The sequence below is a fragment of the Armatimonadota bacterium genome (genome assembly GCA_016789105.1).
Classification (GTDB): Bacteria; Armatimonadota; Fimbriimonadia; order Fimbriimonadales; family Fimbriimonadaceae; genus UphvI-Ar2.
On sequence record JAEURN010000003.1, the window covers coordinates 1 to 57,671 of the forward strand.

Genomic DNA, 57,671 nt, shown 5'->3' on the forward strand with positions numbered 1-57,671 from the left:
TCGACATCGGGGGGGACGAGCAGCAGATCACTAGCTACCAAACCCAGTACGACCGGTTGACCTTCAAACACGTCCTGCTGCCGATTTGGAGCGGTGCCTACCGGTACGGCGGCCGGAGTTGGGCTTACTTGGTCAACGGCCAAACTGGTGAAGTGAGGGGCGAGGCACCTGTCAGCCCCTGGAAAGTCGCAATTGCCGTGATTTTGGGGCTTATCGTCGTCGGCCTTATCATCTACTTGACTTCGAAATCCAAATAGCCATCAACAAAAGAGCCCCGCCGGATCAACCAGCGGGGCTCTTTCTTGTTTAGTGGGAGCGCAAGTTATTTCTTGCGGCGGCGGGCCGCAGCAAGAGCAGCAACGCCGAGGATGGCCATCGTGGCCGGTTCGGGAACCGCGCCAGCATGGACGGTGCCCTGGCCGCCACCGATCCCGTAGTCAAACGACCCTTGGTCGGTGTTGCCGAACCCGGACACGATCAGGTAGTACTGGCTGTTGGCGACCAAGACCGGAGCCGTGCCACCGGTAAAGTTCGACGTTTCGCCAGCTGCCATCCGGGACGATGCGAGGCCTTGGCCCGACCCAGTAAGGACGGTGAACGTGCCGCTGAAGTCGTCGTCGCCATCAAGCAGGTTCGTCAGCGGGGTGGCCGCGTTGAACGACGAGCCGTAAAGGAAGATATAGGTGTCGGTGTGGGGGGCCGCACCGGCGCCGTTGGCTTCCATCACGTAGCTGCCGGTCACATCAACCCAGAACGGGATGACGACATACGGAGTGGCGGTGCCGACACCGGACAGGCCTGAGAGGCTCGACGGGCGGTTCCACACGGGCGCGCCAGTGGTGGTGCCAGAACCGAGCAGGTTTTGGGCAAATGCGCCAGTCGAAACAAGGGCAAGCGCGATCAAAGCGATCTTTTTCATTTGGTTTCCTCTTCCAGTCTCCAATTAGACCGAGAATGCCTCTACTATAGCAAGAATTTGACGGCTTGTCCCCCGCAATATTACTAGTTGAAGTAAATCCATTCTGACAAACGAACTTTTCTATAGGCAAGCTTTTTGTGAATTTCTTGTCTAAAAACAGGATCAAGATTAAGGCGCGCCGCGATTGCTGGGCCCTTTGGTCGGTGCCGGGCCGGTCCACTCATGCAGACCGGCCCATTCCAATCAAGGATTACTTATCTTCCTTGAAATCGGCATCGACGACATCTTCGGCTGGTGCCCCGGAAGCGACGCCCGCCCCTTCTTTCGGGGCCTCGGATTGTTGATACAGGGCTTCCGAAAGCTTGTGGAACTCTTCTTCCAACGCGGTTTTAGCGGCCGCCATGGCGTCCAGGTCCTGGCGTTCGATGGCCTGTTGGAGTTCACCGATTCGTTCTTCGATCCGGCCGCGATCCGACTCTGAAACCTTGTCACCCAAGGATTTCAGCGTCTTTTGCGTTTCGCTGATCAGCTTTTCGCTATCGTTTTTGAGCTCTGCCGCTTCGCGGGCCTTCTTGTCGATGTCGGCGTTGGCTTCCGCATCCTTGACCATCCCCTCGATCTCTTCCTTTCCAAGGTTGCCCGAACCGGTCACCGTGATCTTTTGTTGAGTTCCGGTGGCCTTGTCGGTTGCCGTCACATTCAGGATTCCGTTGGCATCGATGTCGAATGTGACCTCAACCTGGGGAACCCGTGCCGGAGCTGGGGGAATCCCGCTGAGGTTGAACTGTCCAAGCGACTTGTTGTCTTTGGCAAGGCTCCGCTCACCTTGGAGGATGTGAATTGTCACCTCGGTTTGGTTATCCGCGGCTGTGGTGTAAACCCGGCTCTTGGTCGTCGGGATCGTGGTGTTCCGTTCGATCAACACGTCAGTGATGCCGCCTTGGGTTTCGACACCCAAACTGAGTGGGGTCACGTCGAGCAACAGGATGTCGGTCTTGTCCCCGCTGAGAACACCGGCTTGGATGGCGGCCCCAAGGGCGACCACCTCGTCGGGGTTCACGCTCTTGTTCGGATCTTTCCCGGCCATCTTCTTGACCAGTTCCTGAACCATCGGGATCCGGGTTGAACCACCGACCAAGACGATTTCGTTGATTTCGCTAAAACTGAGCTTGGCATCCTTCACCGAGCGCTCCACCGGCCCCTTGATCCGCTCAAGCAGGTCGGAACACAGGTCTTCGAACTTGCTCCGGCTCAGGGTCGTTTCCAGGTGGATCGGTTCGCTTTCCACCGCAGTAATGAACGGCAGGCTGATATCGGTGCCGACAGAACTGGAAAGCTCGATCTTCGCTTTTTCGGCAGCTTCCCGGAGGCGTTGCAACGCCTTGCTGTCTTTGCGCAGGTCGACTCCATGCTCGGCGCGGAACCCGTCGGCCAGCCAATCGACGATCTTTTGGTCAAAATCGTCTCCGCCCAGGTGGCTATCGCCTGCGGTGGACTTGACTTCGATCACGCCATCGCCGACATCGAGGATCGAGACGTCGAATGTCCCGCCGCCGAGGTCGAAGACCAAAATGGTTTCACTGGATTTTTTGTCCAAGCCATAGGCCAAGCTGGCAGCTGTCGGTTCATTGATGATCCGCAGAACTTCCAGGCCGGCGATCTCCCCGGCATTCTTGGTTGCCGTCCGCTGGCTGTCGTTGAAATAGGCGGGCACTGTGATCACCGCCTTGGTGACCGGTTCGCCCAAGTATGCTTCGGCATCCGCCTTGAGCTTTTGCAAAATAACGGCACTAATCTCCTCGGGGGTGAAATCTTTGTCTACCGCCGGGATGTGCACGGCTGCATTGCCCCGCTTGTCCTTGATGACCTTGTACGAAACCCGTTTGGCTTCTTCGGCCACTTCTTCCAACTTGTGGCCCATGAACCGCTTGATGCTCGCCACGGTGTTGCCAGGGTTTGTGACGGCTTGGCGCTTGGCGGTCACACCGACCAACCGCTCGCCATTGGCTTTGAATGCGACCACGCTCGGGAGGGTGCGGGCCCCGTCGGCGGTGGCGATAACCTTGGCCTCGCCTCCTTCCATCACGGCGACGACGCTATTGGTGGTTCCTAAGTCGATTCCTACAGTTCGTGACATGGCTTTCTTGTTCCAACCCTTGATAGTCTTTCGTGCAGACTTCTTGAGTCTCTTACACTCAAGTGACGAAGAGCAACGCGGTCAGGTTACGCTCGCGGGCCGAAATGGGCCATTTGGAAACAAGCAGGAGCCTGGCCGTGGGCCAGGCTCCTATAAGCACCGTCTATGGATTCGTCAGGCGGCCTTGAAGAATCCTTGCGGCTGACTGGGGATTGATTTGGACGGGAAGACCAATTGCGTATTCCCGTTTTGCAGGCGGCATTGCAACAAGTCGCCTAGAATGTCCCGGTCGTCGGTCGTTGGCATCACATCCACGCCTTCGTAAAGGTTTTCGTGTTCCAAGCCAGGCCAAGTCCCGTGGATCCCGCCGATCACGTTGGGACCCATCGTAAAGACGGTCCCACCCGTGCCATGGTCGGTTCCAAACGAGCCGTTTTCGGCCACTTGGCGGCCAAATTCTGAAATGACCACAACCGTCCAATTGGTTTTCCCCGAGTTCGTCAGGTCATGGTAGAACGTGTGGAGCGCATTGCCGAGTTCGGTCAACATCACGTGAAGGAGCCCGCCGTTTGTTCCCTGCCCGGCGTGCGTATCCCAACCCGCGCGGCTGACATGGGCGATCTCTAAGCCGATGTCGGCCTTGATCATTGAGGCGATGTGCTTGAGGGCATTGCCAAGTTCTGTGTCCTCATAGGGGTTCGCACCAACCGCCGGAGCTTCAAAATCGATCCCGGAAAATGTGTCAATCGTCCGCCGCGCGTTTTGAACCAGGTGCCGGGTCTCATCTTTCACGCGCGAGTAGATCCGGGTGATGGAGTCCAGCACTTCGTCTCCGCCTTGGAGATTGCCGCCCAAACCCAGGGATTCGGGTTTTCCAGAAGAGATCAATTGCGGAGCTCCGGCCAAGCAAAGCGGGGTCAGCGCGCTGTGGGTAAAGGCCCGTACCGCGGCATCCGGCTTGATTGGGGACGAGCTCAAAAGGTGCCGGGCGATCCACCCGCCATCTTCGACATTCTTGGAGTCCAGCTGCATCCAGGCTTGGGCTTCAAAATGCGAGCGGGTGTAGTTGGCGCGGCCCACGGCCGGGATGATGCCCAAGTGTTGACCATCGAAAATCGGCTTGAGGATCGAAAGTGCCGGGGGAAGGCCCCAATATCCGTTGATGTCGGTGGCCCGGTAGGAACTCCCCGAACCTGGCTGGGGCACGGCTGTGGTCGGGCGCAAGGCATAGTAGAGGGGGTCGCCATGCGGGACGAGCGTTGTCAACCCATCGCACCCGCCCATGAGGTAGATGAGAACCACAGTGTCCTTGATGGACGAATCTTGCGCAAACGCCAGCCGGGGCGCCCAAACCGGCAATGTGGCCATGGCCGACATCGCAGCCGCTCCCCCGAGGAATTTGCGGCGGCTCAGCTGCCGGTATTCGTTGCATGCGTTCTCAAATCTGTCCATCAAGGTGCTCCGAAGTCAAAACCACTGGTGTGCCGGGCTTGCCAAGGCCATAGCCAAGGCGTTGCGGCCACGTTCAGTAGAGTTCGACCCTTTCATATATCGGCGGAACCATATCTGGTCGGATACCGGTAATTCTCCTAGGAACAGCTTTTGGTTGATCCAATCCATGCGCTGAGGGTCGCTCATGTTCTGGAATACCGCCGGGTCGAACCATTCAACGGACCACACTTGGCCGTTCGAGATCCCCAAGCCGAAATTCAGCCTTTGGACCATGCTGGTCGACCAATGCACAAAGGAATCCGGGTAGGCGTCTGGCTGTTCCCACTTGTATGGTTCGTGGGACATCTCGGCAATCTGGTTCAAAATGCCGCTCGGCTCGTTGACATAGAGCCCCAACTGGCGGATCGAGCCGACAACCAAATGGAAGGGCCGCTTGAACTTGGGCACAGACTTTTGCATCTGGTTCGATGACAGGATGATGCGGAGCAACGCTTTGATATCGCCCTTTGGGCCCCATGCGTTGCCCAAGGATTGCAACAGTCCCGCATCGGGATCACGGCCCAAAAAGAACCGGCACAGTTTGCTGCAAATGTTGTACACCGTGTAAGGGTGGGTGGCCAACCAGGTGAGGAAGGCATCGCCCTGGGCTTTGCCCGATTGCGGGAATGAATGCCCCATCACGGTGCGCGTGCCAGGCGCATGGGCAGAATCGGTGTATTCAAAAATCCCCGTGTGCAACGGGTCGCCTTCCCGCGAAGGGGTTCCCCATCCGGTCAGGATGTTAGCGACTTCATAGATGTCCGCCTCGGTGTATCCGCTGGCCGGGGTCACCGTATGGAGTTCCAGGATCTCGCGGGCGTAGTTGACGTTGATGCTCCCCGCCACCGAACCGCGGTTGTCTAGATAGTCCATCATCGCGCCGTGGTTAGCCGACCAGACCAACTGGTCGTAAAACGTGGTCATCGCCAAATTGCGCTGCCCACGGTAATAGTCCATGACGCCGCCATAGTAGGGCTTCTCGTTCAAGTAAAAGTGGTCGCCCCAAAACTCTGACATCCGCTGCAACAGTTGGCGCTTTGAAAAGATTGCCCGGTATGTCAGGGCATTCTTCAACTGGTACATGGTGGGCCACGAGTTCGGCCCTTGGTATTGGTTCAGTTGGAGCAACGATAGTTGCAAGCGGGGGCAATTGGCAGACACCCAGCTTTCGCAGACCGAATCGTCGATGGATTCCCAGTTGAGCTGCTTTTCGAGATAGGCGTCATAACCCAGGGTTGTCAGCTCCGTCAAGTCGGCTTGCGTCGGCCCGTAGGTGACGCGCCTCAATAAGCGTTTGTTGACGTCGGTCCAGAACCGCCCGACATTGGTGACCCCGGCCCCGCCGCTGGATCCAAAGCGATTGCCGGAATTCCCGAATCCGTTGCCGCCGGGAGGCTTGGCGCCAGGAAGATTTGCCCCGGTACGACCCTTCCCTAACATCTGCTGGGCGGAAGCCATCCCCGTCGCCGCGGCCAAGGCGGCCGTCAAGCCGCCAGCCAGGATCGTGCGGCGAGATTGCAGGGTGGGGGTCGTTGCCAAGGGGGATTCCCTTTCCGCCGTGGCAGTGGGTGAGCCGGTCGATTCCATCAACATTGCAGTTCCTCAAGCGAAGGGCGTCCCGGAATTCGGGCCGGCCCAAGGTGCAAATTCCATCGAGGCTTGTCCGTCCGGCCCGGCACCCTTGCGGGGGAAGGCCAAACCCCGCAATTGCACGGCCCAGGAATCTACCGGCAACCGAGTAGCCTCTTGCCGATGCCCAAAATCGCGCTGGCAACCTGTTTGAACCTCTATGAACCGGACAATGACCAAGAAATGATGCTGGCCAGGTTCAACGAAGCCGGGTTCGACACCTGCCTCGCCGCCTGGGATGACAACCAGGTCGAATGGTCAGGGTTCGATGGGGTCGTCGTGCGCTCGACCTGGAATTATTTCGAGCATCTCCCTGAGTTCAGGGCGTGGGTCTCAGCGGTCGACGGGGTCACCGTGCTCATGAACCCGGCCGACGAAATGTTCGATAACACGGATAAGCGCTACCTCCTGGAATTGCCCCGTCACTGCATCCCCATCGTCCCAACCGTCATCGGCCAAGCCGACCACGGGTTTGCCAGCAAACGGGTGGTTGTCAAACCTTCCGTCGGGGCAGGCAGCTACCTCACCCGATTCTTTGAAGCAGGCGATTCCGCCCGGATCGCGGCCCACATTGAGGAAATCGAACAATCAGGATGCGAGGCATTGGTCCAGCCCTATTTGGAATCCGTCGAATCAGGCGGAGAGCGCTCGCTGATCTGGGTCGATGGCGAAATCACCCACGCCATTGTCAAGCGTCCGCGGTTTGATGGGGAGGATGAGTCCGTTTCCGATGCGCAAATGCCCAGCAATGCCGACTTGGCGGCCGCCGAGCCGGTCATGGATCTTCTCACATCCAAAACCCTGTACGCTCGAATCGACTTCATCGTTCAAGACGGCAAGCATTTGCTCAGCGAGTTGGAAGTCGTCGAACCCTCCCTTTTCCTTTCCCAGCACCCGCCGGCCCTCGACCGTTTGATCGACGGAGTCCGCAAACGGATCTAAGGCCAGGGCACTTGTACTGGGCTCAGAGGATCCAGGTATTCCGCCCAGAAATAACTTTGTTGGGGAGGAACCGTCCTGGAAATCTCGTCATCCACCGCCCGGAAACCGATTTTGAGGGGGTATTTGCCAGCTGGAGCGCCACTTGTGTTTTCATGGTCGCCCCAGGCATAACCTTCGGCGACCGCTTCAAATCCGGTCGCGATTCGGCGGGCCGGGTCGATGGCGATCTCGCCGACTAACCGACCGGCAATCCCCTTTTCTGAACCTCCATGGCCCTCGTTGTTTGTCAGTTTATAAAGTCCTTCAAACCGGTACCGGCCGTTGCCTATCCGGCTCATTTGGATGTCGAGGACGCGGATGTCGTCGTACCGCCAGCGGGTTGGTTCCCCCCGGACGTCGTCGATGAGGTGGAACCTGGCGATCCGTCGGGCCATTTTGGGAGGCATCGGGAATTGGTCGCCTTTAGCCGCCAAAATTGCCGCTGCGTCTTCTGGCAAAACCCAATAGTGATCCCGTCCGATCCCGCTGTTCTTATCCGAGCAGCCCTCGGGTAAGGGGGTGATCCGGGCGATCGTGCGGACGGTCAGGGTGCCCGGAGGCCGGGCTTGAGTCCACCGCTTGACCGGCCCAAGATCCAGCTTCACCGACTTGGAGGGGCTCGCCTTGAACTTGGCAAGCCCCTCATCAAGGATCTTCATGAACTCGTCGTGCTGGCGACCATGCATGCTGAAAACGTAGGCTTGGCCATCGGCGCCGACAATGTAGAACCCTTGCGCGGTGACCCCCTTGGCCGCATTGGGGTGGACTTTCACCGCCGTATCCATGAACCAGGTCTTTTCTGGAGAATCCCACTTGCTGACCTGCAATTCGTTCGTGTTCCCGGCAAAGGGAATGAATTCGGTTTTGAGCCGGGCGATCACATCAGGGTTGGTGAACAAGACACGCTTGTCCGCTTGGCCGTTATTTCACGTGCATCCCGTTGGGTGGCCGTTCATCATCCAAAGGAAGAGCGGCTTGCCAGAGTCGGATGCTTCTTGGCGGGCTTGGAACAAATTCAGTCGCCATCCGACTTCCATCCACTTTTCTTCTTCAGGCCCTGGCCAAAGGGCATCAACCCGGTCGGTCACATCGGACCAGGTACACGAAGCAACGGCCAGCATGAACGGAATCATCCTCCTTCATTGTATTCAAACCAGACTCAGCATTTGGCGGATCGCCTGGCATTCCGACAAGATTTCTTGTCGATCGGAGCGCCAGGAAAACTTATCTCCGAACCCGCCGTATTCCAAGGCGACGATCGAGGGGCGGGCGGCGTGCCCCTCCCGGATTGCCGCCACAACAAAGGCCGTTGCCTGCCAATCTTCCTCCGACATTGGCATGCTGTCCAGCAGGAGATCCCCACCGAGCCTCGTCCCGACCCCGCAGATATGCCACTCCCGCAATGAATGCAAGGGGAATTTCAAGACCTCGTCGCGGAATTCAAGCCCTGATTCCAAGCATGTGATCCGCAAATGGGCCGTGTCAAGGAGCATTCCACAGCCTGTCTCGGCGACCAACCAGGTAAAGAACCCGCCCAGGGCCGCTTCTTTGACCGGGGCCGGATCATCTGACCGGGCGACGACGTTTTCGACGACGACCTGGGAAACTGGGACGTGTTCGGCCAGGCGGCTAATGCACTGCACGCAATCACGCAAAACCCCTTCCACGCCCGTCAAACCCGGGTAATCGGATTCCCGGATTTTGATGTGCAAGTTGAGGTGGTCGGTTTCGGTCTCGTCCATCAACCGGAACACCCAACTCCAGTCCGTTTCCTCATGATCGAAGTTGACAACCCCGCCTGGCGAGATCCCAAATGGAAAATGGACGTAAACCGGCCCGTCCGCTGCCTGTTCGATCCATTCGGATTGCAACGCGAGCTTGAGCAGGTCGGCGGGCAGGCGGCCTTCGTCCCGCAGCGCAATGGCCTCGGGGGAGGCGTTGACGGCAAGCCTCACCTTTGCCCCCAATATCTAGATAGGTCGGCCAAATCCACATTGCCCCCGCTGATCACAACCCCGATCCGCTTGCCCGCGATTTCTTTTTGCGCACCCAGCAATGGTGCCAAGCTCAAGCTGCCTGTCGGCTCGACAACCATTTTCATCCGCTCGGCATAGAACGCCATGCACACCAAGAGCTGGGAGTCGGGCACCGATGCCATCTCATCCACATGTTCCCTGATCAGGGAAAACGTTAAATCGCTGGCACTGGGCGTCCTGGCCCCGTCGGCGATTGTCTCCGGGTTGTGAACCGTCTCGATCTTGCCGCTGGCAAACGACCGGCAAATATCGTCCCCGGCCTCCGGTTCGACACCCACCACCCGGCAGCCCGGACACATCGTTTTTGCCGCGACCGCCGAGCCACTCAGCAAGCCTCCGCCACCAACGGGGATGTAGATTTCATCGAAGGCGCCACATTCCTGGATCATTTCCTTGACCGCCGTGCCGGCTCCGGCGACGATATGAGCGTGGTCATAAGGGGGGATCAAGGACAGGCCCCGTTCTTGGCTGAGCTTGCGGCTGAGTTCTTCCCGGTTCGTCTCGTCGCGGTCGTAGAGGATGACCTCGGCCCCGTAACCTTCGGTTGCCGCCCGTTTGACCCGGGGGGCGTCATTGGGCATAACAACCGTCACCCGAACCCCGTGAACTTGGCCAGCTCGCGCCAGCGCCTGGGCGTGGTTGCCGGAAGAATAGGTCATGACGCCCCTCTCTCTCTGCTCCGGACCAAGTTGGAGCAGGGCATTTGTCGCCCCGCGGTACTTGAATGCGCCTGCAACCTGGAAGTTCTCGCACTTGAAGTAAACCGATGCACCGAGCTTTTCGTTTAGCGTTCGGTTTGTTCGAACCGGAGTTCGGTGGATGTACGGCGCGATGCGATCGTGGGCTGCCGCCACATCCGCGAAGGTGACCATGGAACCCAAATGCTACCTGGCTGAGTCTGGGGACCGCCCTTGTCCGGAGTACACTCGCAACATCCCGATGGCACTCCCCATTTCCGACCGGGCCCAAGCCATGCCGGCTTCGCCGATCCGCAAGCTGGCCCCCTACGCCGACGCCGCCAAAAAGGCCGGTGTCACCGTCTACCACCTCAACATCGGCCAGCCGGACATCCCCAGCCCTGAGTCGTATTGGAAGGCCGTCAAAGAGTGCGGGCTTTCGGTCTTGGAATACTCGAATTCGGCGGGGATCGCCGAGTTGCGCGACAAAGCCGCCGCCGACTATTGCCGCCAAGGCATCGAAGTGACCCCGGCCCAGGTTTTGATCACGACGGCGGGATCAGAATCTCTCAGCATTGCCATGAACGTCATGTGCAATGCCGGGGACGAAGTCATCATCCCCGAACCGCTTTATGCCAATTACATCGGCTTTGCGGCGGGTACCGGGGTTAATGTTGTCCCCATCCCGACCCGCATCGAAGACAACTTCGCCCTTCCTCCAAGCATCGAGTTCGAGAAAAGGATCACCGACCGCACGCGCGCCATCGTCGTCTGCAACCCGGGAAATCCAACCGGTTCCATCTACTCGCCAGCCCAACTAAAGGAGCTCCTTGCCATGGCCAGGGCCAACAACGTCTACATCGTGGCCGACGAGGTGTATCGAGAGTTCTACTTCGATGGAGTCCGGCCGACCAGCGTCTTGCAACTCGAAGGGTCGGACGAAAATGTCGTGATGGTGGATTCCGTGAGCAAGCGGTACAGCCTTTGTGGGGCCCGAATCGGCTTCTTTGTCACGCGCAACCCGGCTTTGATCGATCCGGCCGTGCGGTTCGCCCAAGCGCGGCTGAGCAGCCCCACGTTGGAAATGCTCGGCGTCATCGGGGCATTGGACACACCGGAAGAGTATTTCCAATCGCTCCGATCCGAATACACCGCCCGCCGGGATCTCCTTATCAAACGGCTGCGCGCCATGCCCGGCGTTCTTTGCCCTGATGTTCAAGGGGCGTTCTATGCAATGGTGAGGCTGCCCATCGACGACAGCGACCGGTTCTGCCAATGGATGCTTGAAGAGTTCCGCCATGGGAACGAAACCGTGATGATGGCGCCCGGAACCGGCTTTTACAGCACCCCCGGATCCGGTAAGGATGAAGTCCGCATCGCCTATGTCTTGGGGACGGATCGGATCGCCAAGGCGATGGACTGCCTGGAGGCTGCGCTGGCGGTCTATCCGGGCCGGATTCTCGCGGGGACGCACCACTGATTAAGGAAAGCCTCCTGCCGGCAAGCCGGCAGGAGGCGTATCTCGGTACTTTGATCTGGCTCTAGAGGCTGTAATCGGCCCGGGCGAGCCATTCTTTCGGAATGGGCTTCAAACCGCAGATCACCTTGGCGAATTCTTCAGTCTTCATCACGCTGGCCGCCACCAACAGGCGGACTTTGCCGTTCGGCGTGTTGATGGTCACGCGCTGAAGGTTGGCGTGTTGCCACCGGTTCTTGTGGGGGGCGCGGAACTTCCACGCGGAGTGGCGGTGCCGCACGTGCTTGGCTTTGTTCGCCTTCTTTCCACTGACCTGACAGACCTTTGCCATTGCTCTTGATTCCTTTTTGCGCTCGCGCGCTCTCCCGCGACCCATCACTATACTCGGTCGCGCGCTTTCCCTTTTGGGCCGTTTTGGCAAAGGGATGGTGCCGCAAGCCGGACTCGAACCGGCGACCCAAGCATTTTCAGTGCTTTGCTCTACCAACTGAGCTACCGCGGCACTCTGGCGAGGATGACGGGACTTGAACCCGCGACCTCCGGCGTGACAGGCCGGCGCTCTAACCACTGAGCTACACCCCCGCTTCGGGATTCAAATTATGGCCAACCCGGACGGGCAAACGCAACAAACAGGTCGGTTAGCCCTAGACGGATAGAAACCCCCGCACCAACCGGCCTTGCTCCACCTCTTCCAAAAGGAACGCATCGTGGCCCCATGGGCAGTTGATCTCCACAAACTCCGATTGGCAACCGGCCAGCTGCGCCAAGCGGTGCAATTCCCGGCTTTGGTGCGATGGGTAGATCCAATCGGAGTCAAAGGCCGTGAACAGGAACCGGGCGCCGGCACCGGAAAAAGACTCCAACCGGTAGTAGTCGATCGCCCGGGTGAGCACCAGGTGAGAATTGGCGTCGAACCGCTGGTTGAACTTGTCCCCTTGGTAGTTCAGATAGCTTTCCACTGCGAATTCGGTGCCGCCATTGTAAGAAAATGCCTCTTTGCCCTGCAATGCGCGGCCGAATTTGCTGGCAAAACTCGATTCGCTCAGGAACGTGAGGTGCCCGATCATTCGGGCCACCGCCAGTCCGTTGACGGGCCCCGGGCCAGGATAATAGTCGCCGCCGAGGAACGCAGGGTCGCGGAGCACCGCTTGCCGACCCGCCTCATTGAAGCCGATCTGCATCGCGCTGTGGGCCGCACAACTGGCGGTGCACCAAACCCGATCTACCATTTGTGGGCACTGCACGGACCATTGAATGGCCTGCATCCCGCCCATGCTCCCGCCGGCGACCAAGGCCCATTTCCCCACCCCTAAAGCTTCCGTCAGGCGCTTCTGTGCCTCCACCATGTCCTCAACCAGGATCGTGGGGAACCGCGAGCCGTAGGGCTTGCCGTCTTCTGCCATGGAACAAGGTCCGGTGGTGCCCCGGCAACCGCCGAGAACGTTCGTCCCGACGACAAAATACTTTTCGGTGTCTATGGTGCGGCCCGGACCTACCAACCGATCCCACCAACCGACGGCGTGGCTGTCGCCACTCAAGGCGTGGCAGATCAAAACCGCATTACTGCGCGAGGGGTTCAGTTCGCCCCATGTTTCATACGCGACCGTGACCGACGGCAGGAACCCTCCGGCCTTGAGTTGCATATCCCCGGCGTCAAAATACCGGCGTCCATCGCCGAGCGGGGTCTGCCGCTCATTTTCTTGGAACAGGGCATTGTCCGTCTCGGGCTCTTGCTCCATGGGTTGCCGAGGAATCTACCTTCAGACCCGGGGCGGATGTTGGGAGGTCAGGTCTGGTTGCCGCCGACCCGCGGCCGGTTCGGCTGCCCGCGCACGGCCCCCGGCGGCGGCGTATTGGGCTCGGCCCTTTGCCCGTCATCGGTCCCCGCGGCCTCGGTGGAACCGGACGGACGCGCCGCGTTGGAAGACCCCAGCGAGACGATTCGGTCGAATTCGAAGGGATCTTTAGCCTTGGTTCTGGCTTCGTTGTAATCCACCAACCCAGCCTCCACCAGCCTGGCTAGCGATTGATCCAAAGTGTGCATTTTTTGGCGGGCCCCCGTTTGGATGATCGACCCGATTTGGTACGACTTGTTTTCGCGGATCAGGTTCCGAACGGCGCTGGTGGCATTCAGGATCTCGTATGCGGCGATGCGGCCCCGGCCATCTTTGCGCCGCACCAACGTTTGGCTGACTACCCCGAGGAGGTTGACCGAAAGCTGCATCCGGATCTGCTGCTGCTGGTGCATGGGGAACACGTCGACGATGCGGTCGACCGTTTGCAGCGCATCGACAGTGTGCAAGGTGGCAAAAACTAGGTGCCCGGTTTCCGCGGCGGTGATCGCCAAATGGATCGTTTCCAGGTCTCTCATCTCCCCAACCAGGATGACATCGGGGTCTTGCCGCAACACGTATTTGAGCGCGTTGGCAAAACTCAGGGTGTCCACATCCAGTTCGCGTTGGTTGATCAAAGCCTTGTGGTCGTCGTGGACGAACTCGATCGGGTCTTCTACCGTCACGATATGGAGTTCTTGGGTGCGGTTGATGCGGTCGACCATGGCCGCCAAACTGGTCGACTTCCCGCTCCCGGCCGGGCCGGTAACCAAAACCAGTCCCCGGGGACGTTCAATGAACTCAAAGCACGCCGGCGGAAGGTGAAGTTCCTCCATCGTGGAAATCTCGAACGGGATGACCCGGAATGCCGCTTGCGCATGCTCCCGTTGTTGGTAGAGGTTCCCGCGGAACCGGCTGACCCCGGGAATCTCAAGCGCAAAGTCCAGCTCAAAATCCCGGTCGAATTTCTCGATTTGATCGGGCCGGAGGAGCTCCTTGACCGCGGCGCGAAAATCCGCATCCGTGAATTCCGGCACCCCATCCATGGAATACAGTTCCCCGAAGACGCGGATATAGACCTTTCCGGTATCCGTTTTGAAGTGCAGGTCCGACCCGTTGCGCCGGACGCATTCTTTCAGCAGTTCTTCAATGTGCAAGGGTTGTCGCCTCCGCCAATCCTTCTTTCTCCGCCCTGCGGTGGAACTCGGCCGTGTTCGAACTTTTTGCCAAGGCATGCTCAAAGTCAATCTTGCCTTCGCGCAAGAGCTTGAGGAGCGAGCCATCCAAGGTTTGCATGCCGAAATCGATCCCGGTCTGGATATGGGGCAGGATCTGGTGGGTCTTGCCGTCGCGGATCAAAGTCCGGATCGCCGGGGTGACGGCCATCACCTCGTGCGCGGCAATCCGGCCCTTGCCGTCTTTGGTCGGCAAAAGGGTCTGCGAGATAACCGCCTGAAGGGTCACGCTCAGCTGGGTGCGGATCTGCGACTGCTGCTCGCTGTCGAATACGTCGACGATCCGGTCGATCGTCTGGGCAGCATCCACCGTGTGCAAGGTGGAAAAAACCAAGTGGCCGGTTTCCGCGGCGGTGATTGCCAGTTGGATGGTCTCCAAATCGCGCATCTCCCCAACCAGGATGACATCAGGGTTTTGCCGCATCACATGTTTCAGGGCTTCGGAGAAACTGTGGGTATCGGTGCCAAGTTCGCGTTGGTTGATGATGCTCGTCTTGTCGGCATGGACGTATTCGATCGGGTCTTCCACCGTGATGATGTGCCGCCGCGCATTGATGTTGATATGGTCGATCATCGCGGCCAACGAAGTCGACTTGCCACTTCCCGTGGGGCCGGTGACAAGGATGAGCCCCCGAGGCAACAATGCCAAAGTTTTGCAAACGGGAGGGAGCCTCAGTTCGTCGATCGTCCGGATCTCATATGGGATCAGCCTGAAAACCCCGCCCACCTGGTGCCGCTGCCAAAAGAGGTTGACCCGGAACCGCGCCAATCCGGGCACGGCCACCGAAAGGTCGCACTCTTTGAAGTTTTCAAGCCGTTCCCTCCGATCCTCGGTCAGGATGCTGTCGAAAATCTGGTGCAACTCATCACCAGACAGGGCCGGGAAATCGGTCCGGCGCAAATCGCCGTGGGTCCGCATGAGCGGCGGGTTGCCAGCCTTAAGGTGGAGGTCGCTGGCCTGGACCTCCACGACCCGGCGCAATAGTGCTTCAAGCGTGGGATGCATCTTATCGGCGGAGCATCTGCTTGAGTTCGGAAAGGATGCCCGCGTAATTGTACGCAACCTCTTCCGTCACTATCCCTGCCTTAACATAACGGGCCAGAGATTGGTTCATCGTCTGCATTCCCCAGAATCCGCCCTCGTTCATGAGGTGGTACAGATCGCCGAAGTGGCCGTCTTCAATCGCTTTGCTGACGGTTGGCGTGCAGATCAGAATCTCAGCCGCGACCACCCGGCCATTCCCATCGGCCCTCGGAACGAGCTTTTGGGCGACAATCGCCCTCAGCGAGTTGGAAAGGCGCTGGCAAAGGTGAATCTTTTCATGCGGCGGGAACATGTTGATGACCCGGTCGAGTGTTTCGTATGCTGAAGCGGTGTGCACGGTTGAGAACACCAAGTGGCCGGTTTCCCCAGCTTGCAACGCGACGTTCATGGTTGTGGTATCGCGCATTTCACCAACCAGGATCACGTCCGGCGCTTCCCGGACTACGGCCCGCATGGCCGGATAAAAGTCTTCGGTGTCGATCCCGATCTCGCGCTGGCTGACATAGCTGTTCTTGTCTTGGTGCTCGACTTCCAACGGGTCTTCGATCGTGACGATGTGGCACCGCCGCTGTTCGTTGATGATATCGATGAGGGCGGAAAGGGTTGTCGTTTTCCCAGAACCAGTCGGTCCGGTGACAAGAACCAGCCCCTGTCGGTTCTTGGTGACCTCGCTCAAGCTGGGCGGCAAGCCAAGCTCTTCAAGTGTCCGGATCCGGCTGGGGACGATCCGCATAACGGCTGCCATTGAGCCCCGTTGACTGTAAACGTTCGTCCGAACCCGGCATTTGCCTTCCAACACAAAGGCAAGGTCCATTTCCCGCGTGTCTTCGAACTTTCGCCACTGACGTTCGCTCATAACGGTGCGGACCAGGCGTTCCACATCGGCTTCCTTCAATACCGGCCACTCGCCCGGAAGATCGCGGACAAAGCTGTACTGCTTCATCCGGGGTCGGCTGTTCGCCTTAAGGAAGATGTCCGAGGCGGTTTCGTTGTATCCGAGCTCGATCAGTTCGAGGAGTTCGATGGAATCAGGGTCACGCATGGATGGTTCTCTTACTTTTTCCGTTTGGGATGGCCCGGTTTGAGCAGGGCAAAGTATACCAAAGCGCCGGCTGCCAACGCCCCGGCGCCGAGGATTGGGACGACAAGCGGGTTCATCGCCGGAGCCTTGGCGGCCGTTTTTTCCGGCGCGGGAACTTCGGACAAATTGCCGGGGATCTTGAGGAGGCGGGTGTCTTGGGTCAACAGCTCCAACCGGTATTCGATGCCGTCGGGATTCGAAAAGGCCTTCCCTTCAACAATCACCTGGCGGTCAGAGTAGTTTTGCAAGGTTTCGCCCCCGGCTTTTTCCCCTGCAAACTGCACGACGAGGCTGGTGACCATCGGCTTCGCGCTTCCCATAAAGCCTTTGGCGATCGCGTCGATGTTCAACCGGTGGTTCGCCCGGTCGATCAAGTTGTCGCATCCAAAGGTTGCCCGGATCACTTTGCCGTTCGACCCTCCGCCGACGTCAGCGGTCGTCACGTTGATCCCCCGGGCATTCCCATTGGAGAATTTGCCGATCAACCCGCATTGCAGCTGCAGCAAAGCCGGGCTGTAGTTCGGGTCGATTGCCGTTACTTGAACTAGATCCCAACCCATTTCGTGCTTGGTCACCGTCACAAAAACCTGCGGCGGAGTCACAATCTGCGGCGCGCCGGTCTTGTCCGGATCACTAACGGAACCGGTCTGACCCGAAGCGGCAACGGCCACGGCAACCAAAATCGCACACACGCCGGTACGCACTCCCCAAGTATGACTCTTCAAGTTGACCCCGCGCGCCCAGCCCCAAAAACTGGCGATCCACACCTTTTGCCCGGACTATGGAACAAAAGCCCAAAAGCGGCGTAATACGTCAAACAGAACCGATATAATACGCGTCTCATTGGGGAGCAACGGTCGATCGATGGAAGAATTAGATTTAGAACAGAGTGCACCGGTCCTGCTGACCGCCGAAGGACACCAGCGGCTCAAAGAAGAGCTCAAGCATCTGACCGTCAACAAGCGGAATGAGATCGCCGAAAGGATTCGCGAAAGCAAGGATCACGGAGAATTCAGCGAAGACAACAATGAGCTCGACGAAATCAAAATCGAGCAAGCAATGGTCGAAAGCCGTATCGCCGAACTGAAATCGATCCTCTCCGGCGCCGAGATCCTCGATCCTAGCCAGGTTGACACCTCAAAGGTCAGCCTCGGCACGCTCGTCAAAGTCAAAGATGCCGACCGGGGGATCGAATTCGAAGTCCGCATGGTCGCCAGCATCGAAGCCAATCCGGACGAGGATATGATCAGCGAAGAATCGCCCATGGGTGAAGCCCTGATGGGCTGCCAAGTCGGGGATACCGCCGAGTTTGAAGTGCCGGCCGGCAAAATCCGGTACACCGTCGCGTCGATCAGGTCCTAAACCTTGGCCCGGCCTCTGACAACAGGCTTTCCTGTTGAAGGGCCCAGGCAGATCAAATTTGCTGCAAGCAGTGGTATGATCCCGGAATCCCCCCTTTCAGAGGCCTAGCCACTGCATTCCGGGAAGGATCGCACAACATGTCCGAAAAGACGTCGGGGCAAACCCCCTCCAAGTCAACCGGGTCGCTCCCCACGCCGAATATGCGGCGCGGACTCGGCAGCTTTTTCAAAGACCTGCAACGGGAGGCCAAGCAAGTGAGCTGGCCGACACCAAGCGAAACCACCCGATTGACCGGAACCGTCTTGGCGGTGTGCTTCTTGACATCGTTTTTCCTGTTCCTGCTGACCTTGCTGGTGCAGACCTTGTTCAAAATGGTGGGGGTGCAATAAGCCGATGGCGCGAGCATGGTATGCCGTCCACACCATCTCCGGACATGAGAAAAAGGTCAGCGAAATGCTTCGGCGCCGGGCCGACATCGCAAACCTCTGGAATGTCGATGTCTTCGACATCATGATCCCCACCGAAAAGGAGTTGGTCACCCGGAATGGCAAGCGGGCCGAGCGCGACCGAAAGGTCTTCCCTGGCTATATTTTGGTGCAGATGTACCTAAACGACGACACTTTCAAACTCGTCAAGGGCACCAACGGCGTCACGGGCTTCGTCAGTAGCGGCAACCGCCCTGTCCCCCTTGAAGATTATGAAGTTCGCCGGATCCTCAGCAACCTGGAGCAAAGCCAGGAAGCACCGAAGGTCTCCTTCAACAAGACCGATATCGTCCGCGTGATCGAAGGCCCGTTTGCCGATTACACCGGCCGGATCGAGGAAGTGAACCCAGACCGCGAGAAAGTCAAAGTGATGATCTCGATCTTTGGCCGGGATACTGCCGTCGAGCTCGACTTCGCCCACGTTCAAAAGGAATAGCCGGCAAAGCCACCGAATCCGTGTCGGCCCGTTATTAGGGCCGGCGCGATTTGATTTGGTCTTTGATTGCGCAGCCGCAAACGTCCCCGCAGCTCTTGCAACTGCCCTTTTCGCCTTTGGATGCGGCAGCGACTCGCCGCAACAACATCAGGGCCGCCACGCTGACCACGGTGCCCACAATGGCGATCTCCAAACCGCTCACCCGAAGAGCCTCCCTAATTGTTGGATGCCCACAGAAACGATATACGCCAATACCGTCATGTAGGTGAACGCAAACGCCGCCCATTTCCAACTGTTTGTTTCGCGTTTGATCGCAGCCAGCGTGGCCGTGCATTGGCAGCAAAGCGCAAAGAACACCATCAAGCTGGCGGATGTCCATGGGGTCATCAGGGGGCGGCCATCCGGCCATTTCGCCTTTTGGATCGATGTCCGGAGCGTGGGGGATTCTTCATCCGTGTCGCGACCTTCCCCGAACAGGATCCCCATGGCCGGGACGACCACCTCGCGGGCTGGGAACGCCGCCAAAATGGCGGTGGTGATCCGCCAATCGAACCCGGCGGGGACAAAAGCCGGCTCAATTGCCCGGCCAAAGCGGCCGAGGACGGAATCCTCCCGTTGGCGCATTTCAAAGTAGTGTTCTAAGGCAACTGGATCTGCCTTGGCCGCAGCCACCCCGCTTTTCGCCAGATACTCCTTCCGGTAACGGGCCTCATCTCCCCTTGGGAAATAGAGGAGGGCCCAAATCACAACTGTCATCGCGAAAATGATCGTCCCCGCCGTTGAAAGGAATACTTTGGCCCGGCTGAACACCGTCAGCCCCACATCCCGCCATCGCGGCCATTGGTATTTGGGGAGCTCCATCATAAATGGCAGGCGCTTCCCTTTGAACACCCCCTTGTTCAACACCAAGACGACCGGGATCGCCACCGCCAAGCCAACGAAGTGCATCAAAAACAGACAGGCCCCAGCCCAAACCGGGCCATACCTCGGCTCAATGACGGCTCCAATCAACAAGACATACACCGGGAGCCGGGCCGAACAACTCATCAGCGGCGCCACCAAAATGGTCATCATGCGGCTCCGCTGGTCTGGCATCACCCGGGCGGCCATCACTCCCGGGACCGCACAAGCGTAACTGCTCAGCAATGGAATGAATGCCCGGCCATTCAAGCCGCACCATCCCAGCAAGCGATCCATCAGGAACGCCGCCCGGGCCAGATATCCGGTCCCTTCCAATACCGAGATGAAAAAGAAAAGGATCATGATCTGCGGCAAAAACACCAACACACTGCCGATCCCTTCGATGACCCCATCGACCACAAGGCTGCGCACCGTGGGCATGGGGGCCAAAGCCGTGCCGACCCAATCCGCCAAGAGGTTCTTGCCCGTGTCGATCAAATCCATGAACGGCGTTGCCAAGGTGTAGATGGATTGGAAGACCACGTACATGATCGCCAAAAAAACGACAACGCCAAACAGGCGGTGGGTGAGCACGGCATCGACTAGGTCGGTTTTCGTCCGCCCCCGAGGGACGGAAGGCGGAAGGTAGCTGTCCTTTTTGACCCGGCTTGACCAGGCATACCTTGCTTGGGCATCGACCGTTTTTGCCTGGACCGAATGGCCGAACACAACCTTGCGTTCCTCCTCGACGACCTGCCAAAGCTCGGGGATTTCTCGGAAGCGGTCGCCGGTCGAGCAATGTTCGTCCAGCAGCACACACCTGGCTTCCCGCGGCTTGAGGTCAACGCCCCAACGGTTGACCTTTTCGACCACCCGGTCGGCCGCGTCGGTGACCACTTTAGGAAACCCCACGTCAAGCTCCAGTTCACGGGGGTCTTCAATGCCCCGGGCAATCGCATCCCGAAGTTCTCCCAACCCTTCCCCCTTGTGGGCGACGACCGGAACGACCTCGCACCCCAGATGCTTGGTCAAGGCCACCAGGTCGATGTCCGCCGATTCCCGATGGACGACGTCGATCAGGGTGAGCGCGACGATCACGTTCAGGCCCGTATCGCTGAGTTGGCTAAATAAGAAGAGGTTGCGCTCCAGATTGCTGGCATCCAGGACGTAAACCACCAAATCAGGATGCCCATCGGCCCCGGAGATTGCCCCGACGGCGACTTCTTCATCAGTTGAAATGGCTGATAGCGAATAAAGCCCGGGGACATCAAGGACTTCGACTTTGACTCCGTCGATCTCCATCCAACCGGAGACCCGTTCCACCGTGACCCCAGGATAGTTCCCCACCTTTTGGTTTGAACCCGTCAGGGCATTGAACAAACTCGTTTTGCCGGCATTTGGGTTGCCCACCAGGGCGACGAGGGGGTGGGTTCTTGGATCAACCGGCGACTCAATCGACTTGGACAAAACGGAGGCACCCCACCTCGCTCCGGCGGATGCACAGCTTGTACCCCCGGAGGTCGACTTCCACAGGATCTCCCAACGGGGCGACTTTTGTCACCGTGAAGACCGTGCCAGGAATGAGTCCGAGTTCCAGTAACCTTGGGCAAAGGTCTTCCTCATCCGATATTTGGATAACTCGGGCCTTCATCCCCTGCCGCAATTGGCTTGCCTTCAGAACCTTTTCCGTCATTTCCTGCTGTCCATGAATCTTACACGGCAAGTACAGATTGACACGGGGCCGACCTGTCCCATTGGCAACGCCGTGCCCTTCCCTTACCGCTTATCGACGAAATCGGTGCTGTAAAGTTTTTTGTCGATGGCGGTTTGGTCGTTGACTTTCAGCGAAACATCCCATTCGGTTTCGATGGCGACGGGTTTATTGTCGGCGCCCGGCAAAGTCCCTTGTACTTTAAAGAACCTGAGATCGCCTGCACTGTTGATGAAAAATGCGCAATTGACGGACCTGCTCGCGCTGGGGAACGGCTTGAACTGGCCGAAAACGATGTTCACCGTCTCCCCCTTGTAATCCGTCGTCCCGCCGTCCCGCAATTTGCTGAGCAGCGAGCTGATGGTCTGCAGATCCTTGTCGCGGCCGACAGCAATTTCCAACGGGACAGATCGGTCGACAACCGTTTCGCTGATGATCCCATACATGCCCTTGTAGTCCATCAAGAGGCCGTTGTTCTGCAAAACCGGTTCCACAAGATAGGTGGTGGTGTCCATGTTGGGGTCAGTCGGACGCGGAGCCGGGTAGGCATATCGCTTGCCATCGCTAATCGCCCGGACTTTCAACTTGGGATTCACCGAGGAGAATTGTTCAAAAAAGAACCGATCGGGGCTTGATATCTGCAGACGGGTCGTCACGGTCGCCACCTTCCCCCTGTCCTTGATCGTCGTCACGATCGTCCCGCTAATGTTGCCGGCATAGTAGTAGTGCGAGATGCAGTCCGAGATCACTTGGCCGGGATCGGGAGAAACTGCCGGGCTCCCGATGGCGAGTGCGAGGGCTATCGTTGTCATTGCTTTTCCCAAACGACGTCGGCGACGCCGCAGCATCTGTTCTCATGACGGGCCATCACAAACAGCCAGTCCGAGAGCCGGTTAACATATTTTACTCCTTGCAGCCGCACGGTTGGCTCGGCGTGGCGGAGGGCGACCAGCGACCGTTCCGCGCGGCGGCAAACCGCCCTTGCCAAGTGCAAGGAGGCTGCTCCCGGGGATCCGCCCGGCAAAATGAATGCTGTCAACGTCGGCAGACCGGATTCGGCCTCGTCGATTTCCCGCTCAAGCCTTTCCGTCGCATCCGAAGCCAATTCGAACAAGAACCGCGGGTCGGCTGAAAACGAGGCGACTTCAGCACCCAACGAGAGCAGCTCTGACTGCACGGTCCGGATCTGGCATGCTGGGACGCCCAGGAGGGTGCCACATTGACCCAAGCATGCGTTGAGTTCATCGAGGTCGCCAAGGGCGTGGAAGACCAAATCTTCCTTTAGGCGGCGGCCCTGCCCCAACGTGCCCGAAGTGCCATCGTCGCCGGTTCGAGTGTAAATGTCCATCACTTTTCGCGGCGGCTCAGGAGCCAAAACCGAGGGAGTGTCTTGGCTTTGCTGAATTTCTTTGGGTTGGAGAGGGTGCGCCAAAGCCACTCGATTTTGAGCTTTTGAACCCATATGGGCGCCCGCTTAACCTGTCCGCTCATCACGTCGAATGTCCCGCCGACCCCCATGGCGATCTTGGCCCGGTGGATGGACTGGGTCCGGGCCATGAATTTCTCTTGCCTCGGAATGCCCATGGCCACCAACAGAATGTCCGGCTCCAGAGCGGCGACCTCCCGGGCGACAAACTCGAACTCCGACTCCGGAAAATGCCCGTGGTGGACGCCGACGATGTTGCAACCGGGGTGTTTCAGCAACATCTGTTCCTTTGCCGCTTCGGCCACGCCGGGGGCGGCTCCCAAGAACACGACCCGGTAACCTTTCCGGGCGCTCAGGGCCAAGAGTTCTTCGGCGAGGTCGCAACCGCTGACGCGCGGGACGGCCACGCCCTTGCGTTTGAGCGCCCCGACAACACCATAGCTATCGGCCGTGACCCAGGCGCACGATCGGTAGACCGCCATTAACTCGGGGTCTTCTTGGGCGATGACGATGCCGCTGGCATCGGCAGTGGCCACCAAGTGGGGGCCACCATCGGCGACCAACGCTTCGAGGCAAGACACCGTTTCGCCCATTGTTGCGGGATACACCGGGACCCCGAGCACCGGAACCGGCGTGGGAAAGCCCCCCAAGGAATTGCGAACCGCTTCCACTGTCAGGATCATAGACGGTATCTCCGGGCCTGGAGTGCCAAACCCGGGCCCGATTGCGTAGAATGGAGCGAAGAGCATGTCTGCTGCGGCAAACGCGACCACGATCCGATTCGAAATCAAGCGACAGAACAACGCCAACAGCGCCCCGTTCACCCATGTTTTCGAAATCCCCTACCGGGAGGATGCCAACGTCATTTCCACCCTCATGGAAATCCGAAAGAACCCGGTCACGGTCGATGGACAGGCCGTTGAGCCGGTCGCCTGGGAAGCCGCCTGCCTGGAGACCGTCTGCGGGACTTGCACGATGTATGTCAATGGGCACATCCGCCAAGCCTGCACGGCACTGATCGACGAGGTTGCCGAACGGGTGGGCGACAAACTCGTCGTCCGGTTGGAGCCGATGAGGAAGTTCCCAGTTATCCGCGACCTCATCGTGGATCGCAGCCAGATGTTCAAAAACCTGATCAAGGTCAAAGCCTGGGTGCCCATCGACGGCTCCTACGACCTAGGGATGGCGCCTCCGCAAGACGACCATGTCCGCAAACTCAGGTACGACATCAGCCGGTGCATGACCTGCGGCTGTTGCATGGAAGCCTGCCCCCAAGTCAACGAGCGCACGGAGTTCGTTGGCCCGGCAGCCATCGCCCAGGCCCTGTTGTTCAACCTGCACCCGGTCGGCAAGACCTTTTCCGAAGACCGACTCGAGTACTTGACATCCGCTGAAGGGATGACCAATTGCGGCAATGCCCAAAACTGCGTCAAGGTCTGCCCGAACGAAGTGCCATTGACCCTGGCCATAGCGGAAATGAACAGGCAAACCACGGTCTACAAAGTCAAAAAGTTCCTCGGCCTTGCTGGCTGACCCATGGAACCAAAGGCTCGTCGCGGGAACATTCAGGCCGCGCCGGTCATTCGTCTACCCAAGTAAAATCGGAAAATCCCCATGTTGCCCACTGCGATTTTTTTCTTAGGAGCCTTGCGTGAGCCGCTCCAAGCCGAGCCTCCGGCCATGAAGGTCACCCTGAACCAAAGTTCAGGGCCATCCGGGTCAGCTGTTCGCGGCAAAGTGATTTTAACTTTCGAACCCGGTCTGCACGCCTACCAAAACCCACCAAGCCAGGATTACCAAATTCCCGTCACCGTGTCGCTCGATGGAGCCACAGGGCCGTTCCTCCTGAACTATCCGGTCGGTGAACCGGTCGCGGTGGGAGGCGAAAGCGAGGCATCCTTCACCTATTCCGGAGTGGTTGAGATTCCCTTCATGCTCAAGGCACCGGCCAAGCCTGGAAAACACACGCTCACCGTCAAAGTCCGTTACCAGCAATGCACCGATTCCATGTGCTTCCCGCCAAAAACGATTACAGCCCCTGTTGCGTTCACGACGACAAAGGGGTCTGCCGTCGCTGGCACGGCCAACTGGGCCCGGGCTATGGCCGGCTGGAAGTAACACAGCGATGAGAGCTTTCAAACGATTGTTTTCCGCGCTGGTGCTGACCGTTGCCGCAGTCAGCGCATTTGCTGCGCAGACCCCGGCCGAAAGCACAGTCGAGTCCGGGAAAGTCACCTGGACCGCCAAGCTGAAGGACGCCGACACCAGGGTTGGGGAGACCACCCAGATCCTCGTGACCGGGAAACTGCCGGCAGGCTGGCACACGTATGGCCCCCAAATCGACAAAGGCGATTTTATCAAAACTAGCATCAAATCGGATCTGGATGGCAACGTCGCCGAACCGGCCGGCGACCCGTTGTTCCCGGCGGCGCACATCGTCTTCGACGAAGGATTCCAAATCCCGGTCGCCGTTTACAGCGGCGAATTTACGATTGCCGTCCCGGTTCGAATCATCGCAGCCCCAGAGGGCTCAACCCAAATCCAAGTGCAAGCTCGAGCGCAGGCTTGCGACGACAGCGGGTGCGATTCCCCTAAAAATGCCATTTTGGGGATTGATTTCACCGCCGCCGCGGGCGAACCAAGGCCCGATCGGATCCAGCCCGACCTGGCCGCGCCGGACCAGCCGGCTGGATACGCCGCACCCCCCGATGCGGAAAGCACCGCCAACGCATCCGTCCTTGAAGCAGCCCTGGCCGGCAAGGCTCCGGGGGCCGAGAGTCAAACGACCGGAACTCCCGTTACACCTTCCGGCACCCAAGAACCGGCCGCTGACGACGCCACGTCCAAGGGGATCGCCGAAGCCAAGGCTCAGGGGCTTCTTCCATTCTTCTTGTTTAGCTTTGCGGCGGGCTTACTCGCTCTCCTCACTCCGTGCGTCTGGCCCATGATCCCGATTACGGTCAGCTATTTCACAAAAAAGGCCGAAGAAGGGCCAGGAGCGGTTGTGAAATATGCCGTTGCCTATTGCCTGGGCATCATGGTCACATTTGTCGGCCTTGGCCTGATCGTGACCTCCATTGCCGGGGCGACCGGAGTCCAAAGGATTGCAGCGAGCCCGGTTGCCAACGGGTTCCTCGCCCTCCTGTTCATCGCTCTCGCGCTCAATCTCTTCGGGGTGTTCGAGATTCAGGTTCCGGCAAAGTTCGTCAACCAGATCCAAGGCAAAACCAAGGTTGCCGGGTTGGCGGCGCCAATCCTCCTCGGGTTCGTTTTCAGCTTGACCACCTTCACTTGCACTGTGCCCTTCGTCGGGACGATCCTCGTCAGTTCCACGACCGGCGACATGCTCTATCCGGTCGTCGGGATGCTCGGGTTCAGTCTGGCCTTTGCCCTGCCGTTCTTTTTACTGGCCATGGTGCCGAATGCGTTGAAGAAACTCCCGAAGTCCGGGACGTGGCTCAACTCAGTCAAAGCCTACATGGGATTTTTGGAGCTCGCCGCCGCGATGAAGTTCGTCTCCAACATGGACGTCATTGTCAACGAACGGCTCTGGCTGCCTTTTGCCGGGTTCGGGGCAATCTGGATCACGATCTTCGTGGTTGCCGCGCTCTACCTGTTCGGCCTCGTCAAAATGCCCCACGACGACGGATCCAAGGTCGGCACCGGGCGGCGTTTGTTCGGGGTATTCAACGTTTTGGTCGCGGTTTGGCTGATGGCCGGATTCTCAAATGCCCAAGTGCTCGGCCCGCTGATCGGCTTCTATCCGCCCACTCCATCAGGTTGGAGCGAAGACCTAGAAGGAGTCAAAACAAGGGCGGCCGCCGAAGGAAAGCCGATCTTCATCAACTTCACGGGCAAGACATGCACCAATTGCCGCGTGATGGAATACCAAAAGTTCCCCACCGAGGCGTACCGCAAGGAACTCGCCAAGTTCGCCCTTGCCGAACTCTACACGGACCGAGAAACCCCGGCCGACAATGCAAACGCCGAATACCGGGAGAAATTGACCAAGTCGTCGACCAACCCCACCTATGCCATCATCAAGCCGGATGGGACGCTGGTGGGCGTCTACCAGGGCCTCGCAAAATCGGACAAGGACTTCCTTGACTGGATGAGGGCAAACTACACAAAGGCGCTTCAGTGAATCCAGCCGCAAAACCATTTTCCGCCGGATCCGTCACGGTTGGGGGCGGAACCCTTGTCTTGATCGCCGGGCCATGCCTTGCCGAATCTCGGGGGCTTTGCGAAGAAGTCGCTGGCTCCCTCAAGGAGACTTGCTTTAGCCTCGGCATCCCCTATATTTTCAAAGCAAGTTTCGACAAGGCAAACCGCACATCGTCCGACTCCACCCGGGGGGCGGGGATTGAATCGGGGTTGGAAATCCTATCCCATATTAAACGCACGTTCGACCTCCCGGTGACCACCGATGTCCACGATGCGTTCCAACCCGGGATCGTGGCCGAGGTTGCCGACCTGCTCCAGGTTCCGGCATTCCTTTGCCGGCAAACCGACATCCTGCAGGCCTGTGCCGCCACCGGAAAACCCGTCAACGTGAAAAAGGGGCAGTTCCTGGCCCCCTGGGATACCAAGAACATCGTTGAAAAACTTACGTCCTTCCAAGCCGGAGGCATCATGCTCACCGACCGGGGGACGAGCTTTGGCTACAACACGCTCGTCGTCGATATGCCCGGACTTGAGATCATGCGGGGCTTTGGAACCCCGGTTTGTTTTGATGCCACCCATTCCGCCCAAAGGCCAGGAGGGGCAGGGACAAGCACCGGTGGAAACCGGGATTCCATCCCGGCTATGGCCCGGGCCGCCGTTTCCGTCGGGATCGATGCCCTGTTCCTGGAGGTTCACCCCGACCCCGAAAACGCGGCCAGCGATGCTGCTACGCAATGGCCGCTGGACCGGGCCGCAACGCTCTTGGAACAGCTGGCTGCACTCGACCGCGTCCGGCGCTCATTCAATTAGGCCCGGATCCGATGCAGGGCATAATCTGATCCAGGCATGAACGAACTTCAACTCCGGGCCGCGGTCTGCGAAGTCGGGCGGCGCCTGTGGCAACGGAACTTGATCGGGGGGGCCGAAGGTAACCTCAGCTGCCGCCTCAGCCCCCGGCAGATCCTGATCACCCCTTCTGGAGTCAGCAAGGGCCACCTCAAACCTAACGACCTCTTGGTGATCGACCTAAAGGGTGTCTTGGCCAAAGGCGACGGCAAAGTCAGCAGCGAATACCGTCTGCACACCGCCATTTATGCCCATCGGCCGGATTGCCAGGCCGTGGTTCACGCCCACCCGCCCGTCGCAACCGGTTACGCCTTGGCCGGAGAAGATATTCCGGACAACCTCTTGCCCGAAAGCGCCATCGTCCTGGGCAGCGTCGCTACCGTCCCCTTTGCCATGCCGGGAACAGAAGAAGTGGCTGATTCGCTGGCACCTTTGGTAGAAGACCACAAGACTTTCCTGCTTTCCAACCACGGGGCCGCCGCGATGGGCTCCGACATCTACGATGCCGGATACCGGATGGAAACTTTGGAGCGTGTAGCGACCGTGATCCTCCATGCCCGCATGCTCGGCGGCGTCCGGCCCCTCCCGGACAAGGCGTTTGACCACCTCTTGGAAACATCTCTCAACGGGAGCCTGAATTGAGCATGAAATTCCAGGCCCCGCGGGGAACCAACGACATCATTCCCGGGCCGTTCCAAAAAGAGCCGATCTTTGAGACCCACCGGTGGCAATACGTCGAAGGCGAGTTCCTCGGTACCGCCTGGCTCTATGGGTACCAAGAAATCCGCACGCCGATGTTCGAGGAAGTTGAACTGTTCATTCGGTCGAGCGGCGAGGCAAGCGACATCGTCAGCAAGGAGATGTACGACTTCCACGACAAAGGGCAGCGGCACGTCGCACTCAAACCCGAAGGCACCGCCCCTGTCATGAGGGCCTTTTTGGAACATGGGCTCGGGAACTCCGGCGGTCCCGTCCGGCTCTGCTACATCAACCACAGCTTTCGCTACGGACGGCCCGGCAAGGGACGGTATCGGCAACTCCACCAACTGGGGCTTGAAATCGTCGGGTCGGATTCCCCGTTGGCCGACGCCGAGATCATCACGGCCTCACATGACTTTTTCTCCCGCATCGGTTTGGGATCCGTCCGGGTGATGCTCAATTGCATTGGCGATTTCGAAGCTCGGTTGAATTACGGGAAAATCATCTTGGATCATGTCGCCCCATTGCTGGAAGGCATGGATCCGGCGCAAGCCGAAAGGCTCCGGAAAAACCCCGTCCGGCTCCTCGATACCAAAGACGAGGCCCTGAAGTCGGCCCTGCAAGGACTGCCGCCGATCACTGATTCCGTGGGTGCCGAGAGCCGGGAGAAATTCCTCGCCGTCCAATCTGAATTGCAAAGCGCAGGCGTCCCGTTCGCGGTCGATCCCGGCATCGTCCGGGGACTGGACTATTACAACGACACGGTCTTTGAGTTCGTCGATGATGCGTTGCCTGGTCTCTCGCTTTGTGGTGGCGGGCGATACGATTCGCTCCTTTCCCAAATCGGCGGAAAGCCCACTCCCAGCGCGGGAGTGGGGATCGGACTGGAACGGCTTTTGCTCGCGCTCCAACAAAAGGAAGTCGAAATCCCGGTGCCGGCGCCCGAAGTGTTCGTCGTTGCCGCCACCGAAGCTGCCCAACCGGCTGCCCGTGACCTCGCCCGCGAACTCCGCGCCGTCGATATCGCCGCACTTTTGGATATCGATGGCCGGAACATCAAGCAGCAGATGAAAGCAGCCGACCGGTCGGGATCGCTCTTCAGCCTCATCATCGGTGACGATGAGATCAAAAAGGGCTCTGTGACCGTCAAAGTCATGGAAACCCAGGAGCAGTTTCCGGTCAACCGTTCGGAGATCACCCAATGGTTGATCGATGCCACTCAAATGGAAGGTGATGACGAGTGAGGGGATTCTTTTTGGCCGTTGCGCTCGCCTTGGCAGCCTGGTCCGCCGCGCAAGCGCCGGAAACCGTTATCGCGGTCGACCTCCGTCCAACCATCCTTTTTGGCGATGGGCGCAACGCGTGGCTCCGTTGGTATGATGCTTACGCCTTCCCTTCCACCTTCGGCATCAAGGGCCGCTTCAGCGATGGCCAAAGGTTCGCCGTCACGCAACGGTTGGCCAAACAGCTTTCCGACGGGGATCCGGATCAAGTCGATGAATTCTATTTGGAAAACCCAGGCGAATGGAAAATCGGTAAACAAGCCATTCCCTTCGGCCAAAAGGTGCTTTACCGAGAAACCGCACCGGCCCTGAGGCTGAGCACCCAATTGCTGTTCGAGGGAGCCCGGGTGGACTTTGCCGTATTGGATGCGGGGCCAGGCCGGCCCCGGGGGGTAATCGGTCGCATTGGCGGCAATTCGGGCCTTAGCTTTGCCTTTGGCGAACATTTCGCCGTGCAAGACACCGCCCTGGCCATCTTGCGGCAAGATGTCGCCGGACTTGGTCGCGGGCGGGGATATCAGTCGATGTACGGTGCCGACACGACGATCTTTGCCTTCCCCTATACGTTTGAAGCCGAAGCCATCTCGCTCCGGCAAGGCCACACCCCCTTGGATGGCGACCGCGACATCACCGACCTACGGGCCGGATACCAACTGCCGAATGGCCGGGATCGGCTCCGGGTGGCTTGGTCCCATGATTGGAGCGACAAGATCGACTCGTTTCGCATCGATGGGGAGTTTGTGCTGGCGAACCAAGTCGTTTTGATGCCCCACATCCGGTTTGGTAGCAATGGGCTCGGGCAATATGGAACCACTTTGCGGTTCAGGCTGTAAATAAGGAACCCATGGCATTCGGCGGCATTTCTCTCTTAGTTTTGGCCGGGATCCTGGCCCTGGGAACTGCCTTTGTGATCCTGATGCTCTCAAAGTCCATGAAAGGTGCCGCCAACACCCCACACCCCTCCGAGCTTTCAAGCGAAGGGCGGGCTGCAATCCGGCCCTTGCGCCAGGCTGTCGAGGCTTATGAGGCCGCACTTAAGGCGAATTCACATAGCGAAGCATCGAAAATCCTTGGGAACCAGACACGGGAGACCGTCCGGCAAACCCTCCGAGAAGCCAGCAAAATGGTTGCCGAACGGGACATCCTTTCTAACATGGTCAAACGCCTTGAGGGAAATGGCCAAGATGCCACCGTGCCAAAACAAGCCCTGGCCAAAATCGACCGGCACTTTGGCGAAGCGGCGGATGCCATCGATGCCTTGACCATCAAAATCACCGCCGCCGCATTGGAAGCCGACTCCCCGATGCCTGAAACCGAGTCGGAACTCCCAGACCTTGTCGCCAGGCTCCAAAATGTCAGCAAGTCGTTTGACGAAGTCAATCAAACCATCGAGGCGGCCAACCACCCATGAGCGAAGCAAAAAGAGCCTATAACCTCCTGCGATCTTTTGTGAACCAAGAGTGGGAACGTGTCAAAGGATTCGACATGAATGAGGCCTGGAAAGAACTGAATGAAAATCCGGCCGAAGCCGAAGCCAGACGCGCGGCACCCGAAGCCAAGCAACCGGACACCACGATGGATGCGACGGAACTCGAGGCGACCGCCCGCACCATCCTAAATGTGACCGCCAAGGCCAGCTACGACGAAATCCGCAAATCTTACGAAAAGGTCAGCAACCGGGTGCAGCCCCAAAACTTCGACAGCGGCACCGAAGAAGCGCGCCAAGCCCAAGAGCTCCTCCGCAAAGCCACTTGGGCCTATCAATACCTGACCAAAGACATGAGCCCCGTTCAAAGACGGTTCCGAAGCTTGGAAATCGAATGATCCCCACCAATCGAGAGATCCCATGAACAAAGACAAATTCATCCTCCTCACCGTTGCCTTGGGATTCCTCTTCCTTGTCATCGAAACCCGGCATGCCCACGCCGGCGTGTGGAAACAGGATCCGAAAGCCTACATCTCGCCAATCGCGTGCGGGATCGGTTTCATTTGCTGCCTGGCCGGCTTGGCTGCCGAAAAGAAACTTGCAACTGTTCTCGGCTGGATCCTCGTGCTCTTGAGCTCGGTTGGGGTACTCGGGGTTTGGTTCCACACCCAAGGCGACCTCGCCAAACTCCAGACCATGCTGACGTCCAATGTAAGGCAAGAACGGCTCGACCACGATGGCCAGTTTTTCGACGAACGACCGCTTTTGGCCCCCATGAGCATCTCCGGCCTTGCCATCGTTGGGGCAACTGTCGTCTTGGCAAACCGGAAGAAGCCGCAGGCGCGCTGAGGGTGCCATAATACCGCCATGCCATTCAAAGTCGCGGTGTTGCCGGGCGATGGGATCGGCCCCGAGGTCACCGCGGAAGCCATCAAAGTGCTCCGGGCGACCGGGATTGACCTAGAGTTTGAAGAAGCCCTGTTTGGAGGGGCGGCCTACGACGATTGCGGCGATCCGCTGCCGGCCGCCACGCTCGAACTCTGCCGGGCCAGTGACGCCGTCCTGATGGGCGCGGTGGGCGGTCCCAAGTGGGATACCGTCGAACCCATCACGAAAAGACCGGAGATCGGGGGGCTCTTGCCCCTTAGGCGGGAACTGAACCTTTATGCCAACCTCCGGCCGGCCAAAACGTTAGCCCCGCTCATCCACGCTAGCCCGCTTAAAGAAGGCCGCAGCATGATGGATCTGCTGGTCGTGCGGGAACTGACCGGCGGCATCTATTTTGGTGAGCCGCGCGGCCGTCGCGACGGGGGGGATACCGCGTTTGACACCTGCGTCTACTCCCGCCACGAAGTAGAAAGGATCGCTATCCGGGGTTTTGAAACCGCCATGCAGCGGCGCAAAAACCTGGTGAGCGTCGACAAAAGCAACGTGCTTGAAACAAGTCGGCTTTGGAGGGAGGTTGTGACAGAAGTCGCCACTGGATACCCCCAAGTTTCGCTGTCATTCATGCTCATCGACAACTGCGCGATGCAACTTGTGCGCGACCCCGGCCAGTTCGACGTAATCCTCACCGAAAATATGTTCGGCGACATCTTGAGCGATGAGGCCTCCATGATCACCGGCTCACTGGGATTGCTCCCTAGCGCTTCTCTCAGCGACCCTAAAGGCGAGATCGTATTCGGGCTTTATGAACCAGTCCATGGTTCGGCACCAGATATTGCCGGACAAAGCCGGGCAAACCCCTTGGCGGCCATCTTGAGTGCGGCCATGCTTGTGCAATATTCGCTACGCGACGACGAAACCGCCAAAAGAATCGAAACGGCCGTCGAATCGGCCCTTAACGAAAAAATCAGGACCGCCGACATTTTTGAAAAAGGGTGCGAACTTGTTTCCACCGCGGAAATGGGCGACGCCGTGGTCAAAAACCTCGGCTGATCACCGGCTGCCATCGACGATCCACCCTTGGCCCACTTCGGCATAAGGGTGGAACGGATCGGGCATCTCATAAAACTCGTTGCGGCCCAACACGGCACTGCTCCAATCGAACAGGTAGGGTGACCCCAGTCCGCGTTCGACGGCCTTGGCCACAAGCTTTCCCCGGCCGCAAGCCCGCGTGTCTTTGGGCGGCTCGGTCATCGCTTCGATGGTCGCCACCTCATCCAGTTGCCGCAACGGCAAGTCATCAGGCAAGGCATAAAAAAGCGATTGGCTGGGATTGATGTTGTGGTACTCCAGGTCCAGGCTGTGGAGGACATCGGCCCCCCATTCTGCCCCGCCGTCAGCGATGAACGATTCGACCATCTGTTTTTTGGCCACCCAGTCCAACCGGTCACCCAGGGACATGGGATCCGACTTGAGCGCATCCAGGACAGCCGACCATTCCCGCAGTATCCAGTCGATGTCTTTGGAGTTTCCGGCATAACCTTGGGCCTTCTCCAGCAGACGGTATTGGATGTCGAGGGCAGAGGTTTCCACCCCGTCCTCGGTCGTCACCCGCCATTTGTAGTCCTCGTCGCGGGAGATGTCCCTTAGCGCGATCAAAGGCTGGTGCAATTCGGGCTCGCCAATCAGTTCGCCGTCTTCCAACAATTGCAAAACAAGGCTCGTCGTCCCGACCTTAAGCTTGTAGGCGTAGGTGCTCTGGTTGGCTTCGCCGAACAATAGGTGCAAACGGTTCATGCCGCCATGGGCATAAAAATGCTCCCATTTTGGGTTGATCAAGGCGCGGTTGAACCGGACTCGGCTGGCCACCGTCCGCAAAATGTGGTCGGCCCTCTGGGATAGCTGGAAGTTGACTTCGTCGTCCGGATAGGCATGGTAGATCTGGGACACCCAGATGTAATCGATCGGGTTTTGGTTGAGTTGCCGGGTGCTCGGCTCTCCTCCTTCAATCAGCACATGCCCCCCTACCCGGCCCACACCGGCAAAAAGTTGCCGGGTCACCAAAAAAGCGAACAAGGCGTTGACGTCCTCGGCAAAGAAAGATTCCGACATCTCCACAAAGTAGTTTTCGTGGCAGCCAAAGGTGTGTCCGCCGAAGTGGTCGATCGAATTGTTGTAAATCCGCACTTGGTCCGACAACCCCAAACCCTCGATGGCCCGGACGATGACCCGTTGTCCGGCCCGGTCGTTCAGAACGAGGTCATCCAATTGCCGGCATTCGGCCGTTGCGTATTCCAAATGGGAGCCTACGGCATCGACGTAAAGCCGGGAGCCGTTCAGCATGAACCCTCCGCTCGCCATGGGTTCAAACACCTCGTCCCGGGCATGCAAATCGATCGCCCCCAGGTTCAGCTCCAGGAAGATGTGGTTCTTCAGATCCTCGACAACCCGTTCCGGGCGTGTGCCGGGATCCTCTACTAAGCACCCGAATTCTGTTTCGATGCCAAATATGCGATCCCCAGGTCGTCGATCCATTGACCCATTCTACGGTGGGTCAACGGCCCAAAATGCGCGCTTGGCGCAAATTGTGCCGGACAACCGTCAGGTTTAATACCGGTGGCTAGGTTTTGACATGGGTGAACTGAGCGAACGCAAAGGGCTCATTATCCGCGCGATCATCTTGGAATATGTCGCGGGGGCGGAACCCGTTTCCAGCGACCTCCTGGCCTCCAAATACGACTTGGGAGTCCGCAGTGCCACGATCCGCAACGAATTGGCGGAAATCACCGACCTTGGTTACCTGGATCAGCCGCACACCTCTGCAGGCCGGATCCCCAGCGACCGGGGGTACCGCTACTTTGTGGATAACCTTATGCCGGCCGGGCGAACCGAGCAGTCGGAAAAGCGCACACTCCGGGAAGCCACTCGGGATGAAGACACGCTCCGCGACCTCGTCCAAGAAACTACAAAGGCCCTAAGCCGCATGACCAAACTGATGTCCGCCGCCGTCACGGTGCGAGACGCCCAGGTCAAAGTCCGCAACGCCGTTGTCACCGCCCTCGGCCCCGACCGAGCGCTTTTTGTTTTGGTCTTGGAAAACGGACACACCGAAAACCGGATCCTCGACTGCCCCGCTGGACTCACCCTGGAACAAATCGGGCAAGTCAACGAGGCCTTGGATCGCTCGGCCGCCGGGCTCACGTTAGGGGAAGCCGCCAAATTCAAAGCGCCCGCTGTCCGGGAACCGGTCGCCCAGGCATTGGCCAACTCTGCGGCCGCGGCGGTCAAATCTTCGGCCCGGGAGCTCACCCGCGGGTACCTCTTCGTAGAAGGTGAGGAATACGTGCTTGGCCAACCGGAATTCCAGCGAGAACCTGAAGCGTTGCGCCAAATCATCGATTCATTGTCCAACGAGGACGCTTTGCGAGAAGAAGTCGCCGCCATGCCGGAACCCGGGCAATCGGTGACAATCGGCCGTGAAAACCACGTGGAACCCCACTACCCGCTGACCTTTATTCGGCAGACCTTTCGCGTTGGCGGCCAGGATGCCGGCATCATCTCGATCATCGGCCCGCGCCGCATGGACTACCCGCGCAACATGAGCCTGTTGGATTACACCGCCGATTCGATCAGCGATGTGTTGACCAGGCTTTTTGGCAAGTAGCCAGTCGGCGGTTCAATGCCCAAGGGACATCGCCGCGTCAAAGGCGAGGTCAAAGAATGCGGGGCGCGCTTGGGCGATTTTCGAATCGGTGTCATCGGGGTGGACTCGGTTTGTCAACAATGCGGCGAAGATCTTGGCATCTGGGTCGACCCAGATGCATGTCCCGGTGTATCCGGTGTGCCCATAGCTGTTCGGCCCAAACCGGGAGCCAGCACTAGACCCGTCGGAGGACTTGGTGTCGAATCCCAGCGCCCGAGTGGATTGCCCTTGGCGTTTGACCCAACTTTCCAAAAGCCCGCCAAAAATTTCGTGGTTTGCCGCAAGGGCCTGGCCGAATTTGGCGACACCCCCGATAGGGGCAAACAGCCCGGCATTCCCGCTTAGGCCTCCAAGAATGTAGGCTATGGGGTCGTGGACGGAACCCTGGATAAATTCGCCCACTGTCCACTCCTCACCCCGGTTACGGGCGATCTGTTTGCGCCAAGCCGGGGTGGCTTCCGTCGGCGCGCAATGCGGAACCAAGGCCGGGGAGGGCCGGTATGTTGCCTGAATCCCGAGCGGACCATAAAAATTGTCCTGAATAAAGGCTCCCAGATTCGTCCCGCTAGACCGTTCAATCACCGCCATCAAGTTGACAAATCCAAGGCACGAATAAGTCGTCTGCTCCCCTGGCTTCGCAGCGGGAACCGCGGTCAAAATCCGGGTCTTGGCCTCGCTTGCATCGCTGACCTTCCCTGCCATCGAATCATAAGCTTTGAATCCGCAATTGTGGAGCAACAGGTTCCTCACCGTACCCGTCCCCACTTTGGTCTCGGGGAGGTACAGCTCCACCGGGTCATCCAGCCGGAACAACTCTTGCCGGACGGCACAAATTGCCGCCATGGTTGTGGACATCACCTTTGTTACACTGGCAAGATCCCACCAGGTGCCTTCAGAGACCGCTGGTGATTCAGCGGCATAGGTTTGCTGGCCAACCCACCCCATCTGGAGTGTCTTGGCATTGCCAAAGCAATAGGCCGCGCCCGGGAACGACCTTTCGGCGATGTAGCGCGAAAGCAGGGATTCGATCTCGGTCGACATGGTTAGAGCAGGGTCACCCCGTGCAATCGTAACCCACCCGCCGGGTTGGTTGCAACCACGGTCAGGGATTTCAGGGTTTTGCCGTGGAGTTGCACCGCCACTGCGCTGACCGAACCCGTCCGCGGGCAAGAAAGCGTTGCCCGCTTATCGGTGACCGACCGCACATCGGCCCCATACCAAAGGACTTCTGTGGTCTTTGTGCCATCCGTGAACTCAAAAACCAGTTGCCCAGCCGGTGCCATCGCATCCAAAGTCGCCAAGCAATCCAGGGCTACGACGGCCTCTTCCGCCTCGCGACCCACTGGGAGTTGAATTTCATGAGGGGCCCCTGCTGCAGCCGGACTGGTCACGCCATAAAGTTGCCGCGGCGCAAAGGTCCGCAGCCAGTAGGGGCCAATCTGGGTCAGGCCGGGCCTTTCACCGGCCAAGGCCAATCCCGGTCGCGTCCTGACGGTTTGGCGCTCGCCGAAATAGAGGCGTTGAAAGACGACGTCAGGGTCATAACCCAGCTTGTCGGGCATTTCTTGCCGGCCGCTCCAGGCGTAATCGGCCATCATGACCATCGCACTGAACTGGTCGAATTCGCGAACCATGTTCGCCTCATCGCTGGAATAGCCCGCCCACGTCGTCTGCAAAATCCCGGCCCGATTCTTGATGGCACTCAACACAAAACCCCGGATATTCCCAGGCCGGAACCATGTCGCCGCCACCGGTTTCATCCCCAAGGAGTTCCACAACTCCAAAGATTTGTCGAACACCGCCGGTTGCGGGTTGTCCCGGTAATGCCAGTCGGCCACGTATGTCCCCCGCTCCAAAGCGCTACGGCGAGCCTTGGCTGCGGCCAAGCTCGGAGCGTGGCATGCATCGACCGCCTCGCCTTCGGCCAACAGCATGTCGCTCCAAACCATCGGCGTAAAGCCGTGCTTTCTGGCGATCCCCTGCAACAGCGGGAGCCCCTTTTCCCACAGCCGGTTTGTCAGATCGGGGTCGTCGATCCCCCGCATGTCGATTTCATCCAAGCCGAAGTGACCAACCTGTGGTTTGACGACATCTGTCACCTCATCCCAAACTTGGGAAATCCGGTCCCGGGCTTCGGCCTTGCGGACGTCGAGTGTGTACGGGATCTTGGGGTTGACGGCTAGCGACGTGTTCTTTTGGTTGGCAAAGAACCATTCCATGTGCCCAAGGCTCTGCACCAGGGGAATAGGCTCAAACCCGAGGGCGCGGTAATTTTCCGCCAGTTTGCCCAAGTCAGACTTCTTCATGGTGATGTTGGTCTCGATCCCCGGCAGGGCATCCCAAACAGTGCGCTCGCACTGCAACACCACTTTGTTGAGCTTAAATGGCGCCAAAATGCGGTCGGCCAACTTGCCTTGGAAAGACACCGCTTGGGGGCCGACGAACAAATGGACACCCCGCCACTGGGCCGACGGGTAGTCGACAATATCGACCCAAGGTAACTCCATGTGCCCCGACTGCGCGCGCACGAGTTGGGCTAAGGTTCGGATCCCATAACGCAACCCCTCTAGGCTCTGCCCGGTCAGCACCGCTCCTGTGGAATCGATTTGCAGGCGGTAACCGTTTTCCTTGGCCACACCTGGCTGGATCCGGATTTCGACCCGGGTTGGCGGTCCAGAGCGTTCCCAGGCCCAACGCCCGTTCAAGAACCGGTCAAACCAATCCGCTTCGGATTCGAGGCCCTTGGGGAGTTGGAATTCCAGCCCCCCGTCGATGCGGGTGGAACCCGAAAGCTTCGTCATTTGCTTTGGGTTCGGCAATATCGGAAGGTCAACTGCTTCCGGCCCCTGCGCCCTATCCAGCGGCTCAAGCGGAAGCGTCACCGTTTCCGCCGAGTGATCCGCCCACGGTTCTGGTTCGACCGACACTTCGTATTCAAAATGCGCTCCCTGTTGGGAGGTCACATCCTGATCGGTGAACCCCAGCCAAAAGAGCTCTTTGCCATCGGCCCAGTCGATCGAGTAGTTCCGGGCATCCATCACGCTCAGCGGGACATTCGATTTCACGGTCACCTTGGCCGCCGGAGCCCGGAAAACCGCAGACTTTGCCGACCCATAAAGCCTCTGTTCAAAAGTGGCTCCGGCAGAAATCGCTGTGTCCAGCCGGTTCGCCGGAACCCCGTCCAACATCAACTCGCCCTGGTCAAAGTAAGGGGCCCAAAGCCGGCCGATTGTGTATTCAATCTTCGCTGGGGAGGCATTGTGCCAATTGAAATCGGCAGTCACTTTGAAGCCGCTTTCGGTCGGGGTGATGGTTTGGCGGCAACCCACTTGGCCGTCATCGCTGTTGGCGATCACGGTGAAGGCCCCGTTGCCATGGGGATAGACGTTGACCGGCTTCCAGGCAGAGCTGAAGTAGCCCTTCTTCCACCCCTTTTCGTAATACTGAAACCCGGAGCCTTCAATCACTGTGACCCCACCCACTTTCATTTGGAGTCCGCGGAAAGCCGCATAGTCCACCTGGATGGGCACTGGCCGGGCCAGGGCGGCAAGCAACAAGGCGGTGAGTGGCATAGACCCTTAGTTTACTGAAGCGAGACAGTTGGCAGGTTACCGATGGCTGGCACCATCGAGCACCCGATCCATCACCGGGTAGCTATCGGTGCTCAAACGCTCCACAACGCCATCCACCGAACGCCAGGTTTCGACGATGTGCCCGGTTTTCCCGGGGTTGCGCACCCACGTTCGGGGTTCTGGGCTCAGTCGGATCGTCCGGGGTTCAATGGATTCGACCGGCCGTTGCCAAACTTCGACTTTGGCGCGCTGGCCGGTTTTGGCCCAAAGCTCCGCGCGCAATTGGTCGCCGACCACCCGCACATGCATGACCACCGCCACGGGCAGCCGGTTGACGAACCGCAAGTCGATATTGGGATAGGCAACCGCCGCATCCCGGCCCGGCGAGACGTAACCCGGGGCATAAGTGTGCGGATGGCGGGACACAACCCGGAACCCGGCCAACAAGGCGGCGTTGTAAAGGGTGGTGCTTGTCTGGCACACCCCTCCCCCCCAGGCATCGATTAGTTGCCCTCCATAGCTCACCGGTGCCCGGCGAAAACCCTGGTCGCGGCTCCACGGTCCGACGGTCTTGTTGAAACTGAACTCGCCTCCGGCGGGAATGAGTGTCCCATCCAGCTTTTTGGCGCAAAGTTCTGCGTTGTGCCGTTGGGCACTCGACCGGCCATCCAGCGGCGTCACGTAACTCGCCACCAATTGGGAAGGCTCTTGGTGCCCCTGGCTGTAAAACGCGGCCCCCATAGCCGCCAAAAACGCCCCCGCCGCCAGGTAGCGGATCACGGCTTGACCTCCACCCGGTTTTGGCCTGTCGAAGCCGAAACGTCACGAAGATACATCGGGAAGGCCCGAGCCGGCAAGGCATTGCACAGCCCCGGTGCCTCGGCCCGAACCGCGTATTCGATGGTGTGCTGCCCTTTGGGCAAGTTCCAAATGAAGAAGGCCGCCCGGTCGTCGCCAAAGGTGCTGTTGCTCCACCAGTTCGTCCAATCGTAGCCCGATTCCGGCTCGTCGGCATCCACGATACGGCAGTTGCTCGGAACCGGATCCTCGATGGCGACGTAATCCAGGTCGGTATCGGTAGTCAGAGTCAATCGGCACCGGAACACTTGCCCGGAGCGGTAACTTTCACTCGTGCGTTTGGAGGGCAAGAGCCGTTGGCTCCCATCTTCCAACTTGGTGACTTCCATCGGCACGTAAGACCGTTGGATGCGGAAACCGGGCGGGTTGCTGACCGGCTGGCTGGTTTGTGTGTAGACATCCTGGTCAAGTTCCACTGCAAACGGGGCCGCCCCGGCACCTTCATAGACGATCTCGACTTTGTTCTCGCCCGATTTGAGCGCGGCAAATGGAACGGATACCGTTTTGGCTGCCCCGGAAGCCTCCATGCTGATGGATCCGGCCTCTTCCCCATTGACAAGCACCTTGGCAGTCCCGGATGCGGGTTCAAACCCTTTGGCCCGGACATAGGTGACACTCGCCTTGAGGGCCTCCGATGTGCGCCAGGTATCTCCCCAACCATGGGGATCCCGTGAAGCCATCAAATGGGACACAAGCTTTTCGGCGAGCCCGGATTCAGGTTCCCACGCCAAAGCCAATTCGATACCTGCGGAATCGAGCAGCGGATCGGCGAAACCTGCCGTTTCGGATGTTTGAGTTGCCGCTTTCTTCAACTTGGCCCAAGCCGCCGCGCCCTTTGCCGCCGGATCGGGATCGGCAGCGCCAAGGCGCCGAAGAGATGTCCAGCCTTCGGCGACATCGGCCAATTCCCGGTCAGTGAGCTTGTCTAATGGCCCATCCAGGATCTTCCTGATCTCCGGGGCATCTTGCCATTTTGCGGCTGCTGCAGCCAGCGAGAGCCACCGCCCGCGCACGCCCTCCTTTGAAAGATCCACTTCTGCCATGGCCTTGCGGGCCCCGTCCAAAGTCTGGGCCGCTAAATCGTCGCCGTCGTGCACACCCGCTGCGCTGATGCGGTAAAGGCCATCCAAGACTAACGCGGTCATTTCGGGATCCACTTGGTCGTAGGCAAACCATCCGAACGTGCCGTTGTCGTTTTGCAGCGCCCGCAATCGCTCGAAGCCGATGCGTGTCGCCTCATTGATCTTGGCGTCCATAGCCGGGTGCGGCTGGTTGGTTTCCCGCCAATACTGCCGAACCAAAACCGCCGGTACAAACCGGCTCATGGTCTGTTCGACGCATCCATAGGGGTAATCGATGAGGCCCGTCAGAACAGGCTCCATCGCGGCGAAATACGAGGGGGCAACCGTTAGCGTCAGACTCCCGCCCACCGCTTTCTGATCCAGGGAAAACTCCCGGACAAACGGTTTTCCTGCCGTTAGAGACCCCGTGGCATACTCTCGCCGGGATTCCGTCCGCGGACGGGTTGAAACCTTCATCTCAACCCCATCGGAAAACGACCCCGAACGGGCAACCATGCGCAGGGTTGCCGTCCCTGGCATGCCGGCCGCCACCATCCGGCGGACGACGCCGCGCGTCCGCGCGGCAACCTTTACCGTGCCCCGGGATTCGCCATCAATCTTCAATCCGCTGGCCGTCAACTCATAGGCCACAGCCATGTCCGAATCGGTCGCGTTCGTCACCGTGAAGGCGACCTCTTGCCGGTCGTCTTGGGTCAGAAACTGCGGCAAAGACATGCGCAGCATCAGTTCTTTGCGGGCAACCACATGCGCAACCCCTTTGCCGAACCGCGTGTCTTTGGAAAGGGCCGAAGCCGTGACCCGCCAATCCGTCAGGTTGTCGGGAAGTTTGACCGACACTGTCGCATGTCCGGAAGCATCCGTGTGGAGTCCCCCTTGCCAAAATGCAGTGTCGGCAAAGTCTTTGCGGATCGTCACTTCCGCCCCGCCTTTGTCTTCCCCATCCAGGTATGCCGCAGGGAACGAATATTCTGTCGAAACATTGGACCACCGCTCGGGATAGAACGACTCAATCCCGTTCTCCGAGTCTTCCCGGAGTTGGTAGATTCCTTCGTCCACTGCACGCAAAGCCACATCGGCAGCAACCGCTTTGCCATCTCGGCCTTTGGTTTCCACGGTCAGGTTGACGGTTTCCCCTGGATGGACTTCCTTTCTATCGGGAGTGACGGTCACCACAAGGTCCCGGTCTTCCAAGCCGACCTTGGCCGGACGGGAAACGGTGTCAAAGCTCTTGCCGGCCACCTGGCACACCGAGACCGAAAAATTAGGGGCATAGTCCGCGGTGATCGGGATTTGGATGATGGCCTCGTTGCCTTTGAATTCGATGACTTGGCTGCTGAGAATCCCTTCACCTTCAGTCGTTAGCCAAGCGCAGCTTCCTGGCGTGTCGGTTTGAACCACGACTTGGGCGATGTCGCCGATCTGGTACTGCCGTTTGTCCAATGTGGCGGTCAAGCCGCTCTTAGCATCGAATTCCGAGCCGCCGGCCACCCAGAGATAGGCCTCTGTTTTCACGAGGTTGCCTCGCGAATCCCTGGCGGTCACCTCCGCTTTGTAGCTGCCCGATTTCTTGGGCGAGAACGTGACCATCGCCGATTTGTTTGCCAAAGCGACTTCCTGCTTCGCCTCTTCAACAAATTTGAAACCCCGCTCACCAAAAACCTCGCGGCCGAACTTCACTTCGACGCTCGCCGGTGTTTCGGCTTTGGCGGTTCCGGCCGATTGCAACTCCAGGGTCACCGACTGGCCCGGGTTTGCCACGTACTTTTGGAAATCTGCCCGGACGTCGAACTCCCCTCGGTAGGCCACGGCCTTGCCATCGGCCGAAAAATAACGACCGCCTTCATCCGAAACGCTTGCTTCCAGGCGGAAGGATGTGTCGGAGAAATCCGCATACTTCTGTTCCCCGGCCACGCGGCCGGTATCGACCCGCACCGTCGCTTCCCCGTTCGCGTCGGTGACGACCTCGTATTGCCGGTTGAACTCCAATCCGTAATCGTCGCTCCAATCCGAGTAGTAATCGTCTTCAAAGGGGGAGGATGCGTATTGATAGCCCGAATACAGGTCAGCGTTGACTTTGGCACCGACGACGGGCTCCCCGGTCAGGCTGGTGCACCGGATTGTGAATTTAAGTTCGTCGCCACGGACGACCTTTTCGGCGCTGGGCGCGACCTCGATTTCAAACTGGGGTTTGCGGTAACTCGCAAGACCGATATAGCCGTATAGGCTCTGTTTTCCAAGCGTGACCTCAACCCCGTATTCGCCTTGCAGCTCCTCTTTGGATAGAGGCACATCGCCCTGGATCGCCCCCCAATCGTCGACTTTGGCCGTGAACCGCTTGATTTCGTCCCCATCTGTGTTGGTGATGCTCACCGTGGCAGTTTCACCCGCGGGGATCGAGTACGACCCCGGATCGCCGCGCCGCAAAGCCGCTTTGAAATGGGCGGTATCGCCAGGGCGGTAAAGCGGTCGGTCGGTCACCAAATGCATGGCGACCGGCTCGCCGTCCGTATAGGGTTTATAAAACCAAGTGTAGGCATGGGATTCTCCATGCCGGGCCGAAACCAATGTCATCCGTTCGTCCCCTTGGATGGGGTTGAACTTGGCCCGCCCGTCCGGCCCAGACTTGCCGACATCCACCCGTTTGCCGTTCCGCGTGAGCGCAAGATCTGCCCCAGCAACCGGCTTGCCCGATTCGATATCGCAAACAAACGCCTCGCCATGCTTCGGGTCGGTCTTGGTCACCAAGGCGATGTCGGTCACGGTGACCCAAGCAAATTGCGATTCCTTCCCAACCGACACTTGGATGAGGAAAACCCCATAGCCCAAACCGTCCAGGGTGCTTTCATGGACATATGCCCCTTCGATATCTTTGGTCTTGAGCTCTTCGGTCTGCTCGATTGCCGGTTCAAACGACGCCAGCGTTTGGGGGTCTTTTCGGTTGCGGCCGCTTGTGATCCCGTAGAAAAGGTCAGTCAGGCTTTGATTGTCCGAAAATGACTCTTCTTTGACTTTGAGGACTCGTAGGGTGAGGGTGGCGGCCTCCGTTATGCCATCAGCCCGGACTTTGACCGGCTCGCCGGGACGGAAAACACGGGATCCCGCGTTGATGGAGAGTTGGTCCGGGCTCCTTGGGGCCGACCAGTCGAAGTGCTGGGTCTTGCCTTCTTCAACCTTGACCGGGGCGCCGGGGATCTCGTGCGCTTTGCCATAAACGCGGACAACATAGCTCCCAGTCGGAAGCCCTCGGTAAGCAAAATCACCGGCACTGTCGGTTTCGGTGTAAAAAATCGTCCCGCCTTCCGGCCCATCTTGCGTTTTGCGCTCGATGATCACATCAGCATGCGGGAGACCAACCCCCTCCTTACCCATTTGGACGTGCCCGGTGATTCCGCCCACGGGGACTTCCGCCGTCACCCCCACACTGAATAGGCCGACGGCGCAGGCCACCGCCAAAACAATGCTGGCGACGCCGCCCGGTTTAAGCCAATTCAGCGGCTTCAACTGGAACCTCCGATTCCCGGTCGGTCAAAAACAAGACCGTGACAATGGTCAACGCCGCCAAGCCCGCAGAAGCCCAAACAAAAAGTGACATCTTTTCGTCCCTTGTCATTTCAAACGTTTCGCTGGCCTTGGCGTAACTCAAACCCACAAGCCCGCAAAGGCCGGCAAAGGCGGGCAAACCGCCCGCTGATTTCTTCCCCGCCACCCCAGCCATCCAGGTGCCCAATCCGAGGCCCACAATCAAACCCACGCCGCCTTTCACGCCAAAAAACTGCAACCCCACAACCGTCGCCCCTGCCGCCATCAGCGAAAGCACCCCAAAGCGGGCCCAGTTCCTTATCCCTGACTGCTCCGACAACCTGGGCATCCCCAGCAACAGCACCATCAAACCCGCCCCGATCATCAGGCCGACCATCCCATAGTGCTGGGCAATATCAAAGGCCCTCGTGGTCTCGGGATACTCAAGTCGGAACATCCGATAGAACGCCAACGCGGCCAAAGGCGCGACCGTCGATGCCAGATCGGCGCGGCCCAGAAGCAAGTAGCACGCAACCCCCGTTAAGCCGGCCATCCCCAGACCAAATGTGCCATCTTGGGCAAAAGCCAAGGTCGCCACACCCATCCAGATCAGACCGCCTAATACAACCTGGTTCCCGCGGCGAGAGCCCCCTCCCCCGCCCGACATCCAGCAAACCACGAAAGCCGCCGCCGCTGAAGCGAAAACCGTCACCGGAAGAGTTGAATCGTCACCGCCCCACTTGCCGATGAAGAAGGCGGCCGCTGTCACCAAGATGGAAGCAAGGCCACCGGTCAACAAAGTGCCCGCCCCCTGCTTTCCGCGCCTCAAAAGCACCGCGAGGATTGCCGACGCCACAACCGCAGTCGCCAACAAGGTGCCGGCCATATGTGGCGTTTTGCCAAAGCCCTCGGGCGTCCAGTAATCGGCTAACTTGGTCAGGGCCGCCGTCGCCGCAAAAGCCGTTCCCCCGGCGCTGTTGCCACCCCACGCCACTGCCGCGCCAACCCACCCGGCGGCAAGGAAAACAAAAAACACTGGATTGAGCAACATCCCCGACACATCAGAGGCTCCAGAACTTGCAGCAAGGGATTGGGCCGCCAAAGCCCCGCAAGCCGCAAGGCCATAAACAGAATCTGGCCGCCACCAATGAAGGGCCAAGCAGAGGGCGATGCCCCCGAACAGCAATGGGGGAACAGAGGACAAGTCGGCCCCCAACCCCTGCTTGGCAGCCAACACCAGAACCCCCAACCCGACCAACGCCACGGCCGGAACCGGCCACTTGCCCCGGGAACCAGGAGCGTCCCCGGCTTCAAGCCACCCGCACAACAACGCGGCGACCGCAAAAACAACCCAAAAGGCCCCGTCCATCAATGCATTCAGACGCGTGGACGGGGCTGTTGGGACCGATTGTTTTCAGCTTCCTTGGCTCAGGGCCAAGGCGCGATCCAAATCGGCAATCAGATCCTCGACATTTTCGATCCCGACACTCAACCGGATGAAATCCGAGGTGACTCCGGTCGAAAGCTGTTCTTCCGGGTTAAGTTGCTGGTGTGTGGTACTCGCCGGGTGGATCACCAGCGATTTGGCGTCGCCAATGTTGGCCAACAAGCTAAAGACCTCAAGGGAATCAATGAACTTCTTAGCCGGCTCATACCCCCCTTTGACCCCGAATCCCAAAACCGCCCCGAACTTTCCGCGGGCGTGGTACTTCTTGGCCAGTTCGTGACCAGGGTTGGTTGGTAAGCCCGGGTAGTTCACCCAACTGACAGCCGGATGGGTAGCCAAGAACTCCGCAACCCTTTGGGCGTTTTCCGAGTGACGATCCATGCGCAGGTGCAAAGTCTCGATCCCTTGCAAAATCAGGAATGCATTGAATGGCGAGATGCATTGGCCTTGGTCACGCAGGCCCTGCAAGCGGGCCTTGATTGCAAAGGCGACGTTCCCGAGTCCCGGAAAATCGCCAAACACCTCCCATAGCTTCAGCCCGTGGTAGCTGGGATCCGGCTCCGTGAAGTTGGCAAATCGCCCTTGGCCCCAATCGAATTTCCCGGAATCAACTGCAATCCCCCCGATGCTGGTGCCGTGGCCGCCCATGAACTTGGTCAGAGATTCGACCACAATCGCCGCACCGAAGTCGAAGGGACGCACCAGATAGGATGTCGGCAAGGTGTTGTCCACCATGAGCGGGATTCCCTCGGCCAAACCGATCTTTGCCACTTCTTCAATCGGGAACTGGTCGACTTTCGGGTTTCCCACGGTTTCGCCGTAGAACAATTTGGTTCGCTCGTTGATGTGGGCTTTGAAGCTCTCGGGGTCGCTGGAGTCAACAAAGTGGACTTTGACTCCGAGCTTTGGCAAGGTGTAGTGCAGCAAGTTATAGGTGCCGCCATAAAGGCTGCTGCCGGAAATCACCTCGTCGCCAGCTTCTACAACCGTGGTGATGGCCAAAGTCTGCGCGGCTTGGCCGCTTGCTGCCGCAACCGCCATTGAGCCTCCATGCAATGCGGCAACTCGGCGCTCCAAAACGTCGGTGGTCGGATTCATGAGGCGGGTGTAGATGTTGCCGAATTCTTCCAGACCAAAAAGCCGCGCCGCGTGGTCGGTGTTGTCGAACAGATAGCTTGTCGTCTGATAGATGGGCACAGCGCGGGCCTTTGTCGCGGGATCGCCATCAAACCCCGCGTGGAGGGCCAGGGTTTCAAACTGGGGTTCGGTCTTGGAGGTCGTTGTCGCCATTCCTCAAGGTTATCAAGATTTCTTTCTCATCATTAGGTATTTCCCTCTTGATGTGGCTATTCTCCTAATTGTATTATTTTTCAGCTCAGACTTGATTCCATTTTCTTTGGCTTGATCGGTTGTCTCAAAAGAACCGCGCGCGGCGGGTTGGGACTACTTGTCTCGGGGATCCCCACGACTCAGGCGTTATGGGTGTGCCTTGAAAATCGCGTCCTCAAGCAGTTTCGGCATAGCGGCGCCGGTCAAAGACCAAATCGCCGGCTATTTGCCAAACCTCAGGATCGATGCGGCCTTCCGGCAAGATCTTGCTGAAGTGGACGATCGCCGCTGTCAAACCCGCTTCTTGAGCATAGTGCAAGAACACCGAGTTCAAGATGACCCGGGCGGCCGGCTTAAGGCCGAAGCTCACATTGCTCACGCCGAGGATCGAATTGACGAGGGGGTGCCGCCGCTTGATTTCGGCGATCGCCCGGATCGTCTCGACGGCCGAATTGCGGAACTCTTCGTCGCCCGACCCGAGCGTGAACGTCAGGCAATCCAGGAACACATCCTGGTCGGGCAGCCCGAATTCGCGGGTCCTCTCAAGAATCCGCTCGGCGACGGCAACCTTGTCCTCGCACGATTTGGCCATGCCACGCTCGTCGATTGTGAGGGCGACGACGGCGGCCCCATACCTTTTGCACATCCCCAACACTTTCCGTGTTCGCGCCTCCCCATCCTCAAAATTGATCGAATTGACGATCGGTTTGCCCGCTAGGGTTTGCAGTGCGGTTTCGATGACCGGGGCCTCAGTGGAATCCACCATCACCGGAACCGTTATGTGCTGGTTATACGCCCGCAACAGTGTTTGCATATCCTGTTGCTCGTTGCGGCCGACGTAGGCCGTGCAGACGTCGATCACGTGAGAGCCCTCGCCTTCAAGTTCACGGGCCAATTCGGTCAATCCATCCCAGTTCTCGGCGGCAAGCATGTCGCGAAACGCCTTGCTGCCATTGGCATTCGTCCGTTCGCCGACGATCAAAATGCTGCTGTCTTGTTTGTAAGGCACGAATTCGTAAAGGCTTGAAACCCCCTGGAGTTTGATTGCCGCCTGCTGTTCGGCTGTGCGGAGGCGGAAGTCGAACCCTGGGAACTGGCTTTGGACTCTTGCCCAGTGGCCAGAACGATGCGGCCGGCCTTTCACCCGTCCGGCAACCTGCCGGATGTGCTCGGGGGTGGTTCCACAGCATCCGCCGACCAAGGCGGCCCCGCTTTCTTCAACAAACCGCTCGTGGGCCGCCGCGAGTTCCTCCGGAGTCAACTTGTAAACCGCCTGGCCGTGTTCCATCACGGGGAGACCCGCATTGGGCTGGATCGAAAGCGGCCGGGTCGAGTTTTCGCCGAGGAATTTGACAAAGGGTGCCATTTCGGCGGGCCCGGTGGCGCAGTTCATCCCCACCGCGACGACTTCCGGAAAGCACTCAACCATGTTTAAGGCTGCGGCGATGTCGCTGCCCACCAACATCGTGCCGGTTTGCTCCATCGTCACTTGCACAATAATTGGCACGGCCTTGCCAACCGCCTCCATGGCGTCACGGCAAGCGATAATGCCCGCCTTGACCATTAATAGGTCTTGCAAGGTTTCAAGCAGCAAGACGTCCACGCCGCCATCAAGAAGCCCACGGGCCGAGTCGGTGTATGTTTCCAACAGCGTGGCCCAGTCGGTTTGGCCCAGACTGATGAGCTTTGTCCCCGGCCCCATGCCCCCAGCGACAAACTTCGGGTCGGTTGCCGTGGCGCACGAATCCGCCGCCGCCCGGGCAATCCGGGCGGAAGCAAGGCTTGTTTCATAGACCAGTTCCGGAATCCCGTATTCACCCAAAACAATGGAAGTCGAACCAAAGCTGTTCGTCTCGACAATATCGCTCCCGGCTTCGAAATACTGGCGGTGGATATCTTCCACGACATCGGGGCGCGTGAAATTCAAAATCTCATTGCATCCCTCTAGGAATTCGCCACCAAGACGCCCCGCCGCACGCCGGACAGCTTCGGGCAAGTGGCTGCAATCCTGCAAAGTAAAAGCCTCCGGCCCCAATCCCAATTTCTGGAATTCCGTCCCAGTTGCCCCGTCAAAAACGACGACGCCTTGGGCAAGACGGGCGAGGAATGCACTTTCCACCTCTTGATTATTGCGCCGTTTGCCCCTTGGCCCCATCGACGCGATAATTTCAAGCCGAGCGCAACGTCCGGATATCCAGAACCATGTCAGGTTTGCGGTTATGGAAAGTTTTGATGCTGATCCTGTGTGCGGTCGGCATTGCCTTCGGTCAGGCCCCCGTCATCAAGCCGGGCGACACCGTCCAGTTGATCGCCCTTGAAGAGGGATCCATCAACCGTGACTACAAAGTCACCGCCGATGGGCTGATCCTCGTCGATTTCCTTGGGGCCGTCAAAGTGGCCGGGCTTACCGAAGAGCAAGCAGCGGCGAAAATCTCCAAGCAACTGGTCGATGAAAAAATTGTGAAAGTGGCCACCGTCCGGGTCAAAATAGTCAACCCGCAAGCTCGCATGGTCAAATTCACCGGAGCGGTCAAGGTTCCCGCCGAGACCCCATGGCGGGAAGGACTCAAGCTCTCCGACATCATTCGACTGGCCGAAACCCTGCCCGAAACCGACCTCGCGAAAATCCAGGTCAAGTCAGAATCTGGCGAGATTCAGATTGCCGACACAACCAAAGGAGAGGATCCAGTTTTGAAGCCCGGGGACGAAGTCACCTTCTTCACCAAGTCGGCACAGCCGCAAGATCCAATCAACCCGCCAGTGAACCCCCCGGTCAAGGCTGGGCAAGTCACGGCAGAAGGCTCAGTTGTCTTACCTGGAACCTATGACATCTCCCCCAATCTCACCGTCGGCGAATTTCTCGTCCGTTGCGGGGGATTCACCGCCACGGCCGACCTGCAGAGCGTCACATTGGAACGGGGCGGGGCAAAACGGACTCTGACGCTGCCCGCCGACCGAGAATTTCCGCTACTCGCCGGCGACATTGTGCGGGTGGGGGAAAGGCGCCGGCCAAAAATGTTCGTTATCCTCGACGGAGCCGTCAGGAATCCAGGCCGGTATGAAATAGAAGAGGGGGCGAAGCTGAGCGAGGTCATCCAACTTGCCGGAGGGTTCACCCAATCGGCCCGCACAAACCGGATCAGGATCTTTTCGACGGGCAACGAGAAACCAAGGGAAATCAATTACGATGATATCCTTTTGGGGTACCGGGGTGACCAAGAACTCAAACCCGGACAAACCATCGAAGTTCCGGGAGCTGCCCTCCAAGAAGGACTGCATATCGACCAGAAGACCCGGCGGATCGCCGGGGCCATCGCCTTGCTGTTCTTGTTTGCGCCATAGTCAAGGCACCGATGCCGTGGGACAGGACGAAGGGCAGGCCCGAACCGATCAGGGCCCTGAACCGGATCAAAGAATCCGAGAACGGAGAGCCCCTCGTCCATTTGGCTTCCGGATCGCCAAGTGTCCGCATTGCCAGGCCGACAGTGATCCCCTATCTCCGACAGACCGTGGCCGAGATGTTGGAAACGGCCGCCCGGCGGCTCCCCCCTGGCTACCACCTGGGCGTGGTGGACGCATGGCGCCCCTTTGACCGGCAAGTCAAGATTTACAAGTGGCTTTGGGAATCATTGGAAAAAGCCCGGCCAGACCTGCCCTATGCTTCCAAACGGCGAATTGTGAACCGGTTTGTCGCCCCGGTCGACCAACCTGCCCCCCCGGGGCACACCACCGGCGCGGCGGTCGACGTCTGGCTTTTCGACCCTGACAACGTGGAAGTTGACGTCACCTCGCCATTCGAGAGGTTGGCGGGGGCGCCGACTTACGTCTTTGGCCTGGAAGCCCGTGCCCACCAGAACCGAATGATTCTTGTTGAAGCGATGCTTTCCGCCGGGTTCAGCAATTGCCGTGACGAATGGTGGCACTATAGCTATGGCGATGCTGGCTGGGCCGTCCGCATGGACCTCCAAGAGTGCTTCTATGGGCGGATCGACCTCGATCCCGGGATCTATGCCGAGAACGAGGCCGAATGGAACGAAAAGCTTCTGAGCCGGGTCAACCCGTTTTTGCAGGAGGGCGCGCCTGCTGCAAGGCGGCCCAAACCCAATCGGTCGGCGGGTTAGGCCCGTTGGGGCGGAAATCTTCCGGCGCCACCATCAACAGGTCGATCTGGCAATCGATCGGCTCATCGGCTTGGGCCCTCAAAAACATCTGGGTTTGCCCAGCCGGAAGCTGGATCTCCCCACATTTGTACCAACCGAATCCCGCGCCGTAGTAGCTCACCGGATGAGGTTGTAAGGTCAGCTCTTGTCCCGCCACCGTGACTTTCAAAGCTCGGCGCGCCACGTCGTCCAGCCGAGCGGCAATCCAGACGGAATGCGTGTCGCCCAAACGATTCCGCACCGTGTATTGAGCCGTGTAGGGCACGACGCTGCGGATTTTGGGGCTGAGTGAGAGCACTTTGCCGCTGGAGCATCCCGAGATTTCCGCGATTCCGCTGAAGTTGGTGCGCTCCGGCGATTCGGCCTCAAGCCAGTTGTAAGGCGAAGCCAAAATCGCCATGCGGCGGAATTGCTCGCGCACCGCCAAGTAGGAACCTAAGGGGCTCCGGTCAAATGAACCGCCTGCCCGCTGCAGATTCAAATACTCGGTGCCGCTGAGATCCACCAACTTCCCAAAGGTGTCGATCAGATAAGCACAGGCCAACTGGGTCGCGGCAAAGGCTTCCACCGGGACAGGCATATCCGCCGACCCTTCGACGACGACCGGCGAAGTTGGGACATCCATTTCGATTTCATTGCGACGCTGCTTGATGTTCAACGGGGTCCCATCCAGGGCCCGCATGGAAGGAACGACCTCGCTCGAAAGCCGCATCTTGAGATGCTGTTGCTTGGCAACCGCCCAAAAGACGAACGTCGTCACCCCGCGGTTGACGTAGCGGTAACCCTCGAGGTTAGGGCCGATGTCCAACCTTTCCCCAGAACCAGGGGTTGGGAGCCAAACGTAACCGCCTGGCAAACGGCTGGTTACAGCCGGATTCGTCGCCGCCTCGGGGAAAAACACGGCTTGAACCGCGTTGCGGGCCAGGCTGGGCTGGTCGCGGTAGATTTCAGCGGCGGCAGCGACGCCAGCCAGGTCTTCGGCCGAATCCGCTGTAAAGAACCAACCCCGGGTGCCGAGCGGTTCCGTTTGTCGGATGGCCCGGGTCGCATCGAATCCATTCTCTCCTTTGGGGAGCTTGAGCCCGATCGCCAAGGCAGCCATGGGGTGAACCCGTCGCAGCGCACTGCTCATTGGTCGGGAGGAGACCTCCATTAGGTCGATGACCGACTCCGGCTCCCCGCCAAAGGCGATCCCATCCAAAGAGCTGCCCTTGTCCTCATAGACCCCACCCCAACCATTCCAGGTTTGGATCACCGGCCGGTGGGTTTCTTCTTTAATCGTGTCGATCAACCGGTTGATCCGGCGGGTTGCACTCCCGCGGATCACAGTTCGGATGTCTTCCCAAACAATGTCCCGGCGGGATGCGCTGCTGACCCGGTCCGTGGATAGGTTCCAAACTGAATCGACCCCGCGGCCGCCTTGCCACAGGGGCACTGTCGCCGCATAATCGGCCAGCGACATCTCCCCCGAATAGGCCAGTTGCCACGTTGCCGCCACAACTTGCGGAGTCCCATATTTTTGGCGCAGGAACGATTCGAACTCCAGCCGGAACAATTTGCTGGTGGGCACAAGGGTGTCATCAGCCTGGAATCCGGTCAACCGTTGCCCGGCTGGGTTCACCAGACCCCGGTAGCCCGGCCCCAAGGTCGAATTGTGGAGCACCGCCAGCAAGTCGTCCCGGTATTTGTCAAATCCTTCCCAAAAATCGGGCATCCGCTGGTCGTTGACCTCGGGGTAAATGACCAAAACGTGTGGCAGGTCGGTTGCCAACCGGTAGCGGAACCTGAGTTTGCCGCCCGTGATCAGTTGGGTTCCTTCGTAGCTCACCCCGCCGTTCGATTCGTTGGCCAAAAGGCAATAGGCGCGTTGGCCACCAGGGATGTCGATGTTGATGTCGATTTGGCCAGACAGCCCTGATACGCGGTAACTGGTCGGTTCGACTGCCACGACACTTGCGCTTGGGGCCAGAGTGCTGATGCCGATCAAGTACCGGAGGTGCCGCGCTTCCAGCTCCGGAACGATTCTGCGCCATGTCCCCAGATCCAAGGGGAGTTCAACATAGACATCTTGGATGCCCGCCTTTGCCGCGGCGTCGATCGATTCAATCGTCGGTTCCACTTTCACGCCGACCGGGATGTAGGGCTCGCCCCCGACTTCGAAGCACCGCTCCGGAGTGACGCGCCAATCGGCAGCTTGGGTGATGGGCGGATCCTGCAAACCCCCGAGCAAGGTCGCTAACAGAATTGAGACCACACTGGATAGGGTACCCGTGTGGCCTCAAAGTTCGTTTGGATGCGAAACGCCTACTTTTTTTTCTTTTTGCCGCCAGGGCCCAGCTCCATGCCCACATGCGGTTCGACAAAGTCGGCGCGGAACTTGATGTGCCGCTTCATTTCGCCACCAGACCGGGTTGCCCAATTGACCCGCTCAAGGGTCCAATGCCAACCGATGTCGGTGGAGGAGAACAGGAATTCCACACCTTCTTGGAGGATGTCCCCCATCAGGGTTTTCAAGTCGTTGCGATTGCCGAGAATGCGCTCGCCCGCCTTCATGGAGGGCCGGAGTTTGACCGTCAGAGTCACGGCTTCTTCCTCTGCCGCTTTAGCCTTGGCCTTTTTGGTGTCTTCCACCGTGTCTTGAACCTGGGTGACTTCCCGCGCCACGGCATTGGCCATATTGTCGTACTGGTCGCCCGTCCAGGTGTAGGATTGGTCGTCATACACCGCATCGGCCATGCGGCCAGCCTCAACCAGAGCCGTGGCCAGCAAGGCGGCGTCGGTCGGTTTCAAATCCTTGTACGCTTTGCGGATCGTGTCGAAAGTGCTTTCGGGTTTTGTGAGGTTGCAAGTGATCAAAAGGAATCATCCTGGGCGGCCCGGTGCACGGGCCAGCCATATCGTGCCATGATTCTACCTATGCGAAGCTCGACCATCGCCCGACCTTGGGCGGCATGGGCCATGACATCCCTGTTCGTGGTGGGAACCCTAGGCCTATTTGCCGGTTGCACCCCCCCTGGCGAAAAGCCCGATGACACACCTGGCAATACCCAGCCAGCCACCCAAGATGGCAAGAAGCCGGAAGGCAAACTCAAAGTCGGGATCGTCTTCGACAGCGGCGGGATCGGGGACAAATCGTTCAACGATTCGGCGTGGGCCGGCATCCAAAAGGCTGAAAAAGAGTTTGGGATCGAAGTCAGCAAGATCGAAAGTAAAGTCGAAAAGGACTACGAGCCAAACCTAACCGCCATGGCGGACGATGGCAACGACCTGGTGATCGCCGTCGGTCTGGCCCAGGGCAAAGCCCTTGAAAAAGTCGCCAAGCAATACCCCGACACCAAGTTCGCCATTGTCGACGGTTTTGTCACCGCCGATAACGTTCGGATGCTCCACTTCAGTGAGGAGCAGGGCTCCTACCTCGTCGGGTACATCGCCGGCAAAATGACCAAGACCGGCAAAGTCGGCTTCGTCGGCGGCGAGGCCCTAGACCTCATCAAGAAGTTCCAATATGGATTCCAGGCCGGAGTGAAAGCCGCCAACGCCAAAGCCGAGATCTTGCCGCCCAAATACACCGGGAGTTGGGAAAACATCGACGAGGCCAAAATCGCCGCCAACCTTCTGTTCGATAGCGGCGCCGACATCGTCTATCATGCCGCGGGCCGGGCCGGCCTTGGCGTGATCCAAGCCGCTAAGGAACGCAAAAAATTCGCCATTGGCGTCGACCGGGATCAAGACGACGAAGCCCCTGGTTTTGTCCTCACTTCAATGGTCAAAAATGTCGATGCCGCCGTCTATGAGACCATCAAAGACATGGTCGATGGCAAGTTCACCGCGGGTGAAGTTAGTTACGATGTCGCCCATGGCGGCGTCGGCATCAGTGCCTTGCGATTTACCAAAGATATGATCGGTCCCGATGTCCTTGCGGAAATCGAAGCGATCAAACAAAAAATCGCCGACGGGTCGCTCAAAGTCCCCAGCACAGAAGCCGAATATGCGGCGTTCAAGCCTGAATAGGCTTTGCACCTCTTCAACCAAGATGACCCCAGACGATGTCCGGGGTCATCTTGGTTTTCGGCACCGTACGGCAACTTCGGGTACCCCTGGCGGTTGCTCACCCGCCAGCAACAAAATTGAAGGGGCCGAGGAACGTTCCCCAGTCGGGGGAATCGCCATATTCGAATTCAGGGTGTTGCCAGTAAACGGCGATGTCGTCGGCCTCTGTCGGCTCGATCTCCGTGTAGAACCAAGCGAATTTGGTGCCGGTGACCTTGTGGGGCTTTTTAGGCAAGCCAAAGTGGGTTCCCCGCACAAACCCAGAGGTATCCACCTCGATCCTGAGTTGGCCGATCGGGCCCTTCCACGTCCGGGCCGTGTGGACGATGTATTGGAAAAACCGGCGCGGATTGGCGTCGGTCCCGTAATTGCTGGCGTATGCGTTCTTGACCGTCCGGGTCTGGCCGGGTTCGAAATCAACTTTTTTGACCCACCAGACTTTGTATCCCAAGTCGGATTCCACTGAGGGGTCATCGACTTTCTGGACCAAGACCGGAGTCGGCTTTCCATCGACCCAACTCTTAAACGATTTGAACCAAGTCTTCTGCTTGCTGTCCAAGTAGGCGTCCTGCCCTTCTTCAGGAAATCCCATGGTTACGGATTCTTTCTTCCCCGTATTCCTGAACTTGTAAACCACGGTGACTTCGCACGACGGCACCTTAATCCGGATGTCTGCCGAAACCATCTCCACCGCCGACGTGTTGCCCATCGGCCGGGGAGTCCCGCTAACCGCCGAGAAGCTCGTGTCGTTGAGGATGAGGGCCAAGGCGAAGCTCGTCATGGTGCCTATTGTACGACGTGCGGGCGTGGGCCGGCGATATGCTTCTGCACCGTGGAATTGTTCGAACCCCGTGTGCTCAACCTGGAAATGGAAGGAGTCCGCATCGAACCGCTCACTGCCGATCATGCCCGGGAGTTTCGTTCGGCCTTGCAGGAAGACCCTGACACCATGCAGTTCTTCACCGAATTTCCGGCCAGTTTGGAACCGGGCGACATCTCGGAATTCATCGGGCGACGAACCCGGCCGGGGTTCTTGGCCCACGCCATTTATGCCGATGGCGTGTTCGCCGGCTCCTCAAGCTACATGGACATCCGGCCCGAGCACTATGGTCTCGAGATTGGACACACCTGGTACGCACCGCGGTACCGGCGTACCCGGCTGAACCCGGCGGTGAAATTCTTGATGATCCGGGCGGCCCTTGAGTTGTTCGGCGCGATGAGGGTTCAACTAAAAACCGGGGGCGAGAACATCCAATCTCAAAGGGCTATGCGCAACATCGGATTGACCGAAGAAGGAGTGCTCCACAACCACCTGCGGCTCCCGAGCGGTAAGTGGCGCGACACGGTGATGTTCAGCGTCACGCCCCAAACTTGGCCCCGGGTGCAAAGCCGCCTGCAGGAACTGATGGCAACCCGCCCGAATTGGCAGGCCGTCCCAGGATTGGATTAGGCTCAAACCGGTATCCTGTTGCGCGTCTGGGGAATCCCAGGCAAATTCTCACGGGATCCGCGCCCCCTGGGTCGGCTTAAACAGCCGGAAGGGGCGGCCATCGAGGCGGTTTCCCGGCGGCAAAAACCCACAAAGGAAAAGCAACATATGCCCGAACTCAGTATGAAAGACCTGCTCGAAGCAGGCGTCCACTTTGGCCACCAAACCCGGCGTTGGAACCCCAAGATGAAGCGCTATATTTACGGCGCCCGCAACGGGATCTATATCGTCGACCTCCATCAAACCATCAAGCTGTTTCAAGATGCCCTGGATTTCGTCCAAGACATCGTCAAAGATGG

Annotated in this window: 54 protein-coding genes and 2 tRNA genes (1 of these 56 running past the window's edge); 23 read left to right on the forward strand and 33 right to left on the reverse strand. The window is 58.8% G+C overall.

Features of this window, described 5'->3' with window-relative positions; genetic code table 11:
• Positions 1-257, forward strand: a 257-nt coding sequence (locus JNM28_02010; protein ID MBL8067199.1) for a primosomal protein N' (replication factor Y) - superfamily II helicase, incomplete at its 5' end; no start/stop codon positions are given.
• A gap of 65 nt (positions 258-322) precedes the next feature.
• On the opposite strand, the gene JNM28_02015 is transcribed toward JNM28_02010, so the two are convergent.
• The 4 genes from JNM28_02015 to JNM28_02030 form a co-directional block, all read right to left on the reverse strand.
• Positions 323-919: a PEP-CTERM sorting domain-containing protein gene (locus tag JNM28_02015; GenBank protein ID MBL8067200.1), complete on the reverse strand. Its 597-nt coding sequence runs from the start codon at positions 917-919 to the stop codon at positions 323-325.
• Positions 920-1,169: 250 nt separating this feature from the next.
• Positions 1,170-3,056: a molecular chaperone DnaK gene (gene dnaK, locus JNM28_02020; protein MBL8067201.1), complete on the reverse strand. Its 1,887-nt coding sequence runs from the start codon at positions 3,054-3,056 to the stop codon at positions 1,170-1,172.
• A 174-nt stretch (positions 3,057-3,230) separates the two neighbouring features.
• Complete coding sequence (locus tag JNM28_02025) at positions 3,231-4,508, reverse strand: DUF1501 domain-containing protein (GenBank protein MBL8067202.1); 1,278 nt, start codon at positions 4,506-4,508, stop codon at positions 3,231-3,233.
• A 15-nt stretch (positions 4,509-4,523) separates the two neighbouring features.
• The gene (locus JNM28_02030) at positions 4,524-6,140 is read right to left on the reverse strand and encodes a DUF1800 domain-containing protein (protein MBL8067203.1); all 1,617 of its coding nucleotides are present in this window, start codon (positions 6,138-6,140) and stop codon (positions 4,524-4,526) included.
• 159 nt (positions 6,141-6,299) lie between these two features.
• On the opposite strand from JNM28_02030, the gene JNM28_02035 reads away from it, so the two are divergent.
• Positions 6,300-7,118, forward strand: a complete 819-nt coding sequence (locus JNM28_02035) for a hypothetical protein (protein ID MBL8067204.1) — start codon at positions 6,300-6,302, stop codon at positions 7,116-7,118.
• Here the strand turns inward: JNM28_02035 and JNM28_02040 are convergent.
• Genes JNM28_02040 through JNM28_02055 form a run of 4 tightly spaced genes read right to left on the reverse strand, consistent with a single transcriptional unit; the run spans position 7,115 to position 10,065 of the window.
• Positions 7,115-8,056, reverse strand: coding sequence for a hypothetical protein (locus tag JNM28_02040; GenBank protein MBL8067205.1), 942 nt, complete (start codon positions 8,054-8,056; stop codon positions 7,115-7,117). The genes JNM28_02035 and JNM28_02040 overlap by 4 nt on opposite strands.
• 27 nt (positions 8,057-8,083) lie before the next feature.
• Positions 8,084-8,290: a hypothetical protein gene (locus tag JNM28_02045; protein MBL8067206.1), complete on the reverse strand. Its 207-nt coding sequence runs from the start codon at positions 8,288-8,290 to the stop codon at positions 8,084-8,086.
• A 15-nt stretch (positions 8,291-8,305) separates the two neighbouring features.
• Entirely contained in the window at positions 8,306-9,112 is an 807-nt protein-coding gene (locus JNM28_02050) for a DUF692 family protein (GenBank protein MBL8067207.1), read from the reverse strand.
• Positions 9,109-10,065: a threo-3-hydroxy-L-aspartate ammonia-lyase gene (locus tag JNM28_02055; GenBank protein ID MBL8067208.1), complete on the reverse strand. Its 957-nt coding sequence runs from the start codon at positions 10,063-10,065 to the stop codon at positions 9,109-9,111. Before JNM28_02055 ends, JNM28_02050 begins: the two co-directional genes overlap by 4 nt.
• A gap of 67 nt (positions 10,066-10,132) precedes the next feature.
• Here JNM28_02055 and JNM28_02060 point away from each other — a divergent pair, with 67 nt between their 5' ends.
• Positions 10,133-11,350, forward strand: coding sequence for a pyridoxal phosphate-dependent aminotransferase (locus tag JNM28_02060; GenBank protein MBL8067209.1), 1,218 nt, complete (start codon positions 10,133-10,135; stop codon positions 11,348-11,350).
• 61 nt (positions 11,351-11,411) lie between these two features.
• On the opposite strand, the gene JNM28_02065 is transcribed toward JNM28_02060, so the two are convergent.
• The 8 genes from JNM28_02065 to JNM28_02100 form a co-directional block, all read right to left on the reverse strand.
• Positions 11,412-11,678 carry a 50S ribosomal protein L28 gene (locus tag JNM28_02065; protein ID MBL8067210.1) on the reverse strand — a complete coding sequence of 89 codons (267 nt, stop codon included), beginning with the start codon at positions 11,676-11,678 and terminating at the stop codon, positions 11,412-11,414.
• 95 nt (positions 11,679-11,773) lie between these two features.
• Positions 11,774-11,849 (reverse strand) — tRNA-Phe (locus JNM28_02070).
• 4 nt (positions 11,850-11,853) lie between these two features.
• Positions 11,854-11,929 (reverse strand) — tRNA-Asp (locus JNM28_02075).
• 62 nt (positions 11,930-11,991) lie between these two features.
• Entirely contained in the window at positions 11,992-13,086 is a 1,095-nt protein-coding gene (locus tag JNM28_02080; protein MBL8067211.1) for a homoserine O-acetyltransferase, read from the reverse strand.
• Between the two features lie 47 nt (positions 13,087-13,133).
• Entirely contained in the window at positions 13,134-14,414 is a 1,281-nt protein-coding gene (locus tag JNM28_02085; GenBank protein MBL8067212.1) for a type IV pilus twitching motility protein PilT, read from the reverse strand.
• Positions 14,326-15,420 (reverse strand): type IV pilus twitching motility protein PilT, encoded by a 1,095-nt coding sequence (locus JNM28_02090; protein ID MBL8067213.1) that lies wholly within the window; start codon positions 15,418-15,420, stop codon positions 14,326-14,328. Before JNM28_02090 ends, JNM28_02085 begins: the two co-directional genes overlap by 89 nt.
• A gap of 1 nt (position 15,421) precedes the next feature.
• Positions 15,422-16,501 (reverse strand): PilT/PilU family type 4a pilus ATPase, encoded by a 1,080-nt coding sequence (locus JNM28_02095; GenBank protein ID MBL8067214.1) that lies wholly within the window; start codon positions 16,499-16,501, stop codon positions 15,422-15,424.
• Between the two features lie 11 nt (positions 16,502-16,512).
• Positions 16,513-17,244 (reverse strand): hypothetical protein, encoded by a 732-nt coding sequence (locus JNM28_02100; GenBank protein MBL8067215.1) that lies wholly within the window; start codon positions 17,242-17,244, stop codon positions 16,513-16,515.
• A gap of 160 nt (positions 17,245-17,404) precedes the next feature.
• Between JNM28_02100 and JNM28_02105 the strand changes: the two genes are divergently transcribed.
• The 3 genes from JNM28_02105 (at position 17,405) to nusG (ending at position 18,823) form a co-directional block, all read left to right on the forward strand.
• Positions 17,405-17,902: a transcription elongation factor GreA gene (locus JNM28_02105; GenBank protein ID MBL8067216.1), complete on the forward strand. Its 498-nt coding sequence runs from the start codon at positions 17,405-17,407 to the stop codon at positions 17,900-17,902.
• A gap of 200 nt (positions 17,903-18,102) precedes the next feature.
• Positions 18,103-18,291 (forward strand): preprotein translocase subunit SecE, encoded by a 189-nt coding sequence (gene secE / locus JNM28_02110; GenBank protein MBL8067217.1) that lies wholly within the window; start codon positions 18,103-18,105, stop codon positions 18,289-18,291.
• Between the two features lie 4 nt (positions 18,292-18,295).
• Entirely contained in the window at positions 18,296-18,823 is a 528-nt protein-coding gene (gene nusG, locus JNM28_02115; GenBank protein MBL8067218.1) for a transcription termination/antitermination factor NusG, read from the forward strand.
• A gap of 34 nt (positions 18,824-18,857) precedes the next feature.
• Here nusG and JNM28_02120 read toward each other — a convergent pair whose 3' ends face one another.
• The 6 genes from JNM28_02120 to JNM28_02145 all read right to left on the reverse strand — a co-directional run bounded on the left by JNM28_02120 (position 18,858) and on the right by JNM28_02145 (position 23,453).
• Positions 18,858-19,025, reverse strand: coding sequence for a hypothetical protein (locus JNM28_02120; GenBank protein MBL8067219.1), 168 nt, complete (start codon positions 19,023-19,025; stop codon positions 18,858-18,860).
• Complete coding sequence (feoB, locus tag JNM28_02125; protein MBL8067220.1) at positions 19,022-21,190, reverse strand: ferrous iron transport protein B; 2,169 nt, start codon at positions 21,188-21,190, stop codon at positions 19,022-19,024. Before feoB ends, JNM28_02120 begins: the two co-directional genes overlap by 4 nt.
• Positions 21,174-21,416, reverse strand: a complete 243-nt coding sequence (locus tag JNM28_02130; GenBank protein ID MBL8067221.1) for a FeoA domain-containing protein — start codon at positions 21,414-21,416, stop codon at positions 21,174-21,176. The genes feoB and JNM28_02130 overlap by 17 nt, the downstream gene beginning before the upstream one ends.
• Before the next feature lie 83 nt (positions 21,417-21,499).
• Positions 21,500-22,246 (reverse strand): hypothetical protein, encoded by a 747-nt coding sequence (locus JNM28_02135; GenBank protein MBL8067222.1) that lies wholly within the window; start codon positions 22,244-22,246, stop codon positions 21,500-21,502.
• The gene (locus tag JNM28_02140) at positions 22,243-22,782 is read right to left on the reverse strand and encodes a cob(I)yrinic acid a,c-diamide adenosyltransferase (protein MBL8067223.1); all 540 of its coding nucleotides are present in this window, start codon (positions 22,780-22,782) and stop codon (positions 22,243-22,245) included. Before JNM28_02140 ends, JNM28_02135 begins: the two co-directional genes overlap by 4 nt.
• Positions 22,782-23,453, reverse strand: coding sequence for a WecB/TagA/CpsF family glycosyltransferase (locus JNM28_02145; protein MBL8067224.1), 672 nt, complete (start codon positions 23,451-23,453; stop codon positions 22,782-22,784). The genes JNM28_02140 and JNM28_02145 overlap by 1 nt, the downstream gene beginning before the upstream one ends.
• A gap of 154 nt (positions 23,454-23,607) precedes the next feature.
• Here JNM28_02145 and sdhB point away from each other — a divergent pair, with 154 nt between their 5' ends.
• From sdhB to leuB, 11 genes are all read left to right on the forward strand, one after another.
• Positions 23,608-24,393 (forward strand): succinate dehydrogenase iron-sulfur subunit, encoded by a 786-nt coding sequence (gene sdhB, locus JNM28_02150; protein ID MBL8067225.1) that lies wholly within the window; start codon positions 23,608-23,610, stop codon positions 24,391-24,393.
• Between the two features lie 81 nt (positions 24,394-24,474).
• A complete protein-coding gene (locus tag JNM28_02155; GenBank protein ID MBL8067226.1) occupies positions 24,475-24,978 on the forward strand; it encodes a hypothetical protein in 504 nt (167 codons plus the stop codon).
• 7 nt (positions 24,979-24,985) lie between these two features.
• Positions 24,986-27,004: a DUF255 domain-containing protein gene (locus JNM28_02160; protein MBL8067227.1), complete on the forward strand. Its 2,019-nt coding sequence runs from the start codon at positions 24,986-24,988 to the stop codon at positions 27,002-27,004.
• The gene (gene kdsA / locus JNM28_02165) at positions 27,001-27,834 is read left to right on the forward strand and encodes a 3-deoxy-8-phosphooctulonate synthase (GenBank protein ID MBL8067228.1); all 834 of its coding nucleotides are present in this window, start codon (positions 27,001-27,003) and stop codon (positions 27,832-27,834) included. The genes JNM28_02160 and kdsA overlap by 4 nt, the downstream gene beginning before the upstream one ends.
• 36 nt (positions 27,835-27,870) lie before the next feature.
• Positions 27,871-28,512: a class II aldolase/adducin family protein gene (locus tag JNM28_02170; protein MBL8067229.1), complete on the forward strand. Its 642-nt coding sequence runs from the start codon at positions 27,871-27,873 to the stop codon at positions 28,510-28,512.
• A gap of 2 nt (positions 28,513-28,514) precedes the next feature.
• Positions 28,515-29,813, forward strand: coding sequence for a histidine--tRNA ligase (gene hisS, locus JNM28_02175; protein ID MBL8067230.1), 1,299 nt, complete (start codon positions 28,515-28,517; stop codon positions 29,811-29,813).
• Positions 29,810-30,685, forward strand: a complete 876-nt coding sequence (locus tag JNM28_02180) for a hypothetical protein (GenBank protein ID MBL8067231.1) — start codon at positions 29,810-29,812, stop codon at positions 30,683-30,685. Before hisS ends, JNM28_02180 begins: the two co-directional genes overlap by 4 nt.
• Before the next feature lie 11 nt (positions 30,686-30,696).
• Complete coding sequence (locus JNM28_02185; GenBank protein MBL8067232.1) at positions 30,697-31,263, forward strand: hypothetical protein; 567 nt, start codon at positions 30,697-30,699, stop codon at positions 31,261-31,263.
• A complete protein-coding gene (locus tag JNM28_02190; GenBank protein ID MBL8067233.1) occupies positions 31,260-31,676 on the forward strand; it encodes a hypothetical protein in 417 nt (138 codons plus the stop codon). Before JNM28_02185 ends, JNM28_02190 begins: the two co-directional genes overlap by 4 nt.
• Positions 31,677-31,698: 22 nt before the next feature.
• A complete protein-coding gene (locus JNM28_02195; protein ID MBL8067234.1) occupies positions 31,699-32,127 on the forward strand; it encodes a hypothetical protein in 429 nt (142 codons plus the stop codon).
• A gap of 18 nt (positions 32,128-32,145) precedes the next feature.
• Positions 32,146-33,216 carry a 3-isopropylmalate dehydrogenase gene (gene leuB / locus JNM28_02200; protein ID MBL8067235.1) on the forward strand — a complete coding sequence of 357 codons (1,071 nt, stop codon included), beginning with the start codon at positions 32,146-32,148 and terminating at the stop codon, positions 33,214-33,216.
• On the opposite strand, the gene JNM28_02205 is transcribed toward leuB, so the two are convergent.
• Positions 33,217-34,698, reverse strand: coding sequence for a proteasome accessory factor PafA2 family protein (locus JNM28_02205; protein MBL8067236.1), 1,482 nt, complete (start codon positions 34,696-34,698; stop codon positions 33,217-33,219).
• A gap of 97 nt (positions 34,699-34,795) precedes the next feature.
• On the opposite strand from JNM28_02205, the gene hrcA reads away from it, so the two are divergent.
• Complete coding sequence (gene hrcA, locus JNM28_02210; protein MBL8067237.1) at positions 34,796-35,827, forward strand: heat-inducible transcription repressor HrcA; 1,032 nt, start codon at positions 34,796-34,798, stop codon at positions 35,825-35,827.
• A gap of 12 nt (positions 35,828-35,839) precedes the next feature.
• Here hrcA and JNM28_02215 read toward each other — a convergent pair whose 3' ends face one another.
• The 7 genes from JNM28_02215 to JNM28_02245 form a co-directional block, all read right to left on the reverse strand.
• Entirely contained in the window at positions 35,840-36,907 is a 1,068-nt protein-coding gene (locus JNM28_02215) for a beta-lactamase family protein (protein MBL8067238.1), read from the reverse strand.
• 2 nt (positions 36,908-36,909) lie between these two features.
• Positions 36,910-39,438 (reverse strand): hypothetical protein, encoded by a 2,529-nt coding sequence (locus JNM28_02220; protein MBL8067239.1) that lies wholly within the window; start codon positions 39,436-39,438, stop codon positions 36,910-36,912.
• A 36-nt stretch (positions 39,439-39,474) separates the two neighbouring features.
• On the reverse strand, positions 39,475-40,218 hold the full coding sequence (locus tag JNM28_02225; GenBank protein MBL8067240.1) for a VanW family protein: 744 nt from the start codon (positions 40,216-40,218) through the stop codon (positions 39,475-39,477).
• Positions 40,215-44,879, reverse strand: coding sequence for a hypothetical protein (locus JNM28_02230; protein ID MBL8067241.1), 4,665 nt, complete (start codon positions 44,877-44,879; stop codon positions 40,215-40,217). Before JNM28_02230 ends, JNM28_02225 begins: the two co-directional genes overlap by 4 nt.
• Positions 44,857-46,266: a hypothetical protein gene (locus tag JNM28_02235; protein MBL8067242.1), complete on the reverse strand. Its 1,410-nt coding sequence runs from the start codon at positions 46,264-46,266 to the stop codon at positions 44,857-44,859. The genes JNM28_02230 and JNM28_02235 overlap by 23 nt, the downstream gene beginning before the upstream one ends.
• A gap of 45 nt (positions 46,267-46,311) precedes the next feature.
• On the reverse strand, positions 46,312-47,634 hold the full coding sequence (locus tag JNM28_02240) for an O-acetylhomoserine aminocarboxypropyltransferase/cysteine synthase (GenBank protein ID MBL8067243.1): 1,323 nt from the start codon (positions 47,632-47,634) through the stop codon (positions 46,312-46,314).
• 214 nt (positions 47,635-47,848) lie between these two features.
• Positions 47,849-49,792: a homocysteine S-methyltransferase family protein gene (locus JNM28_02245; GenBank protein MBL8067244.1), complete on the reverse strand. Its 1,944-nt coding sequence runs from the start codon at positions 49,790-49,792 to the stop codon at positions 47,849-47,851.
• Positions 49,793-49,905: 113 nt separating this feature from the next.
• Here JNM28_02245 and JNM28_02250 point away from each other — a divergent pair, with 113 nt between their 5' ends.
• Together JNM28_02250 and JNM28_02255 are read left to right on the forward strand one after the other, a co-directional pair.
• The gene (locus tag JNM28_02250) at positions 49,906-51,015 is read left to right on the forward strand and encodes an SLBB domain-containing protein (protein MBL8067245.1); all 1,110 of its coding nucleotides are present in this window, start codon (positions 49,906-49,908) and stop codon (positions 51,013-51,015) included.
• A gap of 11 nt (positions 51,016-51,026) precedes the next feature.
• Positions 51,027-51,794: a D-alanyl-D-alanine carboxypeptidase family protein gene (locus JNM28_02255; GenBank protein ID MBL8067246.1), complete on the forward strand. Its 768-nt coding sequence runs from the start codon at positions 51,027-51,029 to the stop codon at positions 51,792-51,794.
• Here the strand turns inward: JNM28_02255 and JNM28_02260 are convergent.
• Both JNM28_02260 and JNM28_02265 read right to left on the reverse strand, forming a co-directional pair.
• Positions 51,727-54,087: a hypothetical protein gene (locus JNM28_02260; protein ID MBL8067247.1), complete on the reverse strand. Its 2,361-nt coding sequence runs from the start codon at positions 54,085-54,087 to the stop codon at positions 51,727-51,729. The genes JNM28_02255 and JNM28_02260 overlap by 68 nt on opposite strands.
• 50 nt (positions 54,088-54,137) lie before the next feature.
• Positions 54,138-54,689 carry a hypothetical protein gene (locus JNM28_02265; GenBank protein MBL8067248.1) on the reverse strand — a complete coding sequence of 184 codons (552 nt, stop codon included), beginning with the start codon at positions 54,687-54,689 and terminating at the stop codon, positions 54,138-54,140.
• 60 nt (positions 54,690-54,749) lie between these two features.
• Between JNM28_02265 and JNM28_02270 the strand changes: the two genes are divergently transcribed.
• On the forward strand, positions 54,750-55,844 hold the full coding sequence (locus JNM28_02270) for a BMP family ABC transporter substrate-binding protein (GenBank protein MBL8067249.1): 1,095 nt from the start codon (positions 54,750-54,752) through the stop codon (positions 55,842-55,844).
• A 97-nt stretch (positions 55,845-55,941) separates the two neighbouring features.
• On the opposite strand, the gene JNM28_02275 is transcribed toward JNM28_02270, so the two are convergent.
• Entirely contained in the window at positions 55,942-56,664 is a 723-nt protein-coding gene (locus JNM28_02275; protein ID MBL8067250.1) for a DUF4424 family protein, read from the reverse strand.
• A gap of 51 nt (positions 56,665-56,715) precedes the next feature.
• Here JNM28_02275 and JNM28_02280 point away from each other — a divergent pair, with 51 nt between their 5' ends.
• Positions 56,716-57,333, forward strand: a complete 618-nt coding sequence (locus JNM28_02280; protein MBL8067251.1) for a GNAT family N-acetyltransferase — start codon at positions 56,716-56,718, stop codon at positions 57,331-57,333.
• Between the two features lie 147 nt (positions 57,334-57,480).
• A protein-coding gene (gene rpsB / locus JNM28_02285) for a 30S ribosomal protein S2 (protein MBL8067252.1) crosses the window boundary here: on the forward strand, positions 57,481-57,671 show its start. The gene runs 760 nt beyond the window's last position; 191 of the gene's 951 nt are visible here — the first part of the coding sequence; its start codon is at positions 57,481-57,483; its stop codon lies off the right edge, out of view.

What these genes read in the sequence shown, in the direction of transcription:
- JNM28_02015 (MBL8067200.1), bottom strand. Translation starts at nt 919, where the DNA reads ATGAAAAAGATCGCTTTGATCGCGCTTGCCCTTGTTTCGACTGGCGCA.
- dnaK (MBL8067201.1), bottom strand. Translation starts at nt 3,056, where the DNA reads ATGTCACGAACTGTAGGAATCGACTTAGGAACCACCAATAGCGTCGTC.
- JNM28_02025 (MBL8067202.1), bottom strand. Translation starts at nt 4,508, where the DNA reads ATGGACAGATTTGAGAACGCATGCAACGAATACCGGCAGCTGAGCCGC.
- JNM28_02030 (MBL8067203.1), bottom strand. Translation starts at nt 6,140, where the DNA reads ATGTTGATGGAATCGACCGGCTCACCCACTGCCACGGCGGAAAGGGAA.
- JNM28_02035 (MBL8067204.1), top strand. Translation starts at nt 6,300, where the DNA reads ATGCCCAAAATCGCGCTGGCAACCTGTTTGAACCTCTATGAACCGGAC.
- JNM28_02045 (MBL8067206.1), bottom strand. Translation starts at nt 8,290, where the DNA reads ATGATTCCGTTCATGCTGGCCGTTGCTTCGTGTACCTGGTCCGATGTG.
- JNM28_02055 (MBL8067208.1), bottom strand. Translation starts at nt 10,065, where the DNA reads ATGGTCACCTTCGCGGATGTGGCGGCAGCCCACGATCGCATCGCGCCG.
- JNM28_02060 (MBL8067209.1), top strand. Translation starts at nt 10,133, where the DNA reads ATGGCACTCCCCATTTCCGACCGGGCCCAAGCCATGCCGGCTTCGCCG.
- JNM28_02065 (MBL8067210.1), bottom strand. Translation starts at nt 11,678, where the DNA reads ATGGCAAAGGTCTGTCAGGTCAGTGGAAAGAAGGCGAACAAAGCCAAG.
- JNM28_02080 (MBL8067211.1), bottom strand. Translation starts at nt 13,086, where the DNA reads ATGGAGCAAGAGCCCGAGACGGACAATGCCCTGTTCCAAGAAAATGAG.
- JNM28_02085 (MBL8067212.1), bottom strand. Translation starts at nt 14,414, where the DNA reads ATGCCTTGGCAAAAAGTTCGAACACGGCCGAGTTCCACCGCAGGGCGG.
- JNM28_02090 (MBL8067213.1), bottom strand. Translation starts at nt 15,420, where the DNA reads ATGCATCCCACGCTTGAAGCACTATTGCGCCGGGTCGTGGAGGTCCAG.
- JNM28_02095 (MBL8067214.1), bottom strand. Translation starts at nt 16,501, where the DNA reads ATGCGTGACCCTGATTCCATCGAACTCCTCGAACTGATCGAGCTCGGA.
- JNM28_02105 (MBL8067216.1), top strand. Translation starts at nt 17,405, where the DNA reads ATGGAAGAATTAGATTTAGAACAGAGTGCACCGGTCCTGCTGACCGCC.
- secE (MBL8067217.1), top strand. Translation starts at nt 18,103, where the DNA reads ATGCGGCGCGGACTCGGCAGCTTTTTCAAAGACCTGCAACGGGAGGCC.
- nusG (MBL8067218.1), top strand. Translation starts at nt 18,296, where the DNA reads ATGGCGCGAGCATGGTATGCCGTCCACACCATCTCCGGACATGAGAAA.
- JNM28_02130 (MBL8067221.1), bottom strand. Translation starts at nt 21,416, where the DNA reads ATGACGGAAAAGGTTCTGAAGGCAAGCCAATTGCGGCAGGGGATGAAG.
- JNM28_02135 (MBL8067222.1), bottom strand. Translation starts at nt 22,246, where the DNA reads ATGACAACGATAGCCCTCGCACTCGCCATCGGGAGCCCGGCAGTTTCT.
- JNM28_02140 (MBL8067223.1), bottom strand. Translation starts at nt 22,782, where the DNA reads ATGGACATTTACACTCGAACCGGCGACGATGGCACTTCGGGCACGTTG.
- JNM28_02145 (MBL8067224.1), bottom strand. Translation starts at nt 23,453, where the DNA reads ATGGGCGAAACGGTGTCTTGCCTCGAAGCGTTGGTCGCCGATGGTGGC.
- sdhB (MBL8067225.1), top strand. Translation starts at nt 23,608, where the DNA reads ATGTCTGCTGCGGCAAACGCGACCACGATCCGATTCGAAATCAAGCGA.
- JNM28_02155 (MBL8067226.1), top strand. Translation starts at nt 24,475, where the DNA reads ATGTTGCCCACTGCGATTTTTTTCTTAGGAGCCTTGCGTGAGCCGCTC.
- JNM28_02160 (MBL8067227.1), top strand. Translation starts at nt 24,986, where the DNA reads ATGAGAGCTTTCAAACGATTGTTTTCCGCGCTGGTGCTGACCGTTGCC.
- JNM28_02170 (MBL8067229.1), top strand. Translation starts at nt 27,871, where the DNA reads ATGAACGAACTTCAACTCCGGGCCGCGGTCTGCGAAGTCGGGCGGCGC.
- hisS (MBL8067230.1), top strand. Translation starts at nt 28,515, where the DNA reads ATGAAATTCCAGGCCCCGCGGGGAACCAACGACATCATTCCCGGGCCG.
- JNM28_02185 (MBL8067232.1), top strand. Translation starts at nt 30,697, where the DNA reads ATGGCATTCGGCGGCATTTCTCTCTTAGTTTTGGCCGGGATCCTGGCC.
- JNM28_02190 (MBL8067233.1), top strand. Translation starts at nt 31,260, where the DNA reads ATGAGCGAAGCAAAAAGAGCCTATAACCTCCTGCGATCTTTTGTGAAC.
- JNM28_02195 (MBL8067234.1), top strand. Translation starts at nt 31,699, where the DNA reads ATGAACAAAGACAAATTCATCCTCCTCACCGTTGCCTTGGGATTCCTC.
- leuB (MBL8067235.1), top strand. Translation starts at nt 32,146, where the DNA reads ATGCCATTCAAAGTCGCGGTGTTGCCGGGCGATGGGATCGGCCCCGAG.
- JNM28_02205 (MBL8067236.1), bottom strand. Translation starts at nt 34,698, where the DNA reads ATGGATCGACGACCTGGGGATCGCATATTTGGCATCGAAACAGAATTC.
- hrcA (MBL8067237.1), top strand. Translation starts at nt 34,796, where the DNA reads ATGGGTGAACTGAGCGAACGCAAAGGGCTCATTATCCGCGCGATCATC.
- JNM28_02215 (MBL8067238.1), bottom strand. Translation starts at nt 36,907, where the DNA reads ATGTCGACCGAGATCGAATCCCTGCTTTCGCGCTACATCGCCGAAAGG.
- JNM28_02220 (MBL8067239.1), bottom strand. Translation starts at nt 39,438, where the DNA reads ATGCCACTCACCGCCTTGTTGCTTGCCGCCCTGGCCCGGCCAGTGCCC.
- JNM28_02235 (MBL8067242.1), bottom strand. Translation starts at nt 46,266, where the DNA reads ATGGACGGGGCCTTTTGGGTTGTTTTTGCGGTCGCCGCGTTGTTGTGC.
- JNM28_02240 (MBL8067243.1), bottom strand. Translation starts at nt 47,634, where the DNA reads ATGGCGACAACGACCTCCAAGACCGAACCCCAGTTTGAAACCCTGGCC.
- JNM28_02250 (MBL8067245.1), top strand. Translation starts at nt 49,906, where the DNA reads ATGCTGATCCTGTGTGCGGTCGGCATTGCCTTCGGTCAGGCCCCCGTC.
- JNM28_02255 (MBL8067246.1), top strand. Translation starts at nt 51,027, where the DNA reads ATGCCGTGGGACAGGACGAAGGGCAGGCCCGAACCGATCAGGGCCCTG.
- JNM28_02270 (MBL8067249.1), top strand. Translation starts at nt 54,750, where the DNA reads ATGCGAAGCTCGACCATCGCCCGACCTTGGGCGGCATGGGCCATGACA.
- JNM28_02275 (MBL8067250.1), bottom strand. Translation starts at nt 56,664, where the DNA reads ATGACGAGCTTCGCCTTGGCCCTCATCCTCAACGACACGAGCTTCTCG.